General features: G+C 32.5%; 57 protein-coding genes (2 of these 57 cut by a window edge). 16 read left to right on the forward strand and 41 right to left on the reverse strand.

Features of this window, described 5'->3' with window-relative positions; translation table 11 throughout:
- The 3 genes from ATE84_RS08950 to ATE84_RS08960 all read left to right on the forward strand — a co-directional run.
- Positions 1-1462, forward strand: the 3' portion of a protein-coding gene (locus ATE84_RS08950) for a M1 family metallopeptidase (protein ID WP_101447637.1). The gene continues 845 nt to the left of window position 1, outside the view; only the last 1462 of its 2307 coding nucleotides appear in the window; the start codon falls outside the window, past its left edge; its stop codon occupies positions 1460-1462.
- 92 nt (positions 1463-1554) lie between these two features.
- Entirely contained in the window at positions 1555-1848 is a 294-nt protein-coding gene (locus tag ATE84_RS08955; RefSeq protein ID WP_024768994.1) for a twin-arginine translocase TatA/TatE family subunit, read from the forward strand.
- A 330-nt stretch (positions 1849-2178) separates the two neighbouring features.
- Positions 2179-3678: a S8/S53 family peptidase gene (locus ATE84_RS08960; RefSeq protein ID WP_101447638.1), complete on the forward strand. Its 1500-nt coding sequence runs from the start codon at positions 2179-2181 to the stop codon at positions 3676-3678.
- 67 nt (positions 3679-3745) lie between these two features.
- On the opposite strand, the gene ATE84_RS08965 is transcribed toward ATE84_RS08960, so the two are convergent.
- The 27 genes from ATE84_RS08965 to ATE84_RS09095 all read right to left on the reverse strand — a co-directional run bounded on the left by ATE84_RS08965 (position 3746) and on the right by ATE84_RS09095 (position 28430).
- A complete protein-coding gene (locus ATE84_RS08965; RefSeq protein WP_101447639.1) occupies positions 3746-4387 on the reverse strand; it encodes an O-methyltransferase in 642 nt (213 codons plus the stop codon).
- A 56-nt stretch (positions 4388-4443) separates the two neighbouring features.
- Positions 4444-5541, reverse strand: coding sequence for an amidohydrolase family protein (locus ATE84_RS08970; RefSeq protein WP_199176867.1), 1098 nt, complete (start codon positions 5539-5541; stop codon positions 4444-4446).
- Between the two features lie 48 nt (positions 5542-5589).
- Entirely contained in the window at positions 5590-6117 is a 528-nt protein-coding gene (locus tag ATE84_RS08975; protein ID WP_101447641.1) for a 3-hydroxyanthranilate 3,4-dioxygenase, read from the reverse strand.
- A gap of 128 nt (positions 6118-6245) precedes the next feature.
- The gene (locus ATE84_RS08980; RefSeq protein WP_101447642.1) at positions 6246-7025 is read right to left on the reverse strand and encodes an SDR family oxidoreductase; all 780 of its coding nucleotides are present in this window, start codon (positions 7023-7025) and stop codon (positions 6246-6248) included.
- 30 nt (positions 7026-7055) lie between these two features.
- Entirely contained in the window at positions 7056-8498 is a 1443-nt protein-coding gene (locus ATE84_RS08985; RefSeq protein WP_101447643.1) for an aldehyde dehydrogenase, read from the reverse strand.
- Positions 8499-8516: 18 nt separating this feature from the next.
- Complete coding sequence (locus tag ATE84_RS08990) at positions 8517-9284, reverse strand: IclR family transcriptional regulator (protein WP_101447644.1); 768 nt, start codon at positions 9282-9284, stop codon at positions 8517-8519.
- Between the two features lie 31 nt (positions 9285-9315).
- On the reverse strand, positions 9316-9732 hold the full coding sequence (locus ATE84_RS08995) for a RidA family protein (RefSeq protein ID WP_101447645.1): 417 nt from the start codon (positions 9730-9732) through the stop codon (positions 9316-9318).
- 90 nt (positions 9733-9822) lie between these two features.
- Entirely contained in the window at positions 9823-11220 is a 1398-nt protein-coding gene (locus ATE84_RS09000; protein ID WP_101450946.1) for an NAD(P)/FAD-dependent oxidoreductase, read from the reverse strand.
- Positions 11220-12488 carry a kynureninase gene (kynU, locus tag ATE84_RS09005; protein WP_101447646.1) on the reverse strand — a complete coding sequence of 423 codons (1269 nt, stop codon included), beginning with the start codon at positions 12486-12488 and terminating at the stop codon, positions 11220-11222. The genes ATE84_RS09000 and kynU overlap by 1 nt, the downstream gene beginning before the upstream one ends.
- A 392-nt stretch (positions 12489-12880) precedes the next feature.
- Positions 12881-13606 carry a hypothetical protein gene (locus tag ATE84_RS09010; RefSeq protein ID WP_101447647.1) on the reverse strand — a complete coding sequence of 242 codons (726 nt, stop codon included), beginning with the start codon at positions 13604-13606 and terminating at the stop codon, positions 12881-12883.
- 88 nt (positions 13607-13694) lie between these two features.
- Positions 13695-14063 (reverse strand): cupredoxin domain-containing protein, encoded by a 369-nt coding sequence (locus tag ATE84_RS09015; RefSeq protein WP_101447648.1) that lies wholly within the window; start codon positions 14061-14063, stop codon positions 13695-13697.
- 101 nt (positions 14064-14164) lie between these two features.
- Positions 14165-14713 carry a carboxymuconolactone decarboxylase family protein gene (locus ATE84_RS09020; protein ID WP_101447649.1) on the reverse strand — a complete coding sequence of 183 codons (549 nt, stop codon included), beginning with the start codon at positions 14711-14713 and terminating at the stop codon, positions 14165-14167.
- Between the two features lie 484 nt (positions 14714-15197).
- Complete coding sequence (locus tag ATE84_RS09025) at positions 15198-15569, reverse strand: DoxX family membrane protein (RefSeq protein WP_101447650.1); 372 nt, start codon at positions 15567-15569, stop codon at positions 15198-15200.
- 41 nt (positions 15570-15610) lie between these two features.
- Positions 15611-16084, reverse strand: a complete 474-nt coding sequence (locus tag ATE84_RS09030) for a hypothetical protein (RefSeq protein ID WP_101447651.1) — start codon at positions 16082-16084, stop codon at positions 15611-15613.
- 109 nt (positions 16085-16193) lie between these two features.
- The gene (locus ATE84_RS09035; protein WP_101447652.1) at positions 16194-17042 is read right to left on the reverse strand and encodes a helix-turn-helix domain-containing protein; all 849 of its coding nucleotides are present in this window, start codon (positions 17040-17042) and stop codon (positions 16194-16196) included.
- A gap of 199 nt (positions 17043-17241) precedes the next feature.
- Entirely contained in the window at positions 17242-17499 is a 258-nt protein-coding gene (locus tag ATE84_RS09040) for a hypothetical protein (RefSeq protein WP_101447653.1), read from the reverse strand.
- A gap of 460 nt (positions 17500-17959) precedes the next feature.
- A complete protein-coding gene (locus tag ATE84_RS09045) occupies positions 17960-19324 on the reverse strand; it encodes an aldehyde dehydrogenase (protein WP_101447654.1) in 1365 nt (454 codons plus the stop codon).
- Between the two features lie 51 nt (positions 19325-19375).
- Complete coding sequence (locus ATE84_RS09050) at positions 19376-20296, reverse strand: sterol desaturase family protein (protein WP_101447655.1); 921 nt, start codon at positions 20294-20296, stop codon at positions 19376-19378.
- A 184-nt stretch (positions 20297-20480) separates the two neighbouring features.
- On the reverse strand, positions 20481-21302 hold the full coding sequence (locus tag ATE84_RS09055; protein ID WP_101447656.1) for a hypothetical protein: 822 nt from the start codon (positions 21300-21302) through the stop codon (positions 20481-20483).
- 200 nt (positions 21303-21502) lie between these two features.
- The gene (locus tag ATE84_RS09060) at positions 21503-21928 is read right to left on the reverse strand and encodes a VOC family protein (protein ID WP_101447657.1); all 426 of its coding nucleotides are present in this window, start codon (positions 21926-21928) and stop codon (positions 21503-21505) included.
- Between the two features lie 22 nt (positions 21929-21950).
- Complete coding sequence (locus ATE84_RS09065) at positions 21951-22907, reverse strand: DUF4440 domain-containing protein (RefSeq protein ID WP_101447658.1); 957 nt, start codon at positions 22905-22907, stop codon at positions 21951-21953.
- A gap of 98 nt (positions 22908-23005) precedes the next feature.
- On the reverse strand, positions 23006-23875 hold the full coding sequence (gene rluF, locus ATE84_RS09070) for a 23S rRNA pseudouridine(2604) synthase RluF (protein ID WP_101447659.1): 870 nt from the start codon (positions 23873-23875) through the stop codon (positions 23006-23008).
- A gap of 52 nt (positions 23876-23927) precedes the next feature.
- The gene (locus ATE84_RS09075) at positions 23928-24941 is read right to left on the reverse strand and encodes an SIMPL domain-containing protein (RefSeq protein ID WP_101447660.1); all 1014 of its coding nucleotides are present in this window, start codon (positions 24939-24941) and stop codon (positions 23928-23930) included.
- 127 nt (positions 24942-25068) lie between these two features.
- On the reverse strand, positions 25069-25908 hold the full coding sequence (locus ATE84_RS09080) for an alpha/beta hydrolase (protein ID WP_101447661.1): 840 nt from the start codon (positions 25906-25908) through the stop codon (positions 25069-25071).
- Positions 25905-26273 carry a cupin domain-containing protein gene (locus tag ATE84_RS09085; RefSeq protein WP_101447662.1) on the reverse strand — a complete coding sequence of 123 codons (369 nt, stop codon included), beginning with the start codon at positions 26271-26273 and terminating at the stop codon, positions 25905-25907. The genes ATE84_RS09080 and ATE84_RS09085 overlap by 4 nt, the downstream gene beginning before the upstream one ends.
- Positions 26274-26284: 11 nt before the next feature.
- Complete coding sequence (locus ATE84_RS09090; protein WP_101447663.1) at positions 26285-26854, reverse strand: hypothetical protein; 570 nt, start codon at positions 26852-26854, stop codon at positions 26285-26287.
- 40 nt (positions 26855-26894) lie between these two features.
- Entirely contained in the window at positions 26895-28430 is a 1536-nt protein-coding gene (locus ATE84_RS09095) for a helicase HerA-like domain-containing protein (RefSeq protein WP_101447664.1), read from the reverse strand.
- A 153-nt stretch (positions 28431-28583) separates the two neighbouring features.
- Here ATE84_RS09095 and ATE84_RS09100 point away from each other — a divergent pair, with 153 nt between their 5' ends.
- Both ATE84_RS09100 and ATE84_RS09105 read left to right on the forward strand, forming a co-directional pair.
- Positions 28584-29000 carry a RidA family protein gene (locus ATE84_RS09100; protein WP_233195775.1) on the forward strand — a complete coding sequence of 139 codons (417 nt, stop codon included), beginning with the start codon at positions 28584-28586 and terminating at the stop codon, positions 28998-29000.
- A gap of 136 nt (positions 29001-29136) precedes the next feature.
- Positions 29137-29766, forward strand: coding sequence for a 7-carboxy-7-deazaguanine synthase QueE (locus ATE84_RS09105; RefSeq protein ID WP_101447666.1), 630 nt, complete (start codon positions 29137-29139; stop codon positions 29764-29766).
- 1721 nt (positions 29767-31487) lie between these two features.
- Here the strand turns inward: ATE84_RS09105 and ATE84_RS09110 are convergent.
- Positions 31488-32021, reverse strand: a complete 534-nt coding sequence (locus ATE84_RS09110; protein ID WP_101447667.1) for a DUF2911 domain-containing protein — start codon at positions 32019-32021, stop codon at positions 31488-31490.
- A gap of 261 nt (positions 32022-32282) precedes the next feature.
- Between ATE84_RS09110 and asnB the strand changes: the two genes are divergently transcribed.
- Positions 32283-33962 carry an asparagine synthase B gene (gene asnB / locus ATE84_RS09115; protein WP_101447668.1) on the forward strand — a complete coding sequence of 560 codons (1680 nt, stop codon included), beginning with the start codon at positions 32283-32285 and terminating at the stop codon, positions 33960-33962.
- Positions 33963-34327: 365 nt separating this feature from the next.
- Here the strand turns inward: asnB and ATE84_RS09120 are convergent, their stop codons facing one another.
- Positions 34328-35341: a M12 family metallopeptidase gene (locus tag ATE84_RS09120; RefSeq protein WP_158237213.1), complete on the reverse strand. Its 1014-nt coding sequence runs from the start codon at positions 35339-35341 to the stop codon at positions 34328-34330.
- A 285-nt stretch (positions 35342-35626) separates the two neighbouring features.
- Between ATE84_RS09120 and ATE84_RS09125 the strand changes: the two genes are divergently transcribed.
- The 6 genes from ATE84_RS09125 to secDF all read left to right on the forward strand — a co-directional run bounded on the left by ATE84_RS09125 (position 35627) and on the right by secDF (position 44539).
- Positions 35627-35968: a hypothetical protein gene (locus ATE84_RS09125; protein ID WP_101447670.1), complete on the forward strand. Its 342-nt coding sequence runs from the start codon at positions 35627-35629 to the stop codon at positions 35966-35968.
- Between the two features lie 438 nt (positions 35969-36406).
- Positions 36407-38347 (forward strand): DNA topoisomerase (ATP-hydrolyzing) subunit B, encoded by a 1941-nt coding sequence (gene gyrB, locus ATE84_RS09130; protein ID WP_101447671.1) that lies wholly within the window; start codon positions 36407-36409, stop codon positions 38345-38347.
- 90 nt (positions 38348-38437) lie between these two features.
- Positions 38438-39439, forward strand: a complete 1002-nt coding sequence (locus tag ATE84_RS09135; protein ID WP_101447672.1) for a DUF6588 family protein — start codon at positions 38438-38440, stop codon at positions 39437-39439.
- A gap of 86 nt (positions 39440-39525) precedes the next feature.
- On the forward strand, positions 39526-40452 hold the full coding sequence (gene mdh, locus ATE84_RS09140) for a malate dehydrogenase (protein ID WP_101447673.1): 927 nt from the start codon (positions 39526-39528) through the stop codon (positions 40450-40452).
- 248 nt (positions 40453-40700) lie between these two features.
- Positions 40701-41321, forward strand: a complete 621-nt coding sequence (locus ATE84_RS09145; RefSeq protein ID WP_101447674.1) for a hypothetical protein — start codon at positions 40701-40703, stop codon at positions 41319-41321.
- Positions 41322-41500: 179 nt separating this feature from the next.
- A complete protein-coding gene (gene secDF, locus ATE84_RS09150; protein ID WP_101447675.1) occupies positions 41501-44539 on the forward strand; it encodes a protein translocase subunit SecDF in 3039 nt (1012 codons plus the stop codon).
- Positions 44540-44657: 118 nt separating this feature from the next.
- Here secDF and ATE84_RS09155 read toward each other — a convergent pair whose 3' ends face one another.
- From ATE84_RS09155 to ATE84_RS09200, 10 genes are all read right to left on the reverse strand, one after another.
- On the reverse strand, positions 44658-45155 hold the full coding sequence (locus ATE84_RS09155; RefSeq protein WP_101447676.1) for a DUF192 domain-containing protein: 498 nt from the start codon (positions 45153-45155) through the stop codon (positions 44658-44660).
- A 73-nt stretch (positions 45156-45228) separates the two neighbouring features.
- Positions 45229-48054 (reverse strand): MSEP-CTERM sorting domain-containing protein, encoded by a 2826-nt coding sequence (locus ATE84_RS09160; RefSeq protein WP_101447677.1) that lies wholly within the window; start codon positions 48052-48054, stop codon positions 45229-45231.
- Positions 48038-48577 (reverse strand): exosortase K, encoded by a 540-nt coding sequence (gene xrtK / locus ATE84_RS09165; protein WP_101447678.1) that lies wholly within the window; start codon positions 48575-48577, stop codon positions 48038-48040. The genes ATE84_RS09160 and xrtK overlap by 17 nt, the downstream gene beginning before the upstream one ends.
- Before the next feature lie 85 nt (positions 48578-48662).
- The gene (creD, locus tag ATE84_RS09170; RefSeq protein WP_101447679.1) at positions 48663-50018 is read right to left on the reverse strand and encodes a cell envelope integrity protein CreD; all 1356 of its coding nucleotides are present in this window, start codon (positions 50016-50018) and stop codon (positions 48663-48665) included.
- Positions 50019-50048: 30 nt separating this feature from the next.
- Positions 50049-50696 carry a DUF1361 domain-containing protein gene (locus ATE84_RS09175; RefSeq protein WP_101447680.1) on the reverse strand — a complete coding sequence of 216 codons (648 nt, stop codon included), beginning with the start codon at positions 50694-50696 and terminating at the stop codon, positions 50049-50051.
- A gap of 12 nt (positions 50697-50708) precedes the next feature.
- Positions 50709-51005, reverse strand: a complete 297-nt coding sequence (locus ATE84_RS09180; protein WP_101447681.1) for a hypothetical protein — start codon at positions 51003-51005, stop codon at positions 50709-50711.
- A 10-nt stretch (positions 51006-51015) separates the two neighbouring features.
- Positions 51016-51327, reverse strand: coding sequence for a hypothetical protein (locus ATE84_RS09185; protein ID WP_101447682.1), 312 nt, complete (start codon positions 51325-51327; stop codon positions 51016-51018).
- The gene (locus ATE84_RS09190) at positions 51324-51785 is read right to left on the reverse strand and encodes a Coq4 family protein (RefSeq protein WP_101447683.1); all 462 of its coding nucleotides are present in this window, start codon (positions 51783-51785) and stop codon (positions 51324-51326) included. Before ATE84_RS09190 ends, ATE84_RS09185 begins: the two co-directional genes overlap by 4 nt.
- A 58-nt stretch (positions 51786-51843) precedes the next feature.
- Positions 51844-52137 (reverse strand): transcriptional regulator, encoded by a 294-nt coding sequence (locus tag ATE84_RS09195; RefSeq protein ID WP_101447684.1) that lies wholly within the window; start codon positions 52135-52137, stop codon positions 51844-51846.
- 109 nt (positions 52138-52246) lie between these two features.
- Positions 52247-52867, reverse strand: coding sequence for a hypothetical protein (locus ATE84_RS09200; protein WP_101450948.1), 621 nt, complete (start codon positions 52865-52867; stop codon positions 52247-52249).
- Between the two features lie 167 nt (positions 52868-53034).
- Here ATE84_RS09200 and ATE84_RS09205 point away from each other — a divergent pair, with 167 nt between their 5' ends.
- On the forward strand, positions 53035-53397 hold the full coding sequence (locus tag ATE84_RS09205; RefSeq protein WP_101447685.1) for a DUF1801 domain-containing protein: 363 nt from the start codon (positions 53035-53037) through the stop codon (positions 53395-53397).
- Here ATE84_RS09205 and kdsA read toward each other — a convergent pair.
- Positions 53384-54202: a 3-deoxy-8-phosphooctulonate synthase gene (gene kdsA, locus ATE84_RS09210; protein ID WP_101447686.1), complete on the reverse strand. Its 819-nt coding sequence runs from the start codon at positions 54200-54202 to the stop codon at positions 53384-53386. The two genes, ATE84_RS09205 and kdsA, sit on opposite strands and share 14 nt — an antisense overlap.
- 119 nt (positions 54203-54321) lie before the next feature.
- Here kdsA and ATE84_RS09215 point away from each other — a divergent pair, with 119 nt between their 5' ends.
- From ATE84_RS09215 to ATE84_RS09225, 3 genes are all read left to right on the forward strand, one after another.
- The gene (locus ATE84_RS09215; protein WP_101447687.1) at positions 54322-54858 is read left to right on the forward strand and encodes a hypothetical protein; all 537 of its coding nucleotides are present in this window, start codon (positions 54322-54324) and stop codon (positions 54856-54858) included.
- Between the two features lie 150 nt (positions 54859-55008).
- Positions 55009-56808 carry a translational GTPase TypA gene (typA, locus tag ATE84_RS09220; RefSeq protein WP_101447688.1) on the forward strand — a complete coding sequence of 600 codons (1800 nt, stop codon included), beginning with the start codon at positions 55009-55011 and terminating at the stop codon, positions 56806-56808.
- Between the two features lie 399 nt (positions 56809-57207).
- Positions 57208-57549, forward strand: coding sequence for a tRNA-binding protein (locus tag ATE84_RS09225; protein WP_101447689.1), 342 nt, complete (start codon positions 57208-57210; stop codon positions 57547-57549).
- A 102-nt stretch (positions 57550-57651) separates the two neighbouring features.
- Here ATE84_RS09225 and ATE84_RS09230 read toward each other — a convergent pair whose 3' ends face one another.
- Positions 57652-57671, reverse strand: the 3' portion of a protein-coding gene (locus tag ATE84_RS09230; protein ID WP_101447690.1) for a cell division ATP-binding protein FtsE. The gene runs 664 nt beyond the window's last position; the window shows 20 of its 684 coding nt (coding positions 665-684); its start codon lies off the right edge, out of view — the gene reads right to left on this strand; it ends in the stop codon at positions 57652-57654.

A 57671-nucleotide genomic window follows, 5' to 3' on the forward strand; every position in this document is an offset into this window, starting at 1 on the left:
GAGTCGCTATGAAGCAGCAAAGAAATCATATAATAAACCAGTTGTTATTGTTACCCAAAAAGAAGCTATAGCAAAAGAAAAGACATTTTCTGAAAATAAGAAAACATGGAAATTAAAAGCCGAAAATGTACGTGACTTTGGTTTTGCTACTTCCAGAAGATTTATTTGGGATATGATGGCGGTTAAAATTGGAGGAAAAAATATAATGGCTGTTTCAATGTATCCTAAAGAAGGAAACCCTCTTTGGGAAGATTGGTCAACAAAAGTAGTTGCCAGTACATTAAAATCGTATAGCCGAATGACTTTTGATTACCCTTATCACAAGGCAATCTCTGTACATGCAAAAAATCAAGGAATGGAATATCCTATGATTTGCTGGAACTACGGAAGACCAAAACCTGATGGTAGCTATAGCGATCGTGTAAAATATGGAATGATGAGTGTTATTATACACGAAGTAGGCCATAACTTTTTTCCAATGATTGTAAATAGTGATGAGCGCCAATGGACTTGGATGGATGAAGGTCTTAATACTTTTATACAATACGTTGCCGAACAAGATTTTGGAGAATGGTATCCAAAAGCATTAGGACAAGACAAAAAGTATCCATCTCGTCGCGGACCTGCACGAAAAATTGTGCCTTATATGAGTGGAAATCAAAATTTCCTGTCACCAATTATGTCTCAATCCAATAACATTCACCAATTTGGACCTAATGCCTATTCAAAACCAGCAACAGGTTTAAATATTTTGAGAGAAACTGTAATGGGTAGGGATCTTTTTGATTATTCATTTAGAACATATGCTCAACGATGGATGTTTAAACACCCAACACCAGAAGACTTTTTTAGAACTATGGAAGATGCTTCTGCTTTTGATTTAGATTGGTTTTGGAGAGGGTGGTTCTATACTACAGACTATACAGATATCGGAGTGAAAGAAGTGAAGAAATATGTGGTTTCTAAAGAACCAAATAAGGAAGTAAAAGATTATGCAGCTTCTGTAGGTGCTAAAATAGAAGATCTAGGGCCACTTGTATATATGGTAAAAGAAGGAACTGAAGAATATGAGAAAATCAAAAAGAACGGAAATATTATTAGTGATGCCAAAACCTTAAAAGCATATCTAATGGATAATTTTTCTATAGAAGAAAGAAAAAAACTTAAAGAACCTAAATTTTTCTATGAAATTACTTTTGAGAAGCCAGGCGGACTTGTAATGCCATTGATTGTTGAATACACTTATGAAGACGGAACAAAAGAAACTATAACGTATCCTGCAGAGATTTGGAGAAAGAACGATAGTCAAGTGAAAAGAGCTGTTGCTTCTGAGAAAGCAATTTCTAAGATAGTGGTTGATCCTAAACAAGAAACCGCAGATATTGATACTTCTAATAACAGTTGGCCAAAAAGAAAGAAACAAGGAAAATTCGAGCAATTTAAAAGCAAAGTGAAAGGGTAATAATTTGTTCTATTACTAAAGATAAATAAAAGCCATCCCGAAGTCTTTTTGGGATGGTTTTTTTACACAATATTGATTATATTTGCAATGTTATGACAACTTTACCTTTATTTATTAGCGGAACCGAAATAGCCTTTATTGTTTTTATATTGGTAATGGTGTTTGGAGCAGATAAAATTCCCGAGATTGCGCGAGGGTTAGGTAAAGGGATGCGTATAGTTAAAGACGCTACCAATGATATCAAAACCGAGATCACCAAAAGTGCAGAAAAGCACGGTATTGATACCGATATTCCTACTTCTATTACATCTGATATAAAAAAAGAGATCGATCAGGTCAAAGATGATATTGATAAAGTTACTGGTCCAATAAAACGCAAATTCTAAATTGCGATATCCTTTCGTAAACTTATTTTTTTGTTTATTTCTCCTTGTAAATTCTGATTAATATTCAAAAAAATGAATATTTTTTTGAGATATTTTTATTAGCAAACGATTAAACTCCCCGTGAACATTGACTTTTTATAAATTTTTAATATTCTTTTTTAGTCCTATGCAAGCATAATAATGATGTTTTTTGTGATTATATGATAATTTAAATGTAAAATATTTGAATATAATTTAATACATTAGTCATGAAGTTATCAAAATGATAATTATTTGTGGTTTTTGCAAAATTACCATTTACACACAAACTCTTAAAAGCGTATTCTAAAAATGAAAAAAATTACTCTTCTAACCTTAGGACTAATTTTTGTATTTTCTTGCTCTAAAGAAAATCCAAATGAAATTGTAGAACCAAATTCTGAAATTTCTGAATCTCAAAAAACACTTTCTGTATCAGAAGTTAATAAGTATATCGAAGGCGAATTAAAACAAAATGGTGATGTAAACTGGATGAAAGCACCATCGGTTGTGTTGTGGAGTGCTGTAGTACATGGAGGAGAAGTTTTAAGTGTTGGTTATGGAGAAAAAGGAGAAAGTTTCTCTAGCAAAAAGTCATCTAGACTTAATAAGGCAAGAGAAAATGTATATCATATTATACAGTCTAAAGAGGGAGCGAGTAAATCTAGTTCTGTAGTGTCTGAAGATGAAATACTTAATGTAACTGATGTGAAAGTTACTAGTTTAGAGACCATTAAATCCTTACAAAAAGCAGATCAAATTCGTTATTTGGATCCAATAGGATACGGTTTTTACTTGCAAGAAGATATTTCAAACCAACAGAAATCTGCTGGGTGTAGTAAAAGTGGGGAATCTATAAATAGCGGGGATTATAGAGTAATTTCACCTAATGCACGATTACCTTGGAATTTTGATGTTCATAAAGTACCACAGGCCTGGAATTATAGTACAGGGGCAGGTATTACTGTTGGTTTGATTGATACAGGAATTTCTGCAAGTCAGAATTTACTTGGTAATGGGTTTAACGATGGAGCTTCTAATGGAAGATTTGTACAACGATTTGGAACTTTTATCGACTCTCCATGGTGGTGGTCTAATAATCTTGATGGCCCAAATGATAAATGTGGTCATGGAACTTCTATGGCATCAGTAATAGCGTCACCACGTAATGATGATTTTATGCCACTAGGTGTAGCATATAATTGTAACTTGGTTGCTTATAGAGGGACAGAAGATGTGGTGTTAAATGATTATCATGAACGCAAAGGGGTTAGTAATGCTCTAAAAGGACTAGGGAAAAGAGGGGATGTTAAAATTATTTCTATGTCTGTTGGATATCCTTGGTCTATAGGTAATGTAAAAGATGCTGTAAAATACGCTTACGGAAAAGGAAAAATGATAATTGCTGCTGGAGGAACTTCGACTACGTTTACAAATTGGTATGGTGTTATTTTTCCGGCAAGTATGTCAGAGACTGTTGCGGTTACAGGAATAAAAGATAATGGATATAATCGCTGTAATATCTGTCATGATGGGAGTAAAATTGATTTTACCATCGTAATGCAAAGAGCAGGAGATTCTAATAGAAATGTACCCGTATTAGGGTTTAATACAGGAACTCAAGCTTATGTAGGAGGGTCTTCTATAGCAACAGCTACTGCAGCAGGAATCGCAGCTTTGGTATGGGCACGTAATCCTAATATATCTAGAAATCAAGTGCTTGATAAGTTAAAGAGAGCAGGGGAATTCTATCCTAATCGTAATTCTAAATTTGGTTATGGTAATATTGATGCTTTAAAAGCGGTTCAATAAAATAGATAAAATATAAAAACATAAGACTGTAATATCTAAACATTACAGTCTTATGTTTTATCAGAAATTATAATACTCTGCTAATAGTTAACCCATCTCTAATAGGTAATAATACAGTTTCTATTCGCTTATCTTCAACCAAAAGTGTATTGTATTCTAAAAGTGCTTTTGTTGAAATATCTTCGTCGTCAACTTTTTCGATTACTTTGCCATTCCACAGTACATTATCAGATAAAATCACACCTCCAGAATTCATTTTATTAATAATCAATTCAAAATAAGTAGGGTAATTAGGTTTATCAGCATCTATAAATACCAGATCAAATTTCATATCCAGATTTGGAATAATTTCGGTAGCATCACCAATATGTTGATGAATTTGTTTTCCGTAAGGAGAAAGGTCAAAATATTTTCTTTGAAAATCTTCTAACTCCTCATTAATGTCAATAGTATGCAATTCTCCATCTTTTTGCATTCCTTCGGCTAGACATATAGCAGAATACCCTGTATATGTTCCTATTTCTAATATGTTTTTTGGGTGAATAAGTTTGGATAGCATACTCAAAACACGTCCTTGATAAGGGCCGCTAAGCATACGTGGTTGAAGAACTTTTTGGTAAGTTTCTCTCTGAAGTTGTTGTAGTAATTCAGGTTCTTTTTGAGTATGATCTACTACATAAGTGTCTAGTGCTTCTGGGATGAAGTGCATAGTTATTTATTTTTTAGGTATAAAATTAGAATGTTTTATAACGATTTTTGATTTTCCTAATGAACTTTTTCTTTACCTAAAATTTTATCAATCAAATCTTGTTTTGCTTTTTCATTGTCTCCAAATAACCAACGTAAAACATTATCTTCCCAGATATCATCATATTCTTCTGTAGTTATGATATTTCGTTCCAATGCTAAATCCAGTATTTTTCCAGGATAAGAAGATTGCGGCTCACTTTCCATTTCTCCTAGCGGATATGGATCATCTAATCCCATAATAACTTGCCTACTACCTTGTCGTTCTACTGTTAATTTTAATGAATCAGTATCGTGCACCAAAGTGTCAAAGTATATATTAGGATGACCTACAGCTTTTCGTGGATGCTGTTTTCCTTTAAAAAGGTCCGGTCTTCCATCAAACCCCTGGATACGTCTTCCTAAATTCATTTGTGCTAGTTGCCCTCCATGAGCAAAGCAAGTTCTTATATTTGGGTAGCGAGTTTGCATTCCGTTAAGAGTATAAAAGTGATAAGCATCACCACATTGGGCAAGCATCCATACCAAGTGAAAACGCCAGGAAACATTTTCTAATTTGATCATTTTATCACCATCATAGGGATGAACTTCTATAGCTAATTTATATTTATCTGCTAGTTCAAAAATAGGGTCATTTTCCTCATCAAAAATACATCGCCATTGGCCAATAGAATCCATAAAATGGGTTGGTAAGCATAGTACATGCATTCCTAATTCTTCTACACAGCGTTCCATTTCCCATAGTGCGCCATTAATAAACCCTGGATGTATTACAAAACCACAAGAGAACTTATCTGGATGATCTTGTTGTATGCGGGCATTATAATCATTTTGAAACCGTAATGCATGCTTCATTTCTTCGAGACGTAAACCATTACCGTATAATTGAGAAAGGTTTAGTACCACTGCATGATCAATTTTATAGCGCTCCATCCATTCTAGCTTGTCATCCAGAAAAAAGCTAGAGTGAGTAACTGGGCGTTTCCACCCTTTTTGTAACATGTACTTACGTTCATCATCTACCCAAAAAATCTCTTTGTCTTTCATGAACTGAGGAATCTCTTCTGGGTACGGCAGTAAATGCGAATGACCGTTTATGCGAAGTTTTCTTTTCATTATAGATGTTATTCCTATTACTTATACAGGAATCTTTTTAATCGATTATTATTTTTTCTTTTTTGGTGCTTCCATTACACTTCCGCAATTAGAACAAGTGCATTTTGTTTTGTCACTATAATATGTGTCAAAAATTATAGGCATATCAGTCTCTATATTATCTAATGCAAACTCTTCTCTATACAATTGTGTATTACAATTTTCACAATACCACTCCAAGGCATCCATCATTTTTTCTTCTCGGGGATATTCAATTACCAAACCAACTGTATTTGCTCCTCGTTGTGGAGAATGCGGAACTTTGGGTGGTAATAGATAAATATCACCTTCTTTGATATGAACATCTTTAGGTTCTCCATTATCTATTATTTTTAATACCATATCGCCTTCTACCTGATAGAAAAACTCTGGTGTTTCATTATAATGATAATCTTTTCTATTGTTTGGCCCTCCAACTACCATTACGATAAAGTCTCCATCTTTCCATACACATTTGTTGCCAACCGGAGGTTTTAATAAATGACGATGCTCGTCTATCCAGGCTTTAAAATTTAATGGTGAAACTAGATTGCTCATATACTTGTTTTAATTTTGATGTGTTGTTTTAATAGATTCAATACTAGCACTATAGTTTAAACAATTGATTAGTATTTTGTATTAAATTTAATTATTTTGATTGGTATTTAGTAATAATAAATAGTTAACTATAAGGACTTTGTCCTTCCTCCATCAACAGGAAGGTTTATTCCGTTGATATAAGATGCAGCCTCTGATGCCAAAAATGCCACAGCATTGGCTATTTCTTTTGGATCGGCAAATCGTTTAGTTGGGACTTCATTTTTCATAGTATTAGAAACCTCTTCTATGGATTTACCTAGTTTTATTGCTTTATTATTAATAATTTCATTTAATCGTTCTGTTGCAGTAGCACCTGGTAATATATTGTTTACAGTAATTCCAAATGCACCTAACTCATTAGCTAATGTTTTAGACCAGTTTGCAACTGCACCTCGTATAGTATTAGAAACACCTAACCCATTCAATGGTTGTTTTACCGAGGTGGAAATAATATTGATTATTCTTCCATATCCTTCTTTTTTCATTCCAGGTACAACAGTTTGTGCGAGGATATGATTACATTTCAGGTGTTGGGTAAAGGCGCGTTCGAATTCTTTTAGAGAGGCATTAAATACTGGTCCTCCAGCAGGTCCGCCGGTATTATTTATTAAAATATGAAAAACTTGCTGTGCAGCAGAGATTTTTTGTTGTAAACTTTCAGGATTCTGAAAATCTGCTACGATATAATTATGTGATTGCCCTTGATCTGTTGCTAATTCTGTTAGAACATGTTGAAGTTTTTCTTCGTTCCGGGCAACTAAAGTGATATTAGCTCCTAATTCGGCCAATTGTTTGGCAGTTGCTTTTCCAATACCTTGAGTACTTCCGCAAACTAATGCATTTTTATGAGTTAGGTTTAGATTCATTATAGATGTTTCTAAAATTTATATTATTATTTAATATTGTATACAGACATTTTTGGGTTCGGTAAAAAATCTTAAGGCCTCAAATCCACCTTCTCTACCAACGCCAGAGTCTTTAGTGCCTCCAAATGCAGTACGTAAATCACGCATCATCCATGTATTTATCCAAACAATACCAGCTTGTATATGTTTTGCTAAATGCATACTTCTATTTAAGTTATTTGTCCAAATTGTGCAGGATAACCCGTAGCGTACATCATTTGCCATGGCCAAAGCTTCATCATCGGTGTCAAATGGCATGATTGTAACCACAGGCCCAAAAATTTCTTCTTGAGCCAATCTACAATCTGTAGAGTTGACTTCGATTATTGTTGGTTGTAAATAATACCCTTTTTCATAGCCATTTACCGTTACATAATTACCACCACAAAGAATAGTGCCTCCTTCTTCTTTTGCGATATCGATATATGATTTTACTTTTTCCAGATGTGATTTTGAAACTAATGCTCCTAAGTTCGTTTCTGGGTCAAGTGGAGCGCCAACTTTTAATGCTTTGGTTTTTGCGATAAAATCTGTTTTAAACTTATCATAAATAGTTCGTTCAATAAATATTCGAGAACCACAGAGACATATTTGTCCTTGATTGGCAAATGATGATCTTATTGTTGTACTAAGCATTTTATCATAGTCACAGTCTGCAAAAATCAAATTTGGATTTTTACCTCCTAATTCAAGGGATAGTTTTTTAAACATTGGAGCAGCGGTTTTGGCAATATGTGCGCCTGTTGCTGTTCCTCCTGTAAATGAGATAGCTTTAATATTCGGATGTTCTATTATAGCCTGTCCTGTAGTATTTCCTAAACCATGAACAATATTTAAAACACCTTTTGGTAGTCCTGCTTTAGTGCAGATGTCACCTAGCAAATAGGCTGTCATCGGTGTGATTTCACTTGGTTTGGCCACTACCGTATTACCAGCGGCCAATGCCGGAGCAATTTTCCAGGTAAATAAATAGAGTGGTAAATTCCATGGAGAAATACAACCCACTACACCTATAGATTGTCTTAGGGTAAAATTAATAGCATTTAAACCTGTGCTCTCATGTGCTTCACTTGCAAATTGTGTAATTGCATTCGCAAAAAATTGAAAGTTAGAAGACGCTCTTGGGATATCTACACTGGTCGATAGGCTTAAAGGTTTGCCATTATCTATAGCCTCTGCTTGAGCAAGTTGATCCAAATTTTCTGTTATCAACGAGGCTATCCTGGCTAAGATTTCACTACGTTGTTGTAATGGGGTTTCTGACCAAGTAGGAAATGCTTGTGCTGCGGCTTCATAAGCGACCTGTACATCTGCAGCTGAAGAGTTAGGAATTAAACTATATATATCACCAGTAGATGGATTGTAATTATCTATCCACTGGTCTTGTACAGGAGCTTTGAACTCCCCATTAATATAGTTTTTAATTTTTTTCATGTGTTCTTAATTTTTCAATTAACTGAAAATGTATTTTAACTGCTCAGCCGTTTGTTTTAAATCTCCTGTATAAGTTTGAATTTCGTTTTCATTAAATCTAGCCGAAGGACCAGAAGTACTTATTGCGGCAATAAACTTTCCTTTAGTATTAAAAACAGGAACAGCAACACATACTAATCCGATTTCATTTTCTTCCAGATCCAAAGCAAAACCATTGTTTTTAATATTCTCAACTTCGGTGATTAATTTTTGTTTATCAGTTATTGTGTTTTTAGTGACTGATTCTAAATCAAGATTTTTAATAATTTTTTTATAATCGTGCTCTACAAACGCGAGCATAATTTTCCCTAATCCAGTACAATGTAATGGTCTTTCTGTGCCAATTTGTGAGTTGATTTGTAAATCGTGCCTTCCTACAACTTTATCTAAGAAATATACTTTTTGATTTTTATGAATAGCTAAATGAGCGGTCTCGCCAGCACGTTTTACCAATTCTTCCATGAATGGTCTTGCCTTAGATATAAAATTTTTATTGATACTTACTTTTTGTCCTAATTCGAATAACTTAAGCCCTAGCCTATACTTTCCATTTTCTGTATTCTGTTGAATTACATTAAGAGCTTCCATAGTTGCTAACATCCTGTATACTGCACTTTTATTAGTGTGCATTAGCTTTGCAATTTCGGTAACACCCAATTCTATTGTATCTGTAGAAAAGCAGTCTAGAATATTGAATGCTTTTTCAACAGAAGTATTTAGAATTTTTTTATCAGTGGCATTACTCATGATTACCTTGATTTTTTTGATTGCAAACTATTTAGTTTTGTTTTTTATAGGCAACTACCTTTATTTCTACCAATAAATGAGGATGCGGCAATTGATGTACAGCTACGGTGGTTCTTGTTGGCCCGTCATAATCAAAATATTGAGCATAGACCTCATTATAACCACCAAAATCGTTCATATTGACTAAAAAAGAAGTCACATCGACAATATCTTTTAGATTAGCACCTTCTTCTTTTAAAATATCATTAATGTTTTCAAGAACAGCTTTTGTTTGTGTTTTGATATCTAGATTTGTTGTTCCAAATTCATCTACTTCTACACCTTCGAATGAATTATCTGGTCTTCTGGAACTTGTACCTGAAACATATATAAAATCACCAACACGTTTTACATGCGGAAACTTGCCTCTTGGAGTGGCTTTACCGTGTATTAATTTTCCTTTGTTCATGGTTAATAGCGTTGAAATGTTAGTATTGAGAATCTATAATTTTCATTTATTACGTATTCATTTTAATTTAGAAATCTTAGATTTTCTTATCTATTTTAATCCAGCAATTTTATCTTCTTCAAGTATTTCACTGGTCTCTTGTTGCACCTGATCAAATATGTTTTTTAAATCTTTTGATATATCAATTTCATGATCTGCAATTAGATTTAATAAAGCTTTGTCCTGTGCTCTACCAATTTTCATGGCTCTGGCATATCCTATATTCTCATCAAAAGTGACCATAGAATATTTTGAGAAATAGGTATCTGGGAATGTTTTTTCTAAATCCATTTCCAGCTTTCTTTTTTCTTTAAATAAAGGGTTAGCTACATGATCACGCATCTCGAAGTAATTATCGATTGCTAAATCTGCAATGGCATCTGTATCTTCTTTTCTTACTTTCTGATATGCCTTAAAAGTAGCATTCCAGTCTCCCTGATGTTGTTCCAAAATTTCATCAAAAACGACTACGTCTTCAAAAGAAGCATTCATGCCCTGGCCATAAAAAGGTACAATTGCATGTGCAGCATCTCCAATTAGTAATGTTTTTCCTTTGTAGTACCATGGTGAGCATTTTACAGTACCTAATGCTCCTGTTGGGTTGTTGAAAAACTCATGATCAATATCCGGAATTAAATCAAGAGCATCTGGGAATTGTGTTTTAAAGAATTCAGTAACTTTTTCTATATTGGTTAGATTATTGAAATTGTACTTACCCTCATCATAGGATAAGAATAAGGTTACCGTAAAACTACCATCTAAATTTGGCAAGGCAATAAGCATATATTCACCACGGGGCCAGATATGTAAATGATCTTTGCTTATTTGATGATTCCCGATTTTACCTGCAGGAATTTCTAATTCTTTATATCCATGTGTCAGGTAATCCTGAGAGTAGCTAAACAAAAACTTTTTCTCGAGATAATAACTTTTTCTAAGAGCAGAACCTGCGCCATCTGCACCAAAGATAATATCTGCATGTACTTCAAATTTTTCTTTGGTAGTATAACATTTAAATTTTGCAACTGTATTTTCGATGTCGACACCAGTGCACTTTTTATTAAAATGTATGGTTACATTCTCGTATTTTTCTGCTTCAGTTAACAGTAACCCGTTTAAACCTCCTCTAGAAATAGAATTGATGTATTTTCCTTTTCTTCCAGAATAGTTAGAGGCAAATGTATTTCCTTCAATATCATGAATTAATCTACCATACATAGGAATGCAAAACGGAGTTACTTTATCTTCAATACCAACCATTTTCATGGCTTTTAACCCTCGATCAGATAATGCGAGGTTAATAGAACGACCTGCAGAGATATCGGTAGTTCTTAAATCAGGCCTGCTTTCATAAACAGTTACACGATATCCTCTTTGTGCCATTCTTAATGCCAGGAGAGAACCGCATAGACCCGCACCAATGATAAGTATGTTTTCTTCTTTTTGCATCATACTAATGTTTTTAATATTTCGATCATTCTGTATACATCTTCAAAACTATTGTATAGTGGTGTTGGAGCACAACGAATAACATCAGGTTCCCTCCAATCTGTAATAATATGATGATCTGTAAGTTTTTGATGTAGACTTTTATCTGCATTCTTAACTTGAATAGATAATTGACACCCTCTTTCTTCTGGATTTTTGGGAGTAATGATTTTGATTCTATCGGTATCTATCTCATTAATTAAAAATTCGAAGTATGCTGTTAGTGCTTTTGACTTTTCTCTTAAAGCAACCATTCCAACCTCATTAAAAATATCTAGAGAAGCTTTAATCGCTGCCATAGATAAAATAGGAGGGTTGCTTAATTGATAGCCTTCTGCACCGGGCATAACATCAAATTCCTGACGCATGTTGAAACGAGTTTTTTTATTATGACTCCACCAGCCGGAAAAACGTTTTAGATCTTTATTGTATGCATGTTTTTCATGAACAAATAATCCTCCCAGACTACCAGGGCCAGAGTTTAAATATTTGTAAGTACACCATGCAGCAAAATCGACTCCAGAATCATGTAATTCTGGCTGAATGTTACCAACACCATGTGCTAAGTCAATACCTACCATACAGTTTTTGGCATGCCCTAAATCAGCAATTTTCTTAAGATCCAGATATTGACCAGTATAATAATTTAAGCCTCCAATTAATAATAAAGCAATTTCGTCACCTTGTTGATCAAGAATAGTTTCTAAATCCTCTAGTCTTAATAGTTCTTCTCCTGAGCGCGGTTTCCATTCTATTAATCCTTCTTTGGGATCAAAACCGTGAAACCGTAATTGTGATTCTACAGCATACCGATCCGAAGGAAACGCATCACTCTCTATCACAATCTTATATTTGGTTTTATCGGGTTGATAAAATGACACCATTAATAGATGTAAATTGGTAGTTAACGTATTCATGATAACTACTTCTATGGGTTTTGCTCCGACCACTTTTGCCATAGTATCGGTTAAAAACTCATGATATGGCATCCAGGGATTTTTGGCTTCAAAATGACCTTCTACTCCAAAATTTGCCCAATCCTCAAGTTCTTGTTGGATGTATTTCTTTGTAGTTTTTGGTTGCAACCCCAGAGAGTTACCACACATGTATATCCAATCTTTTCCGTTATCATCTTTTGGAATATGAAATTGATCTCTGTATTGTGCTATTTTGTCTTTTTGATCAAGCTCTTTTGCGTATTCTAAACTAGCTTTTGATGCTATGGTCATTTTAGTCGTTTTAATAATTGAAACAGTGTTTCACTAATTTACAAAAATAAAATGATACCAAAAGCAATAAACTTAATTTTGATATGTATAAGATCAAATTAGGAGAAATAGTATGTGTTAGTAGAATAGCATTAACCCATTAAAAGAAATCTTGAAAGGTTCTATAAACGTGAGTTCGGCATAAGAAAATTTACGTCAGTCAGAGTGATTTTCGGTAGAAAATTGTATCGAAGACAAGTAAATTTTCAAGCAAAAGCCTAATTTCGATACAATTTTTCTCCGTTTCACTATGAAAAACCACTCAATTTGACGACTTTTTTAAACTAAATACTTACATCGAATTCACGTTATAAGGAAGTAATATAAATGATTTGAAAAACTAGTAATGTTTTTTATTCAGTAATTACTTCAATTCCTGTGAAATAAAGCTTTCGATTTCCTTCGTGTAGTTTATGGGTTTTGGCAATTTTAATACCATTAAAATTTTGGTAATCTTCCCATGAAGTAGTCATAGAAGGCTCTGGTTGATTCCCTTTTCTGAATACCCATTCTTTAATGCTAAAATCTCCTTCAAAATAAAAGTCATAAGCATCACCAGGGGTATAACCTCCATTGTTTTTATACACGATGGTTAATTTCTGCATTTCAGTATTACTTATAGGAGCGATGGCTTTTACTTCATGTTTTGAAGTAAAACTTGCTTTATCCCAAACAAGATTGAAAGGAGCTAATAACCAATATTTGTCATTAATGAATCTTTGATCTGCTTTAATAGAAATACTATCTAATTGAGTTCTGTTGTAAGTTATAGTATCTTGCTCAGAGGTTAGGGTTACCATATCGTTTTTTGGTTTCCAACTCCATGACCTATCATAATGAGTGCTGTCTCGATCAACATTAAAGGTAAATTTAATTTCTTTTACCTTGTTCCAATGCTGTAATCCGTTTGCATTAGCAATTGCTTCTGCTGTAGTTGGAATTTTCTTTTGAGTATTGTCTACCACAGGCTTTGGGTCTCTTACTTCAATATCTTCCTCATATTTATTTTCTTTTTTAGTGCTGGTATTACACGAGACAGATAATAAGATACATGATAGTATTACTAAGACTTTTTTCATTGTGGGTTATTTTTGGCTAAAATATAAAAAGAAAAACCTTGCTAATCGAGATTAACAAGGTTTTAGGTTTTAAAAAAGATAGAGAGAGCTACTCTACAATTAAAGTATATTGAGGAGTTTTATTTAAAGGACAAAAATATGTGTAGGTTCCTTTTTGTAGTGCAACTGTCTGAGAACTTTCGGTTTTTCCTTCGGCTACTACTTTAGTTACATATGCTGTTTTGATATGATTTTCGGCATTAGAAGCATCTTTTCCTTCTGGAACTAATACAAATCCAACATCTGTTCCTGCATGGTTGTTGGTAATATTGAATACATAGCTTCCTTCTGATAACTTTATTTCTTTTTGGGTGAATTCTCCTTTGGTTTGCTCTAGAGAAACATTTTTTACTTTTTGTGCTTGTGCGCTAAACGTGATTGCTAAAATAAATGAGAATACTGTAATTAACTTTTTCATGATTTTGATACTTGTAATTTAAATTATTTGAAATTATTTTTTGAAACCTCACAGAAATGCAACCTGATTTGGTATTAGTCTGTGAGGTTTAATCGGGGTAATTAGACTTCTGTAGCTTCTAATGGTTGTGCAACCGGAAAATCTACAGGAATTTGCGTTGTATTGTTTATGTAATTAGAAATTGTTTTGTCTCCTACTAATACAATAGTGTCTATTAAGTTTCCTTTAGAATATCCAGCAGTAAAAAAGTTGTCTATAGCATCCTGATTAGCATTACCTCTATTTTCTGTAATATTTTTTGCTAATCCGGCTAATGCATTAAGTTTAGTGTCGAAAGAAGCACGACCAGCTCTAAGTTCTAAAATTTGCTCATCGGTAAACCCGTTCATTTTTCCTATTGCTGTATGAGCAGATAGACAGTATACACATCCGTTTACTTCACTAACGGCCAGGTTTACAACTTCTTTTTCTTTTGCAGAAAGAGATGTTTTTGCATTAGAAAAGTTTAAATAGTTTTCTAGTGCTGTTTCACTATGTGCATAAGTTGCGTATAGATTAGGTACAAACCCTAATGCTTTATTAAGGTTGTCAAATATCGCTTGATTACCGGCGTTTACTTCTTCTCTGGTTGGTACATTAAATGTGCTCATAATATAATTGTTTTTAGTTATTTTATTGAAACCTTTTTCAGGCTTCTGTTATTTTGTTTTTAATTAACGAGGCAAAGATCGTGTGAAAATAGGTGGAGTAGAATAGTCGTTTTTCCCGATTACTTGTCAAATTTTCCTAACCTATTTTTGTACTTATCTTTGGACGAAAGATTTTTTGGTATCACAATAAAAATCATGAATGCCTTTTTGTTCACAATGTGTTTTTGGATGAATAGAGGCGGCTATTTTTTTTCTTCCTTTGCTAAAAATTTCAATTAAATTGAAAATTGATTTATGTTGTACTGTCATTTTTGTATAGTTTTAAATTAACAGTGCAAAGATGTGACATAGAAGAGAGGGAAGGAATGGTAGTTTTTCCCAAGGACTTGTCGATTTTTCCCGGATATAAAAAAACACCTCTTTACAATAGAGGTGTTTGAATACTTTTTTAAGCACTATTTATGAGTACCTAATCGCTTTAGGATTAAAAAAATTTGACTTCTTTTCTTCTAGTCCAAAGAATAACCGCACTTAATACAAAAGTTACTACTGCAGTGATGAAGAGAATTCCGCCATCATTATTAATTTCGACACCTAATTTGGTTAAATGCATCATGATAGCACCTCCGATAATACCAAGAGCTAGCATTGCGCCAATCCATGCTGTTTTAGGGATCAATAATAAAATACCGGCAATTAATTCTGTTATTCCTGTACCTATTCTTCCATAAGGTTCTAATCCAACTTTTGTGAATATATACACACTATCTGGATGAGCAGTAAATTTAAATCTAAGAGTTTGAATTAAGATTAATGCTACGAGAATTCGTAACAAGAGGGGTAAAATCTTTTTCATGTTAGGTTGTTATATTAATTAGTTTTATTGTGGTAAACACGTTATAGAACACTGGGTAAAGCGTCGATTTTCCCATTAAAAGTATTCTTTCTTGAGATAATATACAATTCTTCTAGGTTATTATCTTTTTTAAATTGATTAATTAACTCGGGTAATTTCTTGTTAAGAAATGCTTTGAAAGACTCGGAGTTGTTACTTCTATTGGCGCTTTTACGTATAATTTTTAGGTAAGTTGCAGTCAAAATTTCTAAGTTACTTCTTTCTGAAAGAAATAATAAACGATCATTATTTTGGTTAGCTTTTTGAATTTGATTCTTGAAATCAATTTTGTTTATGGCAATAAGATCGTTATTAAAATTGCTAAAGCTATTTGTATAGACTACTTCCTCTGCATTTTCGTTTAAATACACAGTCTCTAATTGATCTTCATAAATTATTTGAGCATTACTTATTGACAGAGATAGAAATAAAATGCTAAATATTGCTAGTTTGGTGGTAAGAATTGAAGTTTTCATATTTAATATGCTTTACCCGAAAAATACTTCGGTAATTGATTTTATTTTTATAGTATAAAATTAGGGCAAACATAAATAACATAACATATATCTTTTTCCTATATTCTTGTCAATATTTCCTTTCAAGTTCTGGTTTCAATTGTTTTTTAAACTCTGAAGGAGAAAGAGATGTATGTCTTTTAAACATTCTACTAAGATGAGATGCATCTTCAAAACCGATTTCATAAGCAATCTCTTTAGCAGATTTGTCTGTATAGATAAGTAGGCGTTTGGCTTCTAAAATTATCCGATCATGAATAATTTGTAGGGGACTTTTTTCAAATTTAGCAAAATTATTTGATAACGTTTTAGGGGATTTAAATAGTTTTTGAGCATAAAACCCTACAGCATGTTCTTTTCTAAAATGAGTGTCTACCAAGATGTTGAAATTTCTAATCAAATCTACCTGATCTCCAAGGTTATTATAATTGCTTTGTTGTTTGATTAGGCGTGTGGTTGTTATTATAAATCTAGCCATTAGCATACGTAGCATTTCTGCCTGTATGGTATCTACAGTGTCTAACTCATCTAAAAAAACCTTATGTAATTGATCTAATTTATTTTGCTCTTTTACATCTAGTTTAACGATAGAAATGGTGGTATTTCCATAAAAAAGAACTCCAACACAACTTACTTCTTTATCATGATCTTTGATACAATAAAACTCTCTGTTAAACTGATATACTAGTGCATTTACTCCATCAATAAATTTGAAATATTGATTTGGCGTTAGCACTACAATTTTATTTTTTTTGATTGTAGTAGAAACTCCATCAATCTCTATACTAATATCAGTGTCTCTAGCCCAGATAAAAGTAAATAATTCTATAATTTTTGATGTTACATAAGACTGTAATAGTTCTTCGTCAGCAATTTTTAGTATAGCACCGGTCGAAAATTCTTTAAATTCTTTTATCATACATGATAGGTCGTTTTTTATACGGTTTTATTACAAATCAATGTAAAAGGATTTAAGTTTATTTTTTTGAGCTCACGGGCAAGCTCTTTGGGATATTGGATATGTGTAGAATATGTTTCTCTCTAAACTGAGAGACTATATGGAAGTGATCGATATTCTTTTAAGAATATTGATAATGATGAACTATGGAGGCTAGTATTCAGGCTAGTAATAATCGAACGATTAATCCAATTGCACCTCGTTGTCCAATCATGTTTCTAAGCTCTTGTAAGCTTGATGATGTTATTTCTATTTTAGTAGCAAGTCCATTACTAGTACCTCCATCTACAAATGTTTGTAATGAAGAAGTTGTAACTCCAAGCTTATTTGCTATGCCAGACCTTACATTTCCTTCGGTAAGATCTCTAAGTGAGTTTATTGTTACACCACTTTTTCTAGCTATTCTATTTAAACTCATAGTTGTGCCTTTTAGAATTAATTCATAGTTAGTTATAGTAAGGATAAGCAATTATTGACTAGTAGACTGACGTATAATGAGATATATATGGAAGTATATTTTTCATTATTTTTTCTCTATTACTAATTTAAGGTAGATTTTTTTAGAATTCTTACGGGAAACCTCAACTTCTGAAAAAAGACAGAAAAAATAAGGTTTTTTGAATCAAATTATAAGTGTAAACAACTTTTGATTTGCACGAAACCTCTTACTTACAGAAGCTGGATTAACTATAGAATACTTAAATGAATATGACGGATCGCCTTATGAGGTTTTCCCTGGTTTTGTTGAGGGTGAAAGCAAGATGTTTGTTACAAAAGAGAAGTTATATCCACTAGTCTTTGCGATCAAAGCCCGACGATAGGTGCTAATTACTTTTTTATCAAATTATTGAAAATAACTCTAACTGATTACGATGTGCTTACCCGATAATTCGTTTTAACCATTTTAATTTTTTTGCACTATATGGAGCATATTTTAAATTAAGTTCTATCCAAAATGGTTTTTGCAGGATGCTCTTAAAGTGAGAAAAAGCATCAAACCCATATTTTCCGTGATAATTTCCGATACCACTATCACCAACACCTCCAAAAGGAAGAGATTGTTCTGTAAAATGCATTACAGCGTCATTTACAGCACCACCTCCGAATGATATTTCGTTTAGAACTTTATTTTTTATAGCTTTATTTTTAGTAAAAACATAACAAGAAAGAGGCTTAGATAATGTTTTGATTTTTGTGATAGCTTCTTCGATAGAATCAAATGAAAGCACTGGCAAAATGGGACCAAAGATTTCTTCTTGCATTACTTTATCAGAAAATAATACATCTTTTAGGATAGTAGGAGGTATTACTCGCTCTTCGGGATTACCCAAGCCACCTACATATATTTTATCTGAATCTATCAAGTTATTGAGTCTATCAAAATTCTTGTCATTAATGATTTGCGTATAATTATGATGGTTTACATTGTAATCACTTTTTTTGATATGATCTTTCATTGCTAATAAAAACTGATCACGTATAGAAGAATCTATTATAACATAATCTGGAGCGATACAAGTTTGACCAGCATTAAGAAATTTTGCCCAAACCAACCTTTTGGCAGTCATATTAATATCTACATCTTTTGTAATAATTGCAGGACTTTTTCCACCTAACTCTAGAGTAACCGGAGTAAGATGTTTTGCAGCTGCCTGGTAGATGATTTTTCCTACCGATACACTACCGGTAAAAAATATTTTGTCAAATTTAATTTTTAAAAGATCGGATGTTTCTTTTACTCCACCTTCAATAACTTTGAAAAAAGCAGGATCAAAGTTTTGATTGATCAGTGAAGCCATTGTTGCTGAGGTTTTTGAAGGAACCTCACTTGGTTTAAGAATAACAGTACATCCAGCTGCAATTGCCGCTATAGCCGGACAAAGTGATAATTGATATGGGTAATTCCAGGCTCCGATTACAAGAATACTCCCATAAGGTTCAGGAATAATATAACTTCTTCCAGGAAGGTTTGTTAATCCTGTGCGAACTTTTCTTTTCCTGTTCCATTTTTTAATTTTTACTAGGGCTAGGTCAATTTCATGATAAATTATGGATAACTCGGTAACGTAAGTTTCGAATTCTGATTTTTTAAAATCAGCATAGATAGAATTATAAAGTAGCTTCTCGTTTTTTTGTAATACGTTTTTTAGTTGCTTTAATTCTTTAATTCTAAAAGAGATGTCTCTTGTCGTATTCGTATTAAAAAATAGACGTTGTTGATCTATGACACCTTGATAATCCATAATGATACATATTCTTAAGAATCTTAAAAATAAGGATTTTTGTTAAGCTTTTTACTTTTCAAGCTTAAGTTCTCGTTGCATCTGTTTTACGGTCAAAGTACTACCGTCATGACTCCATCCTGGTGGGCCAAAAATATACATGAATTTATGATACCAGTTTTTTGATTTTTTGGTGTCATTCCATATATCCTTATATTCATGAGTTAGGATTATCCAGGGATTGTATGAATTTGGTGCATGTGTAACACCATATTGTATTTCTATATCCTCGTCTAGTTCTTTCCAGGTACCAAATATTTTATCAAAAATATTGAGAAATCCTCCATGATTTTTATCCATGTACTCTATATTTTTGGCATGATGCACCTGATGCATGGTGTGCGTATTGAATAATTTTTCAATTATTCCCATTTTAGGAATGTATACAGAATGAAGTTGAAATTGCCATAGCGCTTCAATACCCAGGCAAACTATTACCATCCCAGGAGGGAATCCTATTGCTGGTAACCACATATAAAATAATGGTTTGTAAAGAAGAGTAAACCATCCATTTCTTACTGCAGTACCCAAATTAAAATTATCCGAAGAATGGTGTACAATGTGCGCGGCCCATAAAGCTCTTACCATATGATTCTGTCTATGAAACCAGTAATAGGTATAGTCATCTGCGAGTTGACATAAAAGCCAAACATACCATGCGAATCCAAAAGATTTCCAACCCATTATATTAGTTCGAACCCCATCAACTTCAGGATTAAAAAGCTCATATACAAAATGAAATAGTACAATAGAAAAAACAGTCTTGATTAATGGTCCTAAGATTGCTGATCCTACCCCCATGGTTAAACTGGCAGTTAAGTCTTTCCAATTATATAGATCTTTTTGATCATGAGTTTTGCTATAGGTAAGCTCTAATAAAATTAGTGCCAAAAAAAGGGGCACTCCATAGGTCAAGGGTTTAATAAATTCCATTTTTCTTTTTCTATTTTATTCCATCGGGGCGGAATATAGGGAGAATTTTTAGGATATCATTAACAAAACTGAAGTATTCGATTATGAACCTTATTTTAGTATTAATTGTATAAATAAATAGTTTGAAAAGTGAATTAGAAACATGTTCATTTACTTTTCAAACCATTTATTAGGTAATCTTGTTTTACTTAAGATCTCTAAGTACATTAAAAGCTCTCAAGGTATTTTTCATAGCTTTCTTTTCTGATTTACTTACGATTCTTGAATCAACATTTTCCTTCCCAAAAAATGTTATTTTAACTTTTTTTCCAGAAGCAATCGCTTTTATCATAGGCATTTCGAGTTGTTTCACTACCCGATCAATCCATTCTCTTTTCCCCCCAGATTCTTCTTTCGAATTAAATTCTCCTGGTGTGTCTTCTTCTACATGATAGATTTTTCCATCCACATCTATTTCGATTCTCTGTATAAATAACCAATCTTTTTTGGTAAAATAGTTAATAGAAAACCCTAACCATGGCTTACGGCTATCTTTCTTACCAACGTAGATTTGAAAATAACTTTTAGTATTTACTTGGATAGAGGATTTATCTGAATACCAGGTTACTTCATTAACAGCATCATACTTCTTCCTCATTTTTGCAATTGCCTTTTTATAATCCTCCGGATTACTTTCTTCTGTTAACTTATCTTTATTTAGTGCTTTTTGAGCTTGAAGAATCTCTTTCTTGACCTTTTTTAATAAGCTTTTTCCTTTCTTAGTTTCACTAGAACTAGGGTATTTGTCAACTAGAACCTCAAGTCGTTCTTTACTCTTGACATATTCTAAAGCGTCATAGTATTCATGAGCTTGTTCAAGAATTTGATTAGGAGTTAGCTGGCATTCTGCAATTTCTTTTTTTAATTTATCATTTTCCTCCTTTAATTTATCAAAATCAGCCTGAGGAATACCACAGCTAACTAGAATTAAAGTCATTAAAATATTAAAAAGGATAATTCTTCTCATTACTAAACTTTTTGAGATTATGGTTACTAATTGTTTAAAACAAAAATATAATTATATTAAATGTGTTAAAAAACAATAAAAAAGTTGGTTTTCAGCCCTAATATAATGAAAATCCTTTAAAATACGTGGTTTATCCCTAAATCTTAGAGGTTAGGTAGGAATATACTTACTTTTTGATTCAGTATTAGATATGCGTAGGGCTATTTTGAAAAAATTTGAGATGTATCTTTAAATGACTTAAACTCTAAAGCATTACCGCAAGGGTCATAAAAGAACATAGTAGCTTGTTCCCCAACTTCTCCTTTAAACCTAATATAAGGCTCAATAACGAATTGAATATTTTTATCAGATAGTTTTTTTGCAAGGTCTTGCCATACACCCCATTCCAGAATAATTCCAAAATGAGGAACAGGAACATCTTTACCATCTACTAAATTATTATGATTATCTCCTAAGTCTGTTTTTGGTTTGTAATGGATTACTAATTGATGACCAAAGAAATTAAAATCAACCCATTGATCACTACTTCGACCTTCTTCAAGATCTAAAATATTTTTATAAAAATTTCTGGCATTTTCTAAGTTATGGACAGGAATTGCCAGGTGGAAAGGAGATAAAATATTCATTTTCTAATGAAATTTATTAGGATTATTTTTTTATTCTATTCCAGATATCCAGATACATTTTCCATTGATCGTCAACTTTTTTCCAGATAACCACATATTTTCCTTCATATGTTATTTCTGTTCCATCATCATTTTTGTTTTTTCCTTTATATATTCCATAATCATGAGCAGTATCACCTAGAATTACGATTTCTTCAGGAATAATTTCATGTTCAATAGGAGTATAACCGCTAGATCCCGACCATCTTTTTTTAATAGCTTCATATCCTTTAATGATTGGTGCATTGGTTGGAAATATCTTTGCATTATCAGTATATGCTTTCGCAATAGCTTCATAATCTTGCCTTAGGTAAGCATCAGAAAAAGCTTTTGCCTCAGCTCTTATTAGTTCTTCATCAAAGAGTTGTTCTGTGTTTTCTTGTCTAACGCATTCGATTTTCCAGGTCGGAAAAGAAATGGTCTCATTTGTATCTACCCACTCGCCGAGCCATTTAAATCCATTGTCATTAATATCATAAAAATTAAGTTTAGAAAAACCGTCTGTGCCATTAGGTGCTTTTTGTTTACGATATAAAATAATTTTCCCTTCTTTTTTACTCCCTTTCCAGGAAGAAAGTACAGGAGTCGCTCTTATTGATGAATAATAATGCACATACCATTGGCTACTATCTGCATCAAATTGTCTTATGCTACCAGAGTGTCGGCCATCTGCTTTTAATGTTTGATCTTGAATAGCCATTCCGTTCATAATATACTTAAATTCCCAGGTCATTTTATTCGGTTCTCCCCAGGTACGATCCTGATTTCTGGTTTGTGAGATACAATTACATTTTCCTATAAGAGGTGCAAAATCCAGAATTTCTTTTGGTGCTTTGGGATTTGGTTGCCCAAAAGGATGTGCTTCTGAAGGTTCATATTCTGACTGGCTCCAGATTATAGTACTTACCAAAAAAAATAAAGAAAACAATATTCTGATCATGGAATTGAGAATTGATTAGTAATACAATTTAGGTATTTTAAAAAAGAGAAAAACTTGATAAAGAGCAAATTATGATATAATTAACAACGAAAAAAGGGTTAGTTTCTTCGATCTCTCCGTTTTTTATCTCTTGACCCACGAGAACTTCTTTTGTCAGAATTTCTTTTTTTATCGTTTTTTGAGGTAAGTCGTTTTGAGTTATTAGTGTTTTTTTTAGATCTGGTATCTTCTAATACAGAAGCCTCTTCTGTTTTACTAGAATCCCCAACATCAGCATTAAGAACTCCTAATTCTTTTTCGGTTAAATACCTCCATTCCCCAACAGGAATATCAAGAGGTACGTTCATGATTCTAATTCGTTTTAGTTTTATCACTTCATATCCAAGGTATTCGCACATTCTACGAATTTGACGATTAAGCCCCTGGGTCAACACGATTTTAAAATCATACTTGCTAATTTGTTCTACTTCGCATTTACGGGTTATGGTATCGAGAATCGGAACTCCATTACTCATTCGCTTTATAAATAATGGGCTAATCAATTTATTTACTGTTACGACATATTCTTTTTCATGATTATTTCTTGCTCTAAGAATTTTATTAACGATATCACCATCACTAGTTAAAAAAATAAGTCCTTCACTAGGTTTGTCTAATCGACCAATAGGAAAAATACGTTTAGGATAATTAATGTAATCTACAATATTGTCCTTTTCGTTTTGCGCTGTTGTGCAAACTATACCAACAGGTTTATTAAAAGCGAGATATACGTGTTTTTCTTCAGGCTTGTTTATTAATTCACCATCTACCCGAACAATATCATTGGGAGTAACTTTGGTTCCCATTTCTGGCACTTTACCATTAATGGTTACGCGTCCTTGGTCGATTAATTTATCTGCTTCGCGACGTGAGCAATAGCCAACTTCGCTTAGATATTTATTAAGTCTGGTGAAAGTTTTTTCAAGCATACAATAAAAATAGTATACAAAGATAGTGGTTATAACAAAATGATAAATGGTATTAGTTCAATTTTAATTCTTTAATATCAATGTTTCCATCTGGTGAGATTAAGAAATATTTTGGGTTTGTAACTTCTTTTTCAATTGGTTTTTGCTCTTTTGGTATAGGTGTATACTGTAGTTTTATTTCCATACCTATTTGTACAACGGGCTCAACTATTGAAGTATTTATAACCATATCATAATCTTTATAAGAGATAGGGTCATAATAATAAGTGGTTTGTTTTTTTGCGGCTACAATCCCTTGCTTCTTATTAAATGTCTCTAAAGAAGTACTATGAAAAGCCTGGTAGTTTTTATAAAATTCTTTTGGAAAATGACAATATTTAGTGTCTGCCATTGTTGGGTGATATGACGTTAAATCAAAACCCAAATCGGTATAGAATTGTTGTTTTTCTTTAAGAGTTTTCAATATTTCTGTACGTAGTTGCTTGTATACAGCTTGTATATCGTTTATAAAATAATCTACTTTGACAAGATTATAAATTTCGTTATTTGCACAGGTAGCAAGTATTTTTTCAAATTGATTTACATTAGTGAATTTTACATGGATATTTTGTTGTAATTCAAAACCTTTGGGAACTTCATTGTATTTTTTACTGAACAACTTTTTTTCTACTACGGTTTCATATACAGGAACAAATGAAATGACATCGATAATAACATCTCCTTCTAAAATACCTTTGGCGCACAATTCATCTTTTACTTTTGCTACTCTCTCTTTCATTAGTGTATTGGTTTCTTGAGATGTTTTTCCGATTTGAACGATATTAAAAATTGCGGTATACGAATCGGCAACAATATTATTTAACACTTTAGCATCTATTGTTATTACTGGATTGGGTATTAAATCCTTTTGCCTGAATTGTTGTATTTGATTTCCATAAATATCAGCATTCGCTAATTCTGAGGTAGAAATTATATTTTGCCTGGAAATAATTGTTGCGTTTCCTCTAATTTGAGCAAAAGCGAAAGAACTAGAGAATACTAAGAAGATGTAAATTAAATTTTTCATGATTTAGATTTATCGTAAATCTATGTTGAAGGTGGGTTTTAGGAAAACAATAATGAGTAAACGGCCCTTTTAAATGAGGGAAGTGCTTTTTTTCAAGGAAAGACGCTATTTAGGGTTTGTTTAAAGCTTATGCTTTCAAAAAATCAATAATCATGTTGTCAACGTCATCAAAAAATAGGGAGTGTCCATAATTTTCGGTAGTAATAAATTGAGCATTATTCCAATTTTTGCTAATACCTTCTGCTTCACTATAAGGAGCAATATCATCATTTTTGTCATGAATGAGAAGCCCTTTAAGTGTTATGCTTTTAGCAAAATTAGCTATAGAAAACTCTTCAAAAGAAAAACCGTGCTTTTCTTTAAAATGCAGATTTAATGCTTTCATAAATTTTGGAGAAAGCTTTAAAACCTCTTGATACCCTTTCATAATTCTGGATAATTCTGAAGGAGGGGCCAATACGATTAGTTTTTCTATTTCTTTATTGGAGTACGTATATTGATGAAATATAGTTGTCATACCACCTACAGAATGTCCCATTATATGATTAGGCCGATAGAGTTCAACTATTTTTTGAAGGCATTTGGTGTATAAAGGAACATTTAATATTTTTCCTGTAGAATTACCATGTGCAGGAGCATCAAAAGCAATTACATTATATCCCTTTTTGTGTAATTTTTGTATAAGAGTCTTCCATCGATGTGTGTTACTTTCCCATCCATGAACTAATAAAATTGTTTCTCCCATACTTGACCATCTATAGGTCTGTATATAAATAGTGTCAATAAGAACTGTTTCGTCCTCTGCTTCTTCGAGAAAATCTTCTTGTTCGGGTAATATTTTGCCTTTTCTTGGGGTGCAGAATAGGATGTATGCTTTATTGATTGCTTTTTTTGGATAAAAAAAGAAAAGAAACTGGATGTATTTTCCAATTATATGAGGTAAGTATTTTTTGTATTTTTCTTTCATTCACCTTCACGATGTACTGCTTCCATAGTAAATGCAGGGAGACAAATGGCAAGATACTCACATTCTTCATTAAAAGGGTTAGTATATTGAATTCTTGTGTTTTTTTTGATTTTAATAGATTGTCCCGCTTCTAATATTATTTTCTCATCGTCTATAATAAATTGTTTTTTACCTCTAATAATATAGGTGTATTCATCAAATTCTGGAATTTGAAAAGGCTCACTCCAATAAGGTGGAGCAATCATATGTGCTATGCTAACTTGAGAATTTTGATCAGTAGCCATGCCAAAATGCTCTTCTATTAATTTTCCATCGGTAGTGGGAACAATAAAAGGAGATTTTTGGATATGATATTTTTTACTCATTTTTTTATTTTTTAATTAGCCGCATCCCAGCTTACCCAGAAGTGTTTGATTTTTGCAGCATCAGGGATATCTGTAGTTGTTATTTCTATATCTGTAGTAGATTGAAACTTTTTTGATAATTCTTTTTTATCGATAGTAAAATAAGCTTGAATACTATCTACAAATATTACTGCTGTACTTAGTGTATTATTGATTTTTGAGATCTTGTAATGATCTTTGATATCTTTGAAAATACTATTAGAGGATAAGCCCGAAGCAGTTTTATACCTAGGATCTACAATTTGAATATTTTCTATAGTAGATGTTGGATCTGATTCTTTTTGAGCTTCTAAAACTAATAATTTCACACCTCCTTTTTCATAAACCTCTATTTCATTTGCATTATTTAGAAACTGGTCTCCTGTGGCTCTCTTTGCAATAGAATCATTAGCATAGATAGAGTCTAATTCTTTGACTTGTATTTCGTTAGTTAATAGTCCTATTCTATTGTTGGTAATTTCAAAAGGGTTTTGTTTTTTTTCTTTCTGACAGCTATACATTAATAGTGAAATAAAAAGAATTTTCAATATTCTCTTTGCCATAACTAGATGATTAAATGATTTGTTAAACTATAAACGTAAATTATTTCAATAACTTATTCAGTACTCCTAAAGCTCCCCGAATAAAAGTAGCACTGGTTAGCACTTTTATTACTGCTTTTTCTGTAGCACTGGTTCTTCTGCTTCTTGATCGAGAGCTGGATGAGCTTCTATTTAGTTTTTCTCTTTCTTTTTTGGCAGCTGCTTTTGCTTCTTTTGCCTCCGCTTTTTCTATTTTTTTATTTAACAGCTCATAGGCACTTTCTCTATCTATTTCTTCATTATACTTAGGGATAAGCTTTGATTTTTTAAGTAAAACTTTTAGTTCGCTATCATTTAGTATATCCATTCGACTCATAGGAGCACGTAGCATAGTAGCTGCTAGTGGGGTAGGGCGTCCCTTTTCATCAAGGGCAGATACCAAAGCTTCACCAATTCCCAGAGAAGTCAATATTTCTTTAGTGTCATAGTATTCTGAAATCGGATAATTCTCTGCAGTAAGTTTAATCGCTTTTCTATCCTTGGCAGTAAACGCTCTAAGTGCATGTTGAACTTTGAGGCCTAATTGACTTAAAACTCCATCAGGAACATCAGTTGGATTTTGAGTTACAAAATAAAGACCGACACCTTTGGATCGTATTAATTTTACAATACTCTCGATCTGACCCATAAGTGCATTAGAAGCTTCTTTAAAAATGAGATGAGCCTCATCAAGAAAGATAACTAGTTCTGGTCTTCCGCTATCTCCCTGTTCTGGGAAAGTGCCATATATTTCGGCAAGAAGACTAAGCATAAACGTAGAAAACAATTTTGGCTTATCTTGTATGTCTGTTAATCTAATGATATTGATAATACCTCTGCCATTTTCATCAATCCTGCATAAATCCTGAACGTCAAAAGATTTTTCACCAAAAAAGAGATCTGCCCCTTGTTGCTCTAATTCGACTATTTTACGTAAAATAGAACCGGTAGATGCGGTAGAAATACGCCCATAATCCTTTTCTAATTCCTTTTTGCCTTCTTGAGTTGCAAATTGTAAGACTTTCTTTAGGTCTTTTAAATCTAATAGTGGTAATTTATTATCATCACAATATTTAAATATGATAGAGATAATCCCAGCTTGTGTTGTGGTAACATCAAGAATTCTGGATAATAAAACTGGCCCAAACTCACTTACCGTGGCTCTAAGTCGAACACCATCCTGATCAGAAAGAGATAAAATCTCTACAGGAAAATCCTTAGCCTCGAATGGGATACCTATTTTTTCATGACGTTCATCAATTTTGGGATGACCAGGGCTGGCAGCCGCAATCCCACTAAGATCTCCTTTTATATCCATTAAGAGTACAGGTATTCCTTGCTCGCTTAAGTTTTCTGCTAGTACCTGCAGCGTTTTGGTTTTACCTGTACCAGTAGCGCCAGCAATTAACCCATGGCGATTTAATGTTTTTAAAGGGATTTTTACATGAGCATTGGTTATTGTTTCGCCATTGTGCATAGCAGCTCCCATGGTTAGGAAATCACCTTTGGTTTTATAACCTTCGTTAATATGTTCAAGAAATGCCTGGTTATCACTCATAATTAAATATAATTTTGCATAAAAATAGGAATCTTAACTTTTCTATAGAAATTATAAGTTACTTTTAATATAAAGTAAGTCACAATACTAATTTTTTATTATTCTGAATCCATGAAAAAAATAACACTGATAATTTGTCTTTTTACTTTTTTTATGAGCTGTAATACAGATGCTACAAAGCCTGTAGATACAGTAGTTTTTCATAAAACTCACGAACCTAAAAAATCAACTGCTCCCTTTTCTGATGCTGTGCAGGTAGGAAACCTATATTTTCTGTCTGGTCAGGTAGGAATGGATCATAGTATAAGAAAATTGGTGCCCGGAGGGATACAACCTGAAACAAAACAAACTTTGGAAAATATCAAAGCAGTTTTAGAACATCATAGCTTGAAAATGGAAGATGTAGTGAAATGTACTGTGATTTTGGCTGATATAGAAGATTTTTCTGCTTTTAATGAAGTGTATAAAACCTATTTCCCTCAAAAACCGGCACGTACTACCTTTGCAGCAAAAGGATTAGCAGTTAGTGCTAAGATCGAAATAGAATGTATTGCCGTTAAATCTGAATAAAGATAATAGTTGTAATCTACTATTGATAATGGATTAAGTTGCTTTTTGATAACGTTTTATAATTTTGATTAGAAGAATTTTTTAAGATGTAATTAATCTGAAATCGTAATTTAATATTATTTACATTTGCAGCCTTATGCAAAAGAGTATACAAAAATTGGTGAATGATGGTAAAATGCTCCCTTTGATGGAAGAATTTTATACCATTCAGGGAGAAGGTTATCACAAAGGAACGGCGGCATATTTTGTTAGAATCGGTGGCTGTGATGTTGGATGTCATTGGTGTGATGTAAAAGAAAGCTGGAATGCAGATTTACACCCTCCAACGGATACAAATGTTATTGTAGAAAATGCACTTAAATATAGTAATGTAATTGTGGTTACGGGAGGAGAACCACTTACCTGGGATATGACACTGCTAACTCAGGGACTTAAGGATAAGGGCGCTAAAACTCATATTGAAACATCTGGTGCTTATCCTCTAACAGGAGAATGGGACTGGATTTGCCTTTCTCCTAAAAAAGTAAAACTTCCAAAAGAAGAAGTCTATAAAAAAGCAGATGAGTTAAAATGTATCGTTTATAACAAAAGTGATTTTGAATTTGCAGAAAGACAAGCAGATAAAGTTTCTGATAATTGTGTATTGTATCTTCAGCCCGAATGGAGTGTTCGTGAAAAAATCATTCCTCTGATTGTGGATTATGTTATGAAAAATCCAAAATGGAAAGTTTCTCTTCAAACTCATAAATACTTAAATATACCTTAAAAGGAGCTATTGGTTTGATTATTAGGGTTTTTGATTAGATATACAAGTATTTAATCGTTAATACACTGTGGTTTTTCCATAATCCCAGGGATAATTCCCCATATTCCGCTTTTTAAAATGAAGGAAAAAGACTACTGTTTTTGTGTTTTTTTAATATTTCATATACTTTTTACCCAGCTCTTTAAGTATTTATATCGAAATTATCATTTTTGTTTTACTACTTGTTTTAATAGTGCTTAAATTTATGTGAACAATTTAAAATCAGTTTCTTATGAAAAATTTATACACTACATTTGGATTAACTTTTAGAACTTTTATCAGTTTTATAAAGGAATTACCAGGGGCATCTTTATATGCTATGCGTAGATAAGTATCGCATAAACTTTTAATATTTAAGCGTGAAATTTATTTTTCGTCGAATATAAAGGTCATTTTAATTATTCTTTTAGGTTAGTTAACAATTTTTTGTGCTCATAAATGTAAATATGAGGTATTTCACCTCTATTTTCGGACTAATTTTTATAACAATAGTTAGTTTTTAAAAGACCTTCCAGGAGTATCGCAATATGCAATCAATAACTGATGAATGTACTAGTTTATTATCATCCGTCATTTTGTTTTTTGGATCTTTGATAAGAGATTGTTTTGAGGAACAATCTCTTACTGATTTTATAAGTAAGGAATGGATGATGCATAGTATCAGAAAAAGACTATATATGATTTAATAATAGATGTCTTTTCTTAAATAGTATCGTTTTGACTTATATTAGACAAATACTTCATTTTACCAATAAAATTTATAATTTCTCAGAATACCTTATTGTTTTGTGACTAGGAGAAGAGTAGTGGTGTTTTTAGAATACTATATAGATATGATTATGCTATTTTGTTGTTTTACATGTTTTTAGAAAACTTGTTTAAACAAATGTAAAGATAAAAAAGGGGGAGAAAACCCCTAAAATTTAGTTTTATTCCGTAAGAAAAAACTTCAAAAATTAACAAAACAATGTTTGTTTTTGTTGTTATGGCGTTTTTATAGTGGTTTATGTCTAAAATTTTGTTTTAAGGATGTTAATTTTTATTGGTCAAATAAGTTTAGATGCTATCTTTGTATAACAAATTTAAACCAGAAGATTATGAGGCTATTTTACGGTATTTTTGTTATTGATATTAAGGCTTTAAAGAGCTTTTTAAGACAACTGCCATCTGCTTGCAGTAATGCAATTCATAGATGAGGTTTTTTCAGATTGTTGAGGGACAATTTTGAAAGCTAAATGAAACGAAAAGGAATAAACTTTTTGAATTTATACAAGGAAATTGAGGGAAATTACCCCATTATCCTTGTATAAAATAACAAAGGTTTAGGGGGCAAATTTATAAGAATTGAGATTTTTGTGTTTATCATCGATAAAATCTTGATTTATATCTAAAACATATATTAAATTATTGACATCGAGTTATATCGGTATTATATTTGAATAACAATTGTATTAATTTTTTAAACATAACATATGGGGCTATTTTACACAAAATTTAGATTAACTTTTAGAATTGTAATGGATTTTCTAAGAGAGTTACCTGGAGCATCTGGTCATGCTATTCACAGATAACAGAAGAACTTACTATCTCTGTTGGGGATAAGAACAAACACAATAGTTGAGGAAAAAAATAGCTTGAAAATTTATTTTCAAGCTATTTTTTTGTGAATTAAATAAGTAATATTATAAGTTAAAAGGTACTTCTACGCGAGTAGTATCCCATCCCAATACCATGTGGTATCCTTTATCTACTTTTTTGAAAGCAATAGAAAAAACTTCTAGTTCGTCACCACTTCCAACGGGAACATTTATTCTAGCCACATCTTTACTTTTATCATAAGAATAGGCTCCCCAACTATCTAGATCAGAATTTATAATAATAGTCCATTCTTTTTTACCTGGGATAGTAAATAATGAATATGTCCCTGCTTTGATAGTTTTATCTCCCATTTTTACATCCTGAGAGAATCTAATTTCAGTTGCTTCATCAGCCCCAGTCCTCCATACTTTATCATAGGCAGCTAAACTACCAAAAATTTTACGCCCTTTCTTTTGTGGACGACTATAGACAACTTTAATCTCTGGTTTGGCATTTCTGTCTTTCTTAGCGTAAGAAATATCTGTTGGACTTTTCTGTAGTCCGGCAAACTTTTGAGCACTTACGCTTGATACTGTACCCAAAAACATAATAATAACTAATACGAGTGATTTTTTCATAATGGTGATTTTAATTTTTTATGACAGACGTAAAGATATTGTTGAACTTACAATTGAAATGTTAATCGAGTCTATAAATTGTGTTAAATGTTTAAGGTAACAATTTGATAGTATACATAACATTATATCCTGTGTGAAGTTTCTTTTTGTTATGTTTTATTGTTTTTATTGTTATAATATGTAAGTAATATGTTGGGTTTTGTTTTTATTTTGTAACCGTAAAGTATCTTTAACCTTTCAAAACAATAGAAAAATAAGAATATGTGTGGAATTGTTTGTGCTTTTGATATAAAGCAAAATTCAGAGAAGTTACGACCTCAATTGTTAGAGATGTCAAAGAAAATTAGACACAGAGGTCCAGATTGGAGTGGGATATACTCTAGCGAAAATGCAATACTAGCACATGAAAGATTGGCTATAGTAGATCCGGTTTCTGGTAAGCAACCGCTGTTTAGTGCAGATCGTAAATTGGTGCTAGCGGCTAATGGAGAAATTTATAATCATAGAAAACTTCGTGAACAGCTCGAAGGAACGTATGATTTTCAAACAGAATCTGATTGCGAAATAATTTTAGCATTATATAAACAAAAAGGTACAGATTTCTTAGATGATCTTAATGGTATTTTTGCTTTTGCATTATATGATGTAGAAAAGGATACGTACTTCATTTCAAGAGACCATATGGGGATTATTCCTCTTTATATGGGGTGGGATAAAAATGGTACTTTCTATGTGGCGTCTGAGTTAAAAGCTCTTGAAGGAGTTTGTACTAAAATAGAATTGTTTCCTCCGGGACATTATCTATCAAGTGAAGAAGGGGAACTAAAGAAATGGTATGTTAGAGATTGGTCTGATTATGAAACAGTACAAGAAAATCAAACTAGTATTGATGAGCTTAGAGATGCTTTAGAGGCTGCTGTTCATAGGCAATTGATGTCAGATGTTCCTTATGGTGTTCTGTTATCCGGTGGGTTGGATTCTTCGGTTACCTCTGCTATAGCAAAAAAATATTCAGAAAAACGAATAGAATCTAATGACACCAAAGACGCATGGTGGCCAAAGTTACATTCGTTTTCTGTTGGATTAGAAGGTTCGCCAGATTTGGAAGCTGCAAAAAAAGTAGCTGATCATATCGGAACCATTCATCATGAAATAAAATTTACCATTCGAGAAGGTCTTGATGCAATTAAAGACGTGATCTATAATTTAGAAACCTACGATATAACAACCATAAGAGCTTCAACACCAATGTATTTGATGGCAAGAGTTATTAAATCTATGGGAGTGAAGATGGTGTTGTCTGGAGAAGGGGCCGATGAGATTTTTGGAGGATATTTATATTTTCATAAAGCGCCAAATGCAAAAGAATTTCATGAAGAAACCGTACGTAAACTCGATAAATTGCACATGTATGATTGTTTGCGAGCAAATAAATCCCTTGCTGCGTGGGGAATTGAAGGGCGAGTACCATTTTTAGATAAAGAGTTTATGGATGTTGCGATGCGAATTAATCCAAAAGATAAAATGATCAATGGCGGAAGGATGGAAAAATGGGTGATCCGTAAGGCTTTTGAATCTTATTTGCCAGAAAGTGTAGTCTGGAGACAAAAAGAACAATTCTCTGATGGAGTAGGGTATAGCTGGATTGATACATTGAAAGAAGTTGTTGAGGTCGAAGTTACCGATGAGCAAATGGCAAATGCACATTTTAGATTCCCGATACAAACTCCTCAAAACAAAGAAGAGTTCTACTATCGTACTATCTTTGAAGGGCATTTTCCTAGTGACACTGCTGCATTGAGTGTTCCTCAAGAGCCATCGGTAGCATGTAGTACAAAAATTGCTCTAGAATGGGACGAAGCGTTTAAAAACATGAATGATCCAAGTGGTAGAGCTATTGCTAATGTACATGAAGATGCTTATGACGATGTTAGTGTATGATATAAAATTGCAGTTTGTTTTAGCCAAAAACTGAATTAATTGAGGTGTAGGGTCTTAGAAACTCAGTTCGATTACTATTTGGATATGTGATAAAAACCGTCAATTCGAGTAATTTTTCGTATTAAAATGGAGAAAAATTGTATCGAGAATAGGTTTTAATGCTGAAATGCTGATTTTCGATACAAGATTCTTAACAGAATTTCGCTCAAACTGACACATTTCAGATTAATCGAACTCAGGTTAGAAATATTTTCTTAGCTTAATAAGAAGATGATTTCAAAGAGAAATTATAGAAAGAAGGCTACAAAATTAATTGTAGCCTTCTTTACAAATTCGATCTATTTTATAATGAAATGTAAACTACTTTAGTTTAAGCATTTTCCGCCACTTACCCAGCTGTTATTTTGTAAAGTATATAAATAGCCATTGTAAGTTATTCTATCTCCTTCAGAATATGATTGTCCAGAAACCCAAGGGCTTACACCTGCACATGGGTCACTAGGATTTCCTCCGTCAGATGGATATGCTTTGTTGGTACCTTCAATATCTAATGCAGATATAGTTTGTTGTGCTCCATTATATGTTTCGCCATTAAGTAAAGTAATGGTTGGTTTTCTGTTTTTAGAAAAACCATAAGAATGGTACATCATTATTGAATTAATATCAAATGCTCCAGTCAATAATTGTGCATTTTGATCTTTTTTGAAGTTACCTTCCATACCCGATTGGATATTTTCCCATTTTATGATAACATAATCATCTCTATCTGATCTTGTTTGTTCATGCACAAAACCAAGAGTGTGCCCTAATTCATGCACTATTAGACTAACACTAGCAGTACGACCTAGTTGTACACTTCCGTTTCTTTGTACTCCAAATGAAGCTCTTCCGCACCCTGAACAAACATTTGTAGATTCATAGATATGCACATAATCAGATTCATTAGTTCTTTCTTTAAATTTTATGTTGGTCTTATCAGACCATTTTTTGAAAGCTTGAGTTAAATTAGTGCGCAAAGTACTATTTAATGATCCAAGTTTATAAACAATCGTATTATTTGGCCATTTTTTAGTCGAAGCCCACAATGCTAATTTTTGATTAGTTTCACTTGGGGGTGATTTGGGATCAAAAGCAGGTGAAGGTGTGTCGGATAACATACTGGAAGATAGGATAATGTCTGAGTTGTAAAGGAATTCTCCGTTTCCGATATCTTTTACAGTAATTAGATTTCCTTTAAAATACTTTTCAGTAGTTTTTCCATTCGCTGATGTTGAGTTTTCGCTTACATTCTCATTAAGGTTGTCCTTTTGACAAGAAGCAAGAAGTAATACCGCACCTAGTGTTAGGGTCTTAAGTGCATTGACTTTTTTAATTTTCATAATTGTTATATTAAGTTTGTGTAAATATGATATTGGCAAATATAGAAGCAACATTTTAAAGATTAATTTCTTTTACATAAACACGTTGTTTTAATAAATAAAGTGTTGTTTTTTTGTTATAAACTGACATAATCTGTATGAAAATTGCAGTTTATTCTAGCTGAAATTTGAGTTAATTAAAATATAAGATCATGAGAGTGTTTTCTTTGGTTTTATGACCATAGCACGCAGCCAAATGGAAAATAAAACATCTCTTAAGTGTTGAAAACTAAAAGAATAGTAGTTATGAAATTACAAATTCTGATATTAATGGTTATTGCTACATTTGGGATATTAACAAGTTGTCATAGTGACAATGACAGTTCTCGAGGAAAAGAAAATCCAATCAATGGTACACGGAATATGAAAAATGTAAGTGATGGACTTCAAGGGATAGATCTTGATTATGATAAAGGAGAGGTAGTATGGGTTTTTGATAAAACAACGGGAAAATTGATTGTAGAGAATAATGTTATAACTCAAGGACCAAAAAATACACATAGAGGTATGAATAGTGGTACATATGATTATGAAATAAAGGAAGAAGGTGGTGCTCAGGTGTTATTTGTAAAAGGAATCAAACGATGAATAGTAACTGTTTTGGGAGAGGCTAGTATGAAGATAGATGAAGAGGTTGGAGCAAATGGTTTTGTAAATGAATTTGAAAGGTGAAGCTAAACAGTATTCTAAAAAAGTGTAGGTTAAAAATCATAGAGAAGTAAGTCTGGATTTTTATTGTATTTTGATCCATACAGATATTTGAGCATTATTATAAAACTTGTAATTTACAATAATAAAAACTATGATTTTTGCAATTTGAAACAATCCTTTGTAGAATATAAATAAATCTTAAATTCATTTTAAGGGTATTTTTATCGTTTTTAAGAGCGTTTTTTGTTTTTCTAGTACTATTCTTAACTAATTGTTGATAACTCGTTAAATCCTTCTAGGTAAAATCCTTTGATCCTTTTACTCTTTTTTTATCTTTGTTTGTTGTCAAAAAATAAAATAATTAATAAGGGATTTATGAGCGAAGAAGCTAATAAGAATAATTACTCCGCCGATAGTATTCAGGCGCTCGAAGGAATGGAGCATGTGCGTATGCGTCCATCGATGTATATTGGTGATGTTGGATCTCGAGGGTTACACCATTTGGTGTATGAAGTAGTAGATAACTCAATTGATGAAGCACTGGCAGGGCATTGTGATGCTATACAGGTAACTATTAATGAAGATAATTCTGTTACTACACGAGATAATGGTAGGGGTATTCCTGTAGGTATACATAAAAAGGAAGGTGTTTCTGCTTTAGAGGTTGTAATGACCAAAATTGGTGCAGGAGGAAAATTCGATAAAGATTCTTATAAAGTTTCTGGTGGTCTTCATGGGGTAGGAGTATCCTGTGTAAATGCATTATCAGCTCACTTACATGCTTTTGTTCATAAAGATGGTAAAGTCTGGGAGCAGGAATATGAAAAGGGTAAACCATTATATCCCGTTAAATCTACAGGAGATACAGATTTTAATGGTACTATAGTTACTTTTAGACCAGATCCCACAATTTTTCAGCAGACTCTTGAGTATAATTATGATACTCTGGCAAGTCGTATGCGTGAATTGGCATACCTTAATAAAGGAATAAAAATTACATTAACCGATAAGCGTCATCAGGATGAAGAAGGTAATGATGTTACTGAAACTTTCCATTCTGAAGAAGGATTAAAAGAATTTGTTCGATTTCTTGATACAAGTCGTAGTGCTATTATAGCAGATGTGATTTCTATGGAAGGCGAGAAAAATGATATCCCTGTAGAAGTGGCGATGATATATAATGACTCTTATGCAGAGAATTTACATTCTTATGTAAATAATATTAATACACATGAAGGAGGAACGCATCTTTCAGGTTTTAGAAGAGGTTTAACTGCTACACTTAAAAAGTATGCAGATGCTTCAGGGATGTTAGATAAATTGAAATTTGAGATTGCTGGAGATGATTTTCGTGAAGGATTAACAGCTATCATTTCAGTAAAAGTTCAGGAACCGCAATTTGAAGGACAAACTAAAACCAAATTAGGAAACAGAGAAGTTACTTCTGCAGTATCACAGGCTGTTTCTGAAATGCTGGAGAATTACCTTGAGGAGAATCCGAATGATGCAAAAACTATTGTTCAGAAAGTAATCCTTGCTGCTCAGGCACGTCACGCTGCTAAAAAAGCACGTGAAATGGTTCAACGTAAGTCAGTGATGAGTATAGGAGGTTTACCTGGTAAACTTTCTGATTGTTCAGAACAAGATCCTGCATTATGTGAAGTGTTTCTAGTCGAGGGAGATTCTGCAGGGGGAACCGCAAAACAAGGACGTGATCGTATGTTTCAGGCAATTCTTCCACTACGTGGTAAGATATTGAATGTAGAAAAAGCAATGCATCACAAGGTTTTTGAAAATGAAGAAATCAAAAATATCTTTACAGCTCTTGGTGTTACTATCGGAACCGAAGAAGATAGTAAAGCATTAAACCTGTCAAAATTACGCTATCATAAAGTGGTGATTATGTGTGATGCCGATGTAGATGGTAGTCATATTTCTACATTGATCCTCACATTCTTTTTCCGTTATATGAAAGAACTGATTGAGGCAGGACACATTTATATAGCTGCACCACCATTATATTTGGTGAAAAAAGGAGCCAAAAAACAATATGCATGGAATGATGATCAACGAGATTTGATTGTACAAGAATTTGGAGAAAGTTCGAAAATACAACGATATAAAGGTCTTGGGGAGATGAATGCAGAACAACTATGGGATACTACTATGAATCCAGAATTTAGAACGATGCGTCAGGTTACAATTGATAACCTTACAGAAGCAGATCGCATATTCTCTATGTTAATGGGAGATGAAGTACCACCGCGTAGAGAGTTTATAGAAAAGAATGCTGTGTATGCAAATATTGATGCATAAACAATAGTTTAAAATTTATATAAAAAATCCGCTATATAATAGGTATAGCGGATTTTTTATATATTGCAATGCCTATTAAACCCAAATCTTATGAAAAAATGTACTTTGCTGTTGACATTACTTCTAGGTCACGCTACTTTTTCGCAAACAGATATCGATCAAATTCTTGAAATTGGAATTGAAAATGCCCAGAGATTTAGTGAAGATTATTTTGCACCAGCAGGAGAATCGTTGGTAAATGCTATGTCAAATGGCTGGTATAATACAGCAGAAACAAAGAAATTATGGCACTTCGAAGCAGGAATCGTAGGTAACCTTTCTTTTGTAAGAGAAGAGAAACAATCTTTTATTCTAAATGTACAAGACTATACAGATTTAACATTTAGAGATGGGCAAACCCGTCAAGTAGTTGCAAATGCATTGGGTGTAAATCAAGAAGAAACGGTAGTGGTAATAAATCAAGGTCTACCCACAGAATTAGAAGTTATTTTACCAGATGGAATCGGAGATTCTGAAATTGGTTCTTTACCAAGTGGGTTTTTGCAAGGATCAATGGGGTTAATAAAAAGTACAGAAATAAAACTTAGGTTTTTACCTAGGATCAAAGCAGTGCAAGATGCAGAAATACAACTGTATGGTGTTGCATTTCAGCATGAGTTTACCGATTGGGTTTTTCCGTTAAAGAGATGGCCTGTTAAGCTATCAGCTCTATTGGGATATACTAATGTAAAAGGTTTTTATGATATCAATGCCAGTAGTGGGATAGAAGGTGCAGATCAGGAAGTACGTCTAAATACTAATTCATGGTTAATCACAGGTATTGTATCTACCAAATTACCAGTTTTAAACTTTTATGGAGGGCTGGGGTATTATTTTGGTTCTAGTGATGCAAATTTATTAGGTACTTATCAAATCCAAAATGGGCCACTGAGTTCACAAACGGTAACAGATCCAATAAGCGTGAAAAACAAAACAAAAGGAGTTAAGGCATCAATTGGAGCAAAAGTACAATTTGGTGTTTTTAGAGCTAATCTGGATTATACATTGCAAAACTATAATAATCTTTCTCTAGGACTTAATTTTGGCTGGTAATTAACACTCTATTTGTTAATTAATTAATCAAAGAATTCGTATTTTCGCGGAATAAATAAGTTTAATTACATTCAAAAAAATATACCATGAAAGTTACAGTAGTAGGAGCTGGGGCAGTAGGTGCTAGTTGCGCTGAATATATAGCAATAAAGAATTTTGCTTCAGAAGTAGTAGTGTTAGATATTAAAGAAGGGTATGCAGAAGGAAAAGCAATGGATCTGATGCAAACAGCTTCTTTAAACGGGTTTGATACCAAAATTACTGGTACTACAGGAGATTATTCTAAAACTGCAGGAAGTGATATTGCTGTAATTACTTCAGGAATTCCCCGTAAACCAGGAATGACAAGAGAAGAATTGATTGGTATTAATGCAGGAATTGTTAAAACAGTATCCTCTAATTTGATAGAACATTCTCCTAATGCTATTATTATTGTGGTTAGTAACCCTATGGATACGATGACCTATTTAGTACATAAAACAACCAATCTTCCTAAAAATAGAATTATTGGTATGGGTGGTGCTTTAGATAGTGCTCGTTTTAAATACAGATTAGCAGAAGCATTAGGTGCTCCTATTTCTGATGTTGACGGAATGGTAATTGGCGGTCATAGTGATAAAGGTATGGTGCCATTAACAAGATTAGCTACAAGAAATAGTGTGCCTGTTTCAGAATTTATTTCAGAAGAAAGAATAGAACAAGTAGCTGCAGATACTAAGGTTGGTGGGGCTACATTAACCAAATTATTAGGTACATCGGCATGGTATGCTCCGGGGGCTGCAGTATCTGGTTTAGTACAGGCAATTGCTTGTGATCAAAAGAAAATTTTCCCTTGTTCTGTATTATTAGAAGGAGAGTACGGGTTAAATGACCTTTGTATCGGTGCACCAGTTGTATTAGGTAGAAATGGAATCGAAAAGATTGTAGAGATAGAACTTAACGATGCAGAAAAAACTAAACTTGCAGAAAGTGCAGAAGGTGTTAAGAAGACAAATGGATTGTTAGAATTATAATACATCCTAAATACATAAGTTTAATAAGAGCTGCTTTTATGCCGCTCTTATTGTTTTTAATGCGTTTGTATGGTTAGATTTCTTTAATTAAGAAGCCTTTACTGTAGAGCAAGATTTGGATTTTGAGGTTATTTTGAATAGAGATAAATACCAAAATTGAAACTTATACGTTTTGATGTTCGAAGATTGCAAAAGATATTTATTTCAAGACTTAAGAAATGCAGTTTTAATTTTTTTATATTTGCCGCATGAAGAAAAAATGGTACTTCGGGATTTTAATTTCTGCTTTAGCAACACTTGTTGTTATTCAGCAACAAACCGTAGTACCTAATCAGGAAATTGTATTAGAGTTTGTTAATAGTGAAATTACTTCTCTAGAAGCCGAAAATGCGATAACAATTGTAAAAAAACAATTGCAATCCATTGGGGTTCAGTATACCAGGATAACAAAGGGATTAAAAGATGGTAAACTCAAGATTGCATATTATAGTGATGCAGATGTAGAGTATATAAAAAGAATACTTTCCGAAGAACAAAATGTGCGGTTAGATCATGTTTTTTATGATCAAAATGAAGATGACAATCCATTTCCTTTAGAAAAAAAATCAAAAGACTATAATTTTGATGTTTATGAAATCCAGAAAAGTACAGATTTTGATGCTGACTTTAATGGTAAGTATGTTTTAGAAGTAACGCATGAACGCGATGGCTATTCTGGTTCTAATTCGTATAGTTTTGTTAAAGAAATTGATGCCGATTGTATAAATAGGCTTATAAAAATAGCCGAAAAAGTAAATACAAATATTGCAATTGCAATAGATAATACTTCACATAAAATTCCAGAAGTAAGAGCTGGACCAATCTCCTGATTGGAATTCAAAGCTTTTAAGGAATTCCTAAAAACTAATCATATTTTTAAAATAAGGCTTTTATCAATAGTTTGATAGAGCTTAATTACACAGTATTAAATAATTAAAAATAATTGTCAAATCTTGAGTACATATTATCATTACTCATTTTTAACAGATTTGACTAAAATAAATAAATAATGCAAAATAAAGGACTTGTTAGGGTATTTGCTATTTTATTTGGCTTGGTATGTATTTACCAATTGTCATATACATACATGGCCTACACAAAAGAGACAGAAGCTGAAGCCTTTGCACAGCAAAAATATCCGGAAAGCGTAAAAGACTATTCGAAATTAAGGGAGACCGCAGAGCGTAATTATTTAGATTCTATTGGTAAAGAAGAAATTTTTGCCGGTATTACATATAATGATGCAAAGGATAAAGAACTTAATAAGGGGCTTGACCTTAAAGGAGGGATTAATGTTATTCTACAGATCTCTGTAAAAGATATCTTAAGTGGGCTTGCTAATAAATCTAAAGACCCATCGTTTAATCAAGCATTACTTGCTACCGATGAGGTGCAGAAAAATAGCCAAAATAATTATATCGATGATTTCTTTACCGAATTTGAAAAAATCCCGGATGCAAAGCTAGCATCGCCGGATATTTTTGCAAACAAAAACTTAAGTGATGATATCACTTATGATATGACTAATGAACAGGTTGAGCCTATTCTGAAACGTAAGATTGATGAATCTGTAACATCAGCATTCGAAGTATTGCGTAAGCGTATTGATAAGTTTGGAGTTACACAGCCTAACATTCAACGTCTAGGGGAATCTGGTCGTATTTTGGTAGAACTTCCTGGTGCTAAAGATATAGAAAGAGTAAAAAGTTTGGTGACTAGTACAGCTCAATTAGAATTTTGGGATGTATATAAAATGGAAGAAGTTTTTAATCACCTTATTGCAGCCAATAATTTGATTAAAGAAGATCTTGAAGGTGTAGATAAAATAAAGGAAAAAGTTGCAGAGACTAATGAAGCAGTAGTAGATTCTACAGAAGTAGATACTGCAAAAGTTGATTCTACAACAACTGATGCAGATGCAGCTATTGAAAACTTATTAGAGGATGCAGAAGATTCTACAGATATTGAAACACAGGTAAATCCATTATTTGATCTAATTGTAGGACAAGGAAGACAAGGAGGGCCTGTAGTAGCTACTGTAGAGAAGAAGAATGCAGATCAATTTTTGGCATACCTTAATGATCCTAGGGTAAAAGCTTTATTACCGGTAGAACAGCGTTTTGTGAAATTTGCCTGGGGAAAACCTGAAAAAGATTCTGAGTTTTTAGATTTATATGCTATAAAAGGAAATAGAGATAATGAGCCAGAATTAAGTGGTGGTGTTATTACAGATGCAAGACAAGAATATAGCCAACTAGGTAAAGTAACAGTTACCATGCAAATGGATGGTAAAGGAGCTAAAAAATGGGAAGAAATGACTGGTCGTGCTTTTAGTCAAAGCAGTCAGATAGCTGTGGTATTAGATGATATAGTATATTCTGCACCAGGTGTTACAACAGGAGCGATTAGTGGAGGAAGAAGTGAGATTACTGGAGACTTTTCTATAGAAGAAGGTCAGGATTTAGCAAATGTATTAAGAGCAGGTAAATTACCAGCCTCTGCAGATATTATCCAAAGTGAAGTAGTGGGGCCATCATTAGGTCAAGAAGCTATTGATAGTGGTATCATGTCTTTTGCAATAGCATTAGTATTGATTTTGATCTGGATGGTATTTTACTATGGTAAAGCGGGACTTTTTGCAGATGTAGCTTTGGTAGTTAATATCTTATTCATTTTTGGAGTATTAGCAGGATTAAAAGCGGTATTAACGCTTCCTGGTATTGCAGGTATCGTATTAACAATTGGTATGTCGGTTGATGCAAACGTATTGATATTTGAACGAATTCGAGAAGAGCTGGCAAAAGGAAAATCTCAAGTAGATGCTATAAAAGATGGATTTAGTAATGCATTATCATCGATACTTGATGCGAATATAACTACAGGTCTTACAGGTCTTATCTTATTAGTTATTGGTACTGGACCAATTAAAGGATTTGCGACTACCTTATTAATAGGTATTTTAACCTCTTTGTTTACTGCGATTTTTGTAACCAGATTATTTATAGATGGTTATGGTAAAAATGGTAAAGAACTAGCGTTTTCTACAGGAGCAACCAAAAATTTATTTAAGAACGTTAATGTTAATTTCTTAAAGAAGCGTAAAATTGCCTACGTCATTTCTGGTATTATTATCGTAGCTGGTATTGGTTCTTTATTTACCAATGGCCTGGATCAAGGGGTGGATTTTGTAGGAGGAAGAACGTATACTGTTCGTTTTGCAAAAGATGTTGTTCCTACAGTAGTTGAGAAAGATCTTGTTGCTGCGTTTGAAAGTGCACAAGCAAAGACCTATGGGACAAATAATCAATTAAAAATTACAACAAAGTATAAAGTTGATGAAACAGGTGAAGAAGTAGATGCAGAAATTTCAAATAAATTATTTACAGCTTTACAACCTTATTTAACAGATGGATTAACGTATGATCAGTTTGCTAATGGCGGAGATGATAAGCAAGTAGGTATTATGCATTCTATGAAAGTAGGACCAACAATTGCAGATGATATTAAGCAAGCAGCTTTCTGGTCTGTACTTGCGTCTCTTATAGTTGTATTCTTATATATCTTATTGAGATTTAGAAGATGGCAGTTTAGTTTAGGTGCAGTTGCAGCGGTATTCCATGATGTATTGATTGTGCTGGGGATATTCTCTATAACCTATAAATTTATGCCCTTTAACATGGAAATTGACCAGGCATTTATTGCAGCTATCCTTACCGTAATTGGATACTCATTAAATGATACCGTGGTTGTATTTGATAGAATTAGGGAGTTTTTAAATGAACATACTTCCTGGCCATTAGATAAAAGTGTTAATGGGGCTTTAAATAGTACATTAAGTCGTACTTTAAATACATCTTTAACCACATTATTGGTACTTATCGCGATCTTTATATTTGCAGTACCTTTAAGAGGGTTTATGTTCTCATTAATTATTGGTGTGATTATAGGTACCTATTCGTCACTATTTATTGCAACTCCGGTAATGTATGATACAGTACGTAAAGTTGGTTTAAAAACTAAAGAAAAAGAAACTGAAGAGAAGAAGTAATCTCTTTGAGATCTATAATTACAAAAAATCCTTTCTAAGCAATTAGAAAGGATTTTTGTTTACTATTATTTTTAGACCTCATAAGTTTTTAAAAACCTATGAGGTCTAATTGTTTTTTTTACATTTTGGTGAAAGAAATAGAATCACCAGCCTTAAGATTCCAGGTGTCAGTAAGTTTGGCATTAACTTCTAGCACATATTGTGCAGGTCCTTCAGATGGTAGTGAAGATTCATCAAGAGGTTGCGCGTTTTTTTGGATACTTACTACTTTGTTTTTTGCATTTATATAAATGATATCTAAAGGGAATTTTGTGTTTTTCATATAAAATGAATGCGGAGCCTCTTCAGAAAATATAAATAACATACCCCGATCATTCTGCATAGATTTGCGATACATCAACCCCGTTTCTCTTTCGTAATCAGAGTCGGCAATTTCGATATCTAGTTTGGTTATTGGATTAGGGATTGAATCCTTTAGATCAAATAAAGAAAGTTCACCTTCTTTGGTAAATGTGACCTCCTTAGTTAGGTTCTGATTGTTTTTAGAATCTGTTTTGCACGAAAACATGCTTAGTGTTGCACATGCTATGATAGAGATATAAATGCTTTTTTTCATCGGTTTATTTTAACAGGGTTAAAAGTAGATAAAAAAGCCGCACTTCAAAAATCTGAAGCACGACTTTTATTAACTAACCCAGAAGGTGTTTTAATGTTATTCTTTTTTTATAACATAATATAATTAGTAACAAAATCAGAGTTATGATTATATTAGGTTCACTCATTCTAGTTGTTTCATCACCAATGTCCAGTGATTTTTTTCCAGATAATACTTGTTCTTGTTTCTTTTTAAGAATTGCTTTTTGTGCTTCATTTTCAACTACCAAAAATGAAGTAACAGGTGTCATGATATGATTAGAAAAACTGTTTTTGACTAGTTCAATCCATTCTTTATCTGATGTTTCAGGATGTAGGATCTGAGAAATCCAAAGCCCTTGCATCATTAATCCTTTATCCCATTGGGATTGTGAGGGAGTATTTTTAATATTTTTATAGATTCCATCTTTTAAGATAATACTAGGTTCTCCATTATCAGGTAGGTAAGCAATAGAGTGAGTATCATATTTATATTCGAGAACCTTTTGATCAAATCTAACTTCTGTTTTTTCATCAAGTGGGAAACTTGGGTTTTTTATAAGTGAGTATGGCTGTAAACCCCCTTTTTTAGACAAATTATAAAATTGATTATTTTCTGGAAAAGTCATACTGAAATCAGAAAAATCGTTATCAAGAATTGCGTTTTGAATTGTATCTGTAACCACTACCAGAATTGGGTATGAGTGGGTATTGTTTTGATAAGAATTAAATAAAGTTGTTTTTATTGCTCTATCTAGATAGAATCCACCTTGAAATTCTTGATTTTGGTAATCTTCTTTCCATTTTTTATTTGATGAAGCTTGCGAAATATAACTGTTAACAAAAGTGATTTGAGCATTTGCGCCAAGAGTTTTTTCTTTATGGACCAACTTTTCAATTCTTTTGGTGAACTCATCAATAGATTGATGTTTTTCTTTAGAAATATCTACCAGAAAATGAAAATAAGGTGTGCGTTGGACTTTTTTGAGTTTTTGTTTTTGTTGAGCAGAAATATATATAACCTGTTTTTCTTTAGAAGGGTTTTCAATGTTTTTGTGATTTGTGTCGCCTAATGTTAATACATTTTGATCGATCGTTAATTGAATTGGAGTTTTATGTAAAAATTCAATTCCTGTTTTTCTGATTTCGTTTCTGAAAAATGGAAAAATTCTGAAAGCAACTTTGTTTCCGGTAAGATAATATAGAATTCCAGGATCTTTATTTTCATTTTGTATTTGAGAAAAAACCCACATTGCAGCCTTTTTTTCTGCTAGAATTCCCATTTCTTTTTTATCACCTACATATAAATAATAATCACTGATCCAGCAACCTTCAGGTAATTTAAAAGTAGTTGCATATTCAGCAAAATTTGTATTACTATTATTGGTGATTTCTATATCAACCCAACTTTTCCACACATTTTTAATGGGGTCATAAGTACTTTTGCTTTGTATTTTAGAAACATTGACTTCTTCATTTCTTAAGTTTTCTGGAGTGACTTGCTCAGCATTGATTCCGTTAAAAATATGTGCTATTTTGTCAATTTTTGAACTAGATAAAGTTAAGTTTCCTAAGACAATTTTATTGAAATAAGATGATAGATATGGAATCTGATTACCAAAGATCATATCTCCATTTCTTTTTTCTCGATTCTTTTTAACAACTTCTAGTGTTTTTACCAATGATTTTTTATTGACTTTATATGTTTTAGAATAATCTGGGCTATATATATAATCTAAGGTTTCATGTAAAATATTTCTATCCGTTATAAAAGAAACTGTAATACACAAAGGGATAATTAAAAAACTAAGAACTGAAATAATTCGCAATGTGTTTTTTGAGAAATAATCTGTTAAAAGAGCAAAGTTTTTAGTAAGTTCATTAATATGAATTATGAAAAGAACAAGAGGGGTAAGCATTAAAAAACCAGATCCCATTGCTATAATAGCTATAACTGACAAAGGAAGAAAAGGTAAAAAGACAATGAAAAAATAGAAAGTGTACATAAAGGTGATACATCTTCCTATATATAAAAGAATTTGATAAGTCTTTTGAGCTTTATTAGGTAAACAAATAAGAATACCATTAAGCACGGCAAGAATGTAAAACCAAATAGTATTGAAATCTCCAAATATCCCTAAAGTATTTGCTGTGTCAGAATCATTAAATAGAACTTCATTATTGATTAATAACCCAAGTAATGGAAATACGAGCGCTATAGGTATTTTCCATACGAGTTCATATTTTTGAAAGACAGTAGCTTTTTTTGTGGCTAGGATAAAAACTCCTCTGACTAAGAAAAAAAGAAATATGATAGTACCACTAATTATGAAAATAATTAACGCATGGGTTTCAAAATTACTATTTAGGGGTTTCCATAATGGAAGGATAACAAGAAAGAATACGTACCAAAAAACAGGGGTTATAATAGCAATTAAAAAGTTTTTCCATGCTGTATGATTTTTATCTTTTGGAGTAAAATGAATGACCAAAATAAATATGGAGTATGCTAATGTTGGCATCAGAAATGTTCCTACATATAAAATGATATTATTAGAAACCATCCATGAGGGAATAGAGAAAGGAATAATTTGGTCATAATATGAGTTGTAGAGGTATATGTAAGGAATATAGCTTAGCAATGCAATGACACCGTAAAGGAAAGAAACATTTTGTTTTTTTAGTGTTAGGTATATAGCATATGCTAGATTTAGAATACCTAGTATCATTAGTGAGCTGCCAAAAACTTTCCAACACTTGATACTTTCTTGATCAAGTAAACTTTTGATAATGGTATATTCTTCTGAAAAAAGGAAGAATAATAACACGATTGGTAATGTGTTAATTATAAAAATCCATCTGGGGTTAAGCAAGTTTCTCATGATGTAGATGTTTAAGCGTTAGTTTTTTAGTGAAATAGTATATGAGAATCAAAAATGATAGATTAGTAATTACTCCAACAGTTTCATGAATAATATGTTGTTGACCTTTTACTAAGTTATTTGTTTGTTGCTGTATAATGATTGAAACAAAAATTCGGGATGTATTTACAAAAATGGTTACAACATAGGCATATACCATAGAAATAGGAATTGATATTATTTTTAAGAAATGCGTATTCAGATGTTTTAATAATAAAAAGCTTATCATTACAAATGATAGTATCCAAAAATTGAAACCAGAACAAGATTTATCAATCACAATATTTAAAGAAGAATGATAGTGCCCAATAGTTTTTATAAATACTGAATTCGAGTTCATTAGGATTTCTACAAATTTGTTTGTTGGTTTTAGTAAAAAACCTAGAGTTGTAATATCAGAAAACTTGTAGCCTAGTTTCAATAAAAGAAAGATTACTATTGAAATGATAAAGTATAAATTGTTTTTGTTTGCAACAGAATACATATAGAGATGGATAATAAAATTAGTATGATAATGGATGACACTATCTCGTTAAGTTATATATTTAATGAGATAGTGTCTAATGGGATTAATCATTCCTCCAATCAATTTTACGAGATATCATCATTATTGCTCCCAAAATTAAGAATAATCCTATACTTCCTACTAATAACGCATAACTCTCTAATTGAATAATCACAAAAATGAATGCATATAATGCTGTTAAAGAAGCGGCAATGAATCCCATAAATTTGTAGCTTCTAAGTATTGCTTTCGAATACATAGAAATTAGCAAGACTACTGCGCTACCAGCTATGGCATATGCTTGTAAAAAACTTGAATGTTCTGATATAGAAATCAATAATGTATAAAACATAGTTAATGCTAATCCAACCATTAAATATTGAAAAGGATGAATATGAATTTTGCTAATTGCCTGAATTAAAAAGAATACCAAAAAGGTAAGAGCAATTACAAGATACCCATACTTGGCGGCACGTTCACTTTTTTGATATTCATCAACTGGGATTAGTAATTTAACACCAAAAGCAGAGGCGTTAATATGTGGTAATTCTCCAAAAAATTCCTGTTCAAATTCTCTGTTAATTTGTAGTACTTTCCAATTAGCTTTAAAACCTTGATCAGATATCTGTTTGGTCTTAGTGTCGGGTAGATAATTGCCATTGAAACTCGGTGAAGCCCAATTTGATGTCATAGATACATTGGTCTCTCGACCTACGGGAATAAATCGTAACTGTTCACTCCCATTAATCAGGAGATCCAGGCTAAAATCGATCGTACGCTCCTTAGGTAAAGAATTTTCTTTTAGAAATTTAGTTTCCAAAGTATTTGTATATGAGTTTTGTGCATATCGAGAGCGTAAAGGATATTGATCTGTTCCCAATTTTAACTCAAGATTACTTCGTATACCTTTTAAGTTTGTTGAGTTCACTTGTACAGTAGCTTTATTCCATAAAATATCTGCTGCTGCAATATCCTGCGTTTCAAAGTTTGGAGTAGTGAAAGAACCTGTTATTTTCATGTCAGATGTATATACTACAGACTCGTAAATACTTCTTCCTAAGGTTTCGGACTCGATATTGGCTTTTATGTCTAATGTATTAGGAAAGAAAAAGGCATGTTTTATGGTAATAATATCTTCTTCGTTATATGATTTTGTTTTGTCATCCCAGGTTTTTTTTAAGGTATGTATCTGATAAGGGATTTTAAGAATCGGACCATATAATAATACTTCATTTCCCCATTTTTGATTAATCTCTTTGACAACTTCTTCTTGCCTATGGGAACGCTCTTGTATTAAGTTTTTAATATAGGACAAGGGAATTAATAGTACTAAAATTAGTATTCCGACCATTAACATTCGAACAGTAATTGAAGTCTTTAACCATTGTCCAAAGGACTTTTTTTGTTTTTGGGTTTCCATAGATATAATATTTATTGTGATTGTGTTTTTTTAATTGTTTTTTTCTTGATAATATTGAATCATTCGATAGGTGATCATCAAAAAACCGCCAAAACCTATCGTAAATGCCCAGGTGTTAATATGTTGAGTAGGGAATAAGATTCTTTTTAAAATATCGGCTAAAATCCCTGATGGATTTTGAAGTATATCCCAACTGTTCCATCTCAATACTCTTCCCAGATATATCCCAAAACCACATAATAGTAGAATACTGTATGAGATGAGATTTGTAATCTTTTTAGAAAATTTTTCCAGAAGTAGTGTCTGCATCATCCATAAAGAAGCAAAGCCGATAACCAAACCATTGATGGCAAAGGATAGAATAAGCAAAACATCAAACCAAACAGATTCCAGAGTACTTGATCTAATATGTTGTAAATCGGTTAAGATGTATGGAGAATTAGGCAAAAATATCAACCATATCACAAAACCTAACCAGAAAATAAATTGATTTGTTTTACGTACACTTAATAGCATTGTAATGCCATAAGGTATACATGCTAAAAAGAGATTCCATACCAGGAATAAATAAAAATAAGATTCTGTTTTTAAAGCTCTGATTACTAATAATAGCAAACTAAATGTTACTGAAAACGTAAATAGTTTTATGAAAGGCGTTTGTTTTTCTATAATATTCATGATAATTAGTATTTATGCGATTTGGATATATATAAGTGTAATTGGGATGTTGAGTAAAAAGAATAGAATGGTGATTAGATTCTCTTTGGTATCTTTTGAAAAGAAAATCGCATTAATGATCAGAAATGCCAGATAAATTATATTAACCAAAAAAGCAATTCTGATATAATTAAGTCCTATATGTCGAAGGGTACTTCTTTCTATATAGGTTATATGAAATATATAAAGTAGTAATAGGGAGGTTCCGATAAGAAAACTAACTAAGGCTAGGATGATAGCAATTTTATTAATAGGCTGTGCTATTTTCATAATGATGAGATTAAAAATATTTTAGAAAAGGGTTGTTGATGATAATGATGGTATATCCAATAGTAATTGGGATGTTAAGGATAACTAATATGATTGTAGTTAGATTCTCTTGGTAATACTGATAGTTGATAATGGCATTAGTGATGAGTCCTATAAAGACGATTATGTTAAGGACAGATGCTATAATGACATAAAAAAGACCTATGTCGAATACTATATTAGATTGAGAAATTAGAAAAAACAGTAATAATAAAGTTCCTAAAAGAAAGCTAATGGTTGCAACAATAAGTGCATTCTTATTAATTGGTTGTATGATTTTCATAATGATGTGATTAAAAATGTGGTTTTCAAAGTTTGTACAGGCTGATGCAAAAGTTTTTTGTAATCCAGTTGATAAAAAGGATAGGCTGTTTTGCCTTTTCGATATGCTTTTTTAAAAAGTTTAATTTTATCTGGATAAAACAAGGTGCCTATTATGATGACTGAAACCAGGTATATTGTTAGTTTACCGTTTCCTAAAAGGTAATATTGCATAGCTACCTCTTCGGGCACAGATATGCCAATACTGGTTAATACATGAAAAACATCATGATTTTCTAATTTGGGTTGTGGACTAAAATCATGCTGTAGTAAGAAGCATCCTAAATGAAACCCAAGACTTCCCTTAGGATATGTAATAAGTGTTTTCGCCGAAATATCCCAAGATGGTTGTTTTTTAAACCATTTCTGATACGGTTTTTTACTTAATTCATAAATCATTTCTAAAATATATGCTCTCATTGTTTTTTTTTGTTTAAAAGTACTTTGTATTTCAAAGTAAAATAATAAAAAAATATAGCTACTGTTTTAGTAATGTTTCAATAGCTTCTACGTGTTTTTTAAAGGCTTCTCGGCCTTTTTTGGTAACACTGTATCTTGTATTTGGCTTTCTACCTATAAATGATTTTTCTACCATAATATATTCGTCTTTTTCCAAAGCTTTGGTGTGGCTTGCCAGGTTGCCATCGGTAGCTCCTAGAAGCTCTTTTAACATTTTAAAATCGGCATATTCATTTACAATCAAAATCGACATAATTCCTAATCGAATTCGATGATCAAAAGCTTTGTTTATATTATCAATTATATTTTTCATTCTGTATTCCCATGAGGGAAGAAACTTTTCAAATTTTATATTCAGACTTATTTGATAGTACTTAGGGATAAATTAAAACTAACCTATCATATCAGATCCAATGTTTTGCTTATGCAGACTTCGAATTTGAATTCTCATTAAAGTATATTAAACTTCCGTATATAATGTGCATTACACCAAATCCAAACACCCAGAACCAAAAACCATATCCGGGATAGATTGCACAGGCTAAACCTAATGCAATTTCTATATATCCTAAATATTTTACATTACCGATTGTATACTTTGAAGCATTAACCAGAGCAAGCCCATAAAAAATAAGCATTAAAGAACCGGTTAGACCGTAATGATGGCTGGATATCTTTATGATAATATAAATACCTCCGGTAATCAAAGGGATTAAAAAGGCAGTAAGCAATCGTTTTGAGGCGCTATTCCATAAGGTTTCGTTATTTTTTTTTGCTTTTCTAACGCTTAAAATAATAGCAGTTACAATGCTCAGTAATGCTATAATGACTAAATCTATCAGGACATAATAAAAGAGCTTACTGTTTAGAATTAGATACCCTCTACCGATAATGCTGTCTAAATAAAAAGCAACAGCAGCACCAATTAGTGCATAGATGCCAGCCATTATTCCCGATAAACCACTAAGTGAGAAAAAACGAGATGATTTGTTCATCATATCTTTGATCTCTGTGATGTCTTTTAAGTATTCTTCTGTGCTCATATTAAAAAGTACTTTGAAATACAAAGTAAAATTAAAATATTGAATTGTGCAAATTTAATTTTCAGGAGCATTTTTTATAGTAGGAGGAGAGGCCTCTTTTTAAGGTGTTTAGTTTTGATAACTATATTAGGTAATACCATTTTATGATAAAACGGTATTTTTGAGGTATGAATCCAGCAGAAGAATATATTTTAAGACAATCAGAACCATTTAAATCTATATTGCTTCATCTACAGGTGGTGGTCGAAACGACACTACCAGAAGTTGAATTATTGTTTAAATGGAGAGTTCCTTTTTATTACGTAGGCAAAAGTCCAATCTGTTATCTTAATGTGACCAAAGATTATGTAGATGTAGGGTTTTGGAGCGCACAATATTTTACCAAACACCAGGAGAAACTAGAATCTGATAAAAGAAAATATGTAAAATCTCTACGATATCAAAACATAGATGATATCAATGATCAGGTACTTATAGAAGTCCTCAAAGAAGCTTATGTTTTTAGAAATGAAAAATTTATAACTGATTAACCGTTTGTCTAATGGCAACCAAATTACTCAATAGTTTTTCTAGGTGATCAATATGTAACATATTGGCACCATCACTCTTGGCATTAGCAGGATCAAAGTGTGTCTCCATAAATAAACCATCTACTCCTGTAACTATTCCTGCACGTGCAATAGTTTCTATCATATCAGGTCTTCCTCCAGTCACACCACTAGATTGGTTAGGTTGCTGTAACGAATGTGTTACATCAAGTACAGTAGTACCATATTGTTTCATCGTAGGGATTCCTCTGAAATCAACAATCATATCCTGATAACCAAACATAGTTCCACGATCTGTGATCATTGCATTATTATTGCCACTATCTTTCACCTTTTTTACAGCATGTTGCATAGCTTCAGGACTCATAAATTGTCCTTTCTTTAAATTAACTGTTTTTCCTGTTTTTGCAGCAGCCACTACAAGATCCGTTTGGCGTACCAAAAAAGCCGGGATTTGTAAAATGTCTACATACTCGGCTGCAAGTGCTGCATCCTCATTTTCATGAATATCAGTAACCGTTGGAATTTCAAAAGTTTCTCCAACTTTACGTAAAATTTTTAATGCTTTCTCATTACCTATCCCTGTAAAGCTATCAATACGGCTACGGTTAGCCTTTTTAAATGATCCTTTAAAAACATAAGGAATTTTAAGTTTAGAAGTAATAGTAACTACTTTTTCTGCAATACGCAATGCCATCTCTTCTCCTTCAATTGCACAAGGGCCGGCCAGGAGAAAAAAGTTGTTTGAATCTAGGTTCTTGAGGTTTGGAATATTTTCTAATTGCATGATAGCTTATTTTATGGCGCAAAGATATAAGTTTTGTTAATGTATAAGTGATTTAACCATCAACATTTGGTATAAAATTTGATTAATAAGTTTTTTCTTCATCAACTAAACTTTTATACATGAAAAAAATACTTATTTCAATTTTTCTTTTAAATACAATCGTTATTTCTGCTCAAAACAATAGTATATCTGTAAAAGATCATATGTTTAAAATAAATATACTAACCTCTCCTGGTATAGAGTATGAGGTAGGATTAGGTAAGAATACTACTATAGATTTTAGATTAGGAACAGGTTTTGCCTACGTATCCAAAAATGGAAATGGTGAATATGGTATTTTTCCTTCAGTAGAAGTGGCTTATCGATATTACTATAATTTTGAAAGGAGAATTCAAAAAGGAAAGAACACGTTAAAAAACTCTGCAAATTACATTGCCTTATCTACTCTTTTTACGCATGGAGATCCTGTTATTGGAGATATAGAGGTTAATATTGATTATTATGCCATAATAGCTCCTGTTTGGGGTTTTCAGCGTACGTATAATTCTAATTTTAATTGGGGATTAGAGTTAGGGCTTGGATATGGATTTAATAATGAAGAAAGTTTTTTAAGGCCTGTAATTGGTTTTAGATTGGGATGGGTATTGGGAAGATAGAATAGTTAGTAATGTTCTGATAATTAAAAAATAAGGAGCTTTCTTGTTCTGTTTAAGAGGGCAGATAATAAGGTTTTTTTAATAATTAAATTTTCGTATACAACCTGTCAAAATATCTCGTACATTTGCACCCTTAAAAATGAGGCGCTTATGACAGCTATAAAAAATATTGCGATAATTGCTCACGTAGATCACGGTAAGACTACGTTGGTAGATAAGATTATGTACCATTGTCAATTATTTCGTGAAAATGAAAATACAGGTGATTTAATTTTGGACAATAATGACCTGGAGCGCGAAAGAGGAATTACCATTACCTCAAAAAACGTTTCGGTTATCTATAAAGAAACCAAAATTAATATCATAGATACTCCTGGTCACGCCGATTTTGGAGGAGAGGTAGAGCGTGTATTGAATATGGCAGATGGAGTATTACTACTGGTAGATGCTTTTGAAGGACCTATGCCGCAAACTCGTTTTGTACTACAAAAAGCAATTGACCTTGGGTTAAAGCCTTGTGTTGTAGTTAATAAGGTGGATAAAGAAAACTGTACGCCAGACGAAGTTCATGAAAAAGTATTTGACCTGATGTTCGAACTTGGTGCCGAAGAATGGCAGCTCGATTTTCCTACAGTATATGGTTCTGCTAAGAATAACTGGATGAGTGATGACTGGAAGAATGAAACAGATAATATAGAACCTCTGCTTGATATGGTAATTGAGCATATTCCTTCTCCGAAAATTGAAGAAGGTACTCCTCAAATGTTAATCACATCGTTAGATTTCTCATCATTTACAGGGCGTATTGCTATTGGACGTTTACAAAGAGGTACTTTGACCGAAGGTATGCAGGTTTCTTTGGTAAAACGAGATGGAACGATAAAAAAATCTAAAATAAAAGAACTTCACACTTTTGAAGGCCTTGGAAGAATGAAGGTAGAAAAAGTAGAAGCTGGTGATATTTGTGCATTGGTAGGGCTTGAAGGTTTTGAAATTGGAGATACTGTAGCAGATATAGAGAATCCTGAAGGGTTAAAAACTATCGCTATCGATGAACCTACCATGAGTATGTTGTTTACAATTAATGATTCTCCTTTCTTTGGAAAAGACGGAAAATTTGTAACCTCCAGACATATTAAAGAAAGATTAGCAAAAGAACTAGAGAAAAATTTAGCACTTAGAGTTAATGATACGGATAGTGCAGATAAGTTTTTGGTATTCGGACGAGGTGTACTGCATTTATCAGTATTGATTGAAACTATGCGTCGTGAAGGATATGAATTGCAGATTGGACAACCACAAGTAATCATTAAAGAAATAGATGGTACTAAATGTGAGCCAATCGAAGAATTAACTATTGATTTACCTGAGAATGTATCAGGAAAAGCTGTAGAAATGGTAACTATGCGTAAAGGAGAAATGCTTAGTATGGAAGCCAAAGGAGATCGTATGGTATGTGAATTTATGATACCATCCAGAGGAATTATTGGTCTACGTAATCAATTATTGACAGCAACTGCAGGTGAAGCAATTATGGCACACCGTTTTAAAGAATATCAACCACTTAAAGGAGATATTCCTGGGCGTATTAATGGCTCATTAGTTTCTATGGAAAAAGGTTCTGCAATACCATATTCTATTGATAAGTTGCAAGATAGAGGTAAATTCTTTGTAGATCCGGGAGAAGATATTTATGAAGGACAGGTGATTGGAGAAAATTCTAGAGGTGATGATATGACAGTTAATATCACCAAAACAAAGAAATTATCAAATGTACGTTCTTCGGGAGCAGATGATAAGGCTAAGATTGTGCCTGCAATTAAGTTTTCATTAGAAGAAGCTTTAGAATATATCCAGAAAGATGAATACGTAGAAGTTACACCTAATCATTTAAGATTGCGTAAAATCTACTTAACTGAAGTTGAACGTAAACGAAATAAAATCGTTTAAACTCTTTTGAGGTATACACATAAAAATAAAAAACCCCGAGAATTTCTCGGGGTTTTTTTATTACAGTAAAATCAAACTATAACTAGTGCCAAAAATAAAATCCCGAGCTAGCTCGGGATTTATCGTCGATATTTTGGGGTATTTGGGGCTAATTCTATATTTTGGGGCGAATTACCGTGTACAATATTTTACTTGTGTGGTACAAATGTAAGAATAATTCCCGTAACTAAGCTTGTAAAAAACAACAAAATATCGGTAAAATACAATTAATAACGACAAAATACGCATAAAACATTGTTTTGATACGGTTTTTGTTGTTCTTTTGAAAGATTGATACTTAAAATGTTATTTTTTTAAAGAACTTCAATATTTTTGAGAAATAATTTGAAATAAAAAATAATGGATCGAGATTTAGAGTGGAAAGAATTTATGAATGTGGATATGCGAGTGGGTACCATAATACATGTAGAAATCTTTAAAGAAGCGCGAAATCCAGCATATAAAATGATTGTTGATTTTGGTGAATTGGGAGAACGAAAAACCTCTGCACAAATCACGAAACTCTATCAACAACCCGAAGAACTTATAGGAAAACAAGTCATCGCTGTAGTCAATTTTCCGCCAAAACAAATCGCTAATATAATGAGTGAATGTTTAGTTTTAGGTGCAGTAGGAGAAGATAAAGAAGTAACTTTGTTAAGTCCTGATTTATCGGTTACAAATGGATTGCGAGTAGGGTAGTTACTTCAATTAAGGTAAATGTATACCTTTATTTATGTAGAAAATAGATAATAAAATCGCAAAAAAAAAGAGATGCTACATGTATTAAAAGAGTACATTTCTTTACCCTTTCCTCTGTACAA

Origin of the sequence: Aquimarina sp. MAR_2010_214, assembly GCF_002846555.1 — a bacterium.
In the GTDB taxonomy this organism is placed as follows: Bacteria; Bacteroidota; Bacteroidia; order Flavobacteriales; family Flavobacteriaceae; genus Aquimarina.

Coding starts and splice junctions, on each gene's coding strand:
- ATE84_RS08955 (WP_024768994.1), top strand. CDS start 1,555: ATGACAACTTTACCTTTATTTATTAGCGGAACCGAAATAGCCTTTATT.
- ATE84_RS08960 (WP_101447638.1), top strand. CDS start 2,179: ATGAAAAAAATTACTCTTCTAACCTTAGGACTAATTTTTGTATTTTCT.
- ATE84_RS08965 (WP_101447639.1), bottom strand. CDS start 4,387: ATGCACTTCATCCCAGAAGCACTAGACACTTATGTAGTAGATCATACT.
- ATE84_RS08970 (WP_199176867.1), bottom strand. CDS start 5,541: ATGAAAAGAAAACTTCGCATAAACGGTCATTCGCATTTACTGCCGTAC.
- ATE84_RS08975 (WP_101447641.1), bottom strand. CDS start 6,117: ATGAGCAATCTAGTTTCACCATTAAATTTTAAAGCCTGGATAGACGAG.
- ATE84_RS08980 (WP_101447642.1), bottom strand. CDS start 7,025: ATGAATCTAAACCTAACTCATAAAAATGCATTAGTTTGCGGAAGTACT.
- ATE84_RS08985 (WP_101447643.1), bottom strand. CDS start 8,498: ATGAAAAAAATTAAAAACTATATTAATGGGGAGTTCAAAGCTCCTGTA.
- ATE84_RS08990 (WP_101447644.1), bottom strand. CDS start 9,284: ATGAGTAATGCCACTGATAAAAAAATTCTAAATACTTCTGTTGAAAAA.
- ATE84_RS08995 (WP_101447645.1), bottom strand. CDS start 9,732: ATGAACAAAGGAAAATTAATACACGGTAAAGCCACTCCAAGAGGCAAG.
- ATE84_RS09000 (WP_101450946.1), bottom strand. CDS start 11,220: ATGCAAAAAGAAGAAAACATACTTATCATTGGTGCGGGTCTATGCGGT.
- kynU (WP_101447646.1), bottom strand. CDS start 12,488: ATGACCATAGCATCAAAAGCTAGTTTAGAATACGCAAAAGAGCTTGAT.
- ATE84_RS09010 (WP_101447647.1), bottom strand. CDS start 13,606: ATGAAAAAAGTCTTAGTAATACTATCATGTATCTTATTATCTGTCTCG.
- ATE84_RS09015 (WP_101447648.1), bottom strand. CDS start 14,063: ATGAAAAAGTTAATTACAGTATTCTCATTTATTTTAGCAATCACGTTT.
- ATE84_RS09020 (WP_101447649.1), bottom strand. CDS start 14,713: ATGAGCACATTTAATGTACCAACCAGAGAAGAAGTAAACGCCGGTAAT.
- ATE84_RS09025 (WP_101447650.1), bottom strand. CDS start 15,569: ATGAAAAAGATTTTACCCCTCTTGTTACGAATTCTCGTAGCATTAATC.
- ATE84_RS09030 (WP_101447651.1), bottom strand. CDS start 16,084: ATGAAAACTTCAATTCTTACCACCAAACTAGCAATATTTAGCATTTTA.
- ATE84_RS09035 (WP_101447652.1), bottom strand. CDS start 17,042: ATGATAAAAGAATTTAAAGAATTTTCGACCGGTGCTATACTAAAAATT.
- ATE84_RS09040 (WP_101447653.1), bottom strand. CDS start 17,499: ATGAGTTTAAATAGAATAGCTAGAAAAAGTGGTGTAACAATAAACTCA.
- ATE84_RS09045 (WP_101447654.1), bottom strand. CDS start 19,324: ATGGATTATCAAGGTGTCATAGATCAACAACGTCTATTTTTTAATACG.
- ATE84_RS09050 (WP_101447655.1), bottom strand. CDS start 20,296: ATGGAATTTATTAAACCCTTGACCTATGGAGTGCCCCTTTTTTTGGCA.
- ATE84_RS09055 (WP_101447656.1), bottom strand. CDS start 21,302: ATGAGAAGAATTATCCTTTTTAATATTTTAATGACTTTAATTCTAGTT.
- ATE84_RS09060 (WP_101447657.1), bottom strand. CDS start 21,928: ATGAATATTTTATCTCCTTTCCACCTGGCAATTCCTGTCCATAACTTA.
- ATE84_RS09065 (WP_101447658.1), bottom strand. CDS start 22,907: ATGATCAGAATATTGTTTTCTTTATTTTTTTTGGTAAGTACTATAATC.
- rluF (WP_101447659.1), bottom strand. CDS start 23,875: ATGCTTGAAAAAACTTTCACCAGACTTAATAAATATCTAAGCGAAGTT.
- ATE84_RS09075 (WP_101447660.1), bottom strand. CDS start 24,941: ATGAAAAATTTAATTTACATCTTCTTAGTATTCTCTAGTTCTTTCGCT.
- ATE84_RS09080 (WP_101447661.1), bottom strand. CDS start 25,908: ATGAAAGAAAAATACAAAAAATACTTACCTCATATAATTGGAAAATAC.
- ATE84_RS09085 (WP_101447662.1), bottom strand. CDS start 26,273: ATGAGTAAAAAATATCATATCCAAAAATCTCCTTTTATTGTTCCCACT.
- ATE84_RS09090 (WP_101447663.1), bottom strand. CDS start 26,854: ATGGCAAAGAGAATATTGAAAATTCTTTTTATTTCACTATTAATGTAT.
- ATE84_RS09095 (WP_101447664.1), bottom strand. CDS start 28,430: ATGAGTGATAACCAGGCATTTCTTGAACATATTAACGAAGGTTATAAA.
- ATE84_RS09100 (WP_233195775.1), top strand. CDS start 28,584: ATGAGCTGTAATACAGATGCTACAAAGCCTGTAGATACAGTAGTTTTT.
- ATE84_RS09105 (WP_101447666.1), top strand. CDS start 29,137: ATGCAAAAGAGTATACAAAAATTGGTGAATGATGGTAAAATGCTCCCT.
- ATE84_RS09110 (WP_101447667.1), bottom strand. CDS start 32,021: ATGAAAAAATCACTCGTATTAGTTATTATTATGTTTTTGGGTACAGTA.
- asnB (WP_101447668.1), top strand. CDS start 32,283: ATGTGTGGAATTGTTTGTGCTTTTGATATAAAGCAAAATTCAGAGAAG.
- ATE84_RS09120 (WP_158237213.1), bottom strand. CDS start 35,341: ATGAAAATTAAAAAAGTCAATGCACTTAAGACCCTAACACTAGGTGCG.
- ATE84_RS09125 (WP_101447670.1), top strand. CDS start 35,627: ATGAAATTACAAATTCTGATATTAATGGTTATTGCTACATTTGGGATA.
- gyrB (WP_101447671.1), top strand. CDS start 36,407: ATGAGCGAAGAAGCTAATAAGAATAATTACTCCGCCGATAGTATTCAG.
- ATE84_RS09135 (WP_101447672.1), top strand. CDS start 38,438: ATGAAAAAATGTACTTTGCTGTTGACATTACTTCTAGGTCACGCTACT.
- mdh (WP_101447673.1), top strand. CDS start 39,526: ATGAAAGTTACAGTAGTAGGAGCTGGGGCAGTAGGTGCTAGTTGCGCT.
- ATE84_RS09145 (WP_101447674.1), top strand. CDS start 40,701: ATGAAGAAAAAATGGTACTTCGGGATTTTAATTTCTGCTTTAGCAACA.
- secDF (WP_101447675.1), top strand. CDS start 41,501: ATGCAAAATAAAGGACTTGTTAGGGTATTTGCTATTTTATTTGGCTTG.
- ATE84_RS09155 (WP_101447676.1), bottom strand. CDS start 45,155: ATGAAAAAAAGCATTTATATCTCTATCATAGCATGTGCAACACTAAGC.
- ATE84_RS09160 (WP_101447677.1), bottom strand. CDS start 48,054: ATGAGAAACTTGCTTAACCCCAGATGGATTTTTATAATTAACACATTA.
- xrtK (WP_101447678.1), bottom strand. CDS start 48,577: ATGTATTCTGTTGCAAACAAAAACAATTTATACTTTATCATTTCAATA.
- creD (WP_101447679.1), bottom strand. CDS start 50,018: ATGGAAACCCAAAAACAAAAAAAGTCCTTTGGACAATGGTTAAAGACT.
- ATE84_RS09175 (WP_101447680.1), bottom strand. CDS start 50,696: ATGAATATTATAGAAAAACAAACGCCTTTCATAAAACTATTTACGTTT.
- ATE84_RS09180 (WP_101447681.1), bottom strand. CDS start 51,005: ATGAAAATAGCACAGCCTATTAATAAAATTGCTATCATCCTAGCCTTA.
- ATE84_RS09185 (WP_101447682.1), bottom strand. CDS start 51,327: ATGAAAATCATACAACCAATTAATAAGAATGCACTTATTGTTGCAACC.
- ATE84_RS09190 (WP_101447683.1), bottom strand. CDS start 51,785: ATGAGAGCATATATTTTAGAAATGATTTATGAATTAAGTAAAAAACCG.
- ATE84_RS09195 (WP_101447684.1), bottom strand. CDS start 52,137: ATGAAAAATATAATTGATAATATAAACAAAGCTTTTGATCATCGAATT.
- ATE84_RS09200 (WP_101450948.1), bottom strand. CDS start 52,867: ATGAGCACAGAAGAATACTTAAAAGACATCACAGAGATCAAAGATATG.
- ATE84_RS09205 (WP_101447685.1), top strand. CDS start 53,035: ATGAATCCAGCAGAAGAATATATTTTAAGACAATCAGAACCATTTAAA.
- kdsA (WP_101447686.1), bottom strand. CDS start 54,202: ATGCAATTAGAAAATATTCCAAACCTCAAGAACCTAGATTCAAACAAC.
- ATE84_RS09215 (WP_101447687.1), top strand. CDS start 54,322: ATGAAAAAAATACTTATTTCAATTTTTCTTTTAAATACAATCGTTATT.
- typA (WP_101447688.1), top strand. CDS start 55,009: ATGACAGCTATAAAAAATATTGCGATAATTGCTCACGTAGATCACGGT.
- ATE84_RS09225 (WP_101447689.1), top strand. CDS start 57,208: ATGGATCGAGATTTAGAGTGGAAAGAATTTATGAATGTGGATATGCGA.